54 protein-coding genes and 1 pseudogene (2 of these 55 running past the window's edge) are annotated in these 56,019 nt (G+C 56.5%); 25 read left to right on the top strand and 30 right to left on the bottom strand.

The window, feature by feature from the left end:
• Positions 1-604 carry the 3' portion of a hypothetical protein gene (locus tag ACIP02_RS06330; RefSeq protein ID WP_125923842.1) on the top strand. 173 nt of this gene lie to the left of the window's left edge, so only the last 604 of its 777 coding nucleotides appear in the window; its start codon lies beyond the left edge, outside the window; the stop codon is at positions 602-604.
• 334 nt (positions 605-938) lie between these two features.
• Here the strand turns inward: ACIP02_RS06330 and ACIP02_RS06325 are convergent, their stop codons facing one another.
• Positions 939-1,391, bottom strand: a complete 453-nt coding sequence (locus ACIP02_RS06325; RefSeq protein ID WP_059395175.1) for a hypothetical protein — start codon at positions 1,389-1,391, stop codon at positions 939-941.
• Positions 1,392-1,476: 85 nt separating this feature from the next.
• Here ACIP02_RS06325 and ACIP02_RS06320 point away from each other — a divergent pair, with 85 nt between their 5' ends.
• The 3 genes from ACIP02_RS06320 (at position 1,477) to ACIP02_RS06310 (ending at position 2,984) form a co-directional block, all read left to right on the top strand.
• Entirely contained in the window at positions 1,477-1,764 is a 288-nt protein-coding gene (locus tag ACIP02_RS06320) for a helix-turn-helix domain-containing protein (protein ID WP_059395176.1), read from the top strand.
• 322 nt (positions 1,765-2,086) lie between these two features.
• Positions 2,087-2,353 carry an antitoxin Xre/MbcA/ParS toxin-binding domain-containing protein gene (locus tag ACIP02_RS06315; RefSeq protein ID WP_080761430.1) on the top strand — a complete coding sequence of 89 codons (267 nt, stop codon included), beginning with the start codon at positions 2,087-2,089 and terminating at the stop codon, positions 2,351-2,353.
• A gap of 403 nt (positions 2,354-2,756) precedes the next feature.
• The gene (locus ACIP02_RS06310) at positions 2,757-2,984 is read left to right on the top strand and encodes an AbrB/MazE/SpoVT family DNA-binding domain-containing protein (protein ID WP_371928076.1); all 228 of its coding nucleotides are present in this window, start codon (positions 2,757-2,759) and stop codon (positions 2,982-2,984) included.
• Positions 2,985-3,327: 343 nt separating this feature from the next.
• Here ACIP02_RS06310 and ACIP02_RS06305 read toward each other — a convergent pair whose 3' ends face one another.
• Positions 3,328-5,025, bottom strand: a complete 1,698-nt coding sequence (locus tag ACIP02_RS06305; RefSeq protein WP_034138157.1) for a phosphoethanolamine transferase — start codon at positions 5,023-5,025, stop codon at positions 3,328-3,330.
• Between the two features lie 490 nt (positions 5,026-5,515).
• Here ACIP02_RS06305 and ACIP02_RS06300 point away from each other — a divergent pair, with 490 nt between their 5' ends.
• The 3 genes from ACIP02_RS06300 (at position 5,516) to ACIP02_RS06290 (ending at position 7,328) form a co-directional block, all read left to right on the top strand.
• A complete protein-coding gene (locus ACIP02_RS06300) occupies positions 5,516-5,854 on the top strand; it encodes a zinc ribbon domain-containing protein (RefSeq protein WP_080761431.1) in 339 nt (112 codons plus the stop codon).
• A gap of 55 nt (positions 5,855-5,909) precedes the next feature.
• The gene (locus ACIP02_RS06295) at positions 5,910-6,815 is read left to right on the top strand and encodes a cation diffusion facilitator family transporter (protein WP_034138158.1); all 906 of its coding nucleotides are present in this window, start codon (positions 5,910-5,912) and stop codon (positions 6,813-6,815) included.
• A 162-nt stretch (positions 6,816-6,977) separates the two neighbouring features.
• Positions 6,978-7,328 (top strand): DUF3147 family protein, encoded by a 351-nt coding sequence (locus ACIP02_RS06290; RefSeq protein WP_034138159.1) that lies wholly within the window; start codon positions 6,978-6,980, stop codon positions 7,326-7,328.
• A gap of 33 nt (positions 7,329-7,361) precedes the next feature.
• Here the strand turns inward: ACIP02_RS06290 and ACIP02_RS06285 are convergent, their stop codons facing one another.
• A complete protein-coding gene (locus ACIP02_RS06285) occupies positions 7,362-7,688 on the bottom strand; it encodes a DUF2790 domain-containing protein (RefSeq protein WP_034138160.1) in 327 nt (108 codons plus the stop codon).
• Between the two features lie 689 nt (positions 7,689-8,377).
• Here ACIP02_RS06285 and ACIP02_RS06280 point away from each other — a divergent pair.
• Together ACIP02_RS06280 and ACIP02_RS06275 are read left to right on the top strand one after the other, a co-directional pair.
• Positions 8,378-9,052, top strand: coding sequence for a heavy metal response regulator transcription factor (locus ACIP02_RS06280; protein ID WP_034138161.1), 675 nt, complete (start codon positions 8,378-8,380; stop codon positions 9,050-9,052).
• Entirely contained in the window at positions 9,049-10,467 is a 1,419-nt protein-coding gene (locus ACIP02_RS06275) for a heavy metal sensor histidine kinase (RefSeq protein WP_034138162.1), read from the top strand. The genes ACIP02_RS06280 and ACIP02_RS06275 overlap by 4 nt, the downstream gene beginning before the upstream one ends.
• Before the next feature lie 54 nt (positions 10,468-10,521).
• Here ACIP02_RS06275 and ACIP02_RS06270 read toward each other — a convergent pair whose 3' ends face one another.
• Positions 10,522-11,109 carry a hypothetical protein gene (locus ACIP02_RS06270; RefSeq protein ID WP_125923841.1) on the bottom strand — a complete coding sequence of 196 codons (588 nt, stop codon included), beginning with the start codon at positions 11,107-11,109 and terminating at the stop codon, positions 10,522-10,524.
• Between the two features lie 263 nt (positions 11,110-11,372).
• On the opposite strand from ACIP02_RS06270, the gene ACIP02_RS06265 reads away from it, so the two are divergent.
• Positions 11,373-11,594: a hypothetical protein gene (locus ACIP02_RS06265; RefSeq protein WP_059395178.1), complete on the top strand. Its 222-nt coding sequence runs from the start codon at positions 11,373-11,375 to the stop codon at positions 11,592-11,594.
• A gap of 82 nt (positions 11,595-11,676) precedes the next feature.
• Here the strand turns inward: ACIP02_RS06265 and ACIP02_RS06260 are convergent, their stop codons facing one another.
• The 3 genes from ACIP02_RS06260 to ACIP02_RS06250 are packed head-to-tail and all read right to left on the bottom strand — an operon-like array spanning position 11,677 to position 14,493.
• Positions 11,677-13,131 carry a glycosyltransferase family 39 protein gene (locus ACIP02_RS06260; protein WP_059395179.1) on the bottom strand — a complete coding sequence of 485 codons (1,455 nt, stop codon included), beginning with the start codon at positions 13,129-13,131 and terminating at the stop codon, positions 11,677-11,679.
• Positions 13,125-14,108 (bottom strand): glycosyltransferase family 2 protein, encoded by a 984-nt coding sequence (locus ACIP02_RS06255; protein ID WP_059395180.1) that lies wholly within the window; start codon positions 14,106-14,108, stop codon positions 13,125-13,127. Before ACIP02_RS06255 ends, ACIP02_RS06260 begins: the two co-directional genes overlap by 7 nt.
• On the bottom strand, positions 14,074-14,493 hold the full coding sequence (locus ACIP02_RS06250; RefSeq protein ID WP_080889212.1) for a GtrA family protein: 420 nt from the start codon (positions 14,491-14,493) through the stop codon (positions 14,074-14,076). The genes ACIP02_RS06255 and ACIP02_RS06250 overlap by 35 nt, the downstream gene beginning before the upstream one ends.
• Before the next feature lie 259 nt (positions 14,494-14,752).
• Here ACIP02_RS06250 and ACIP02_RS06245 point away from each other — a divergent pair, with 259 nt between their 5' ends.
• Positions 14,753-15,721 (top strand): LysR family transcriptional regulator, encoded by a 969-nt coding sequence (locus ACIP02_RS06245; RefSeq protein WP_103438541.1) that lies wholly within the window; start codon positions 14,753-14,755, stop codon positions 15,719-15,721.
• Positions 15,722-15,930: 209 nt separating this feature from the next.
• Complete coding sequence (locus tag ACIP02_RS06240; protein WP_034137073.1) at positions 15,931-17,238, top strand: OprO/OprP family phosphate-selective porin; 1,308 nt, start codon at positions 15,931-15,933, stop codon at positions 17,236-17,238.
• A 76-nt stretch (positions 17,239-17,314) separates the two neighbouring features.
• Here the strand turns inward: ACIP02_RS06240 and ACIP02_RS06235 are convergent.
• The 5 genes and pseudogenes from ACIP02_RS06235 to ACIP02_RS06215 form a co-directional block, all read right to left on the bottom strand.
• Positions 17,315-19,992, bottom strand: a pseudogene (locus tag ACIP02_RS06235) (heavy metal translocating P-type ATPase).
• Between the two features lie 441 nt (positions 19,993-20,433).
• On the bottom strand, positions 20,434-20,757 hold the full coding sequence (locus ACIP02_RS06230; protein WP_034137071.1) for a DUF2790 domain-containing protein: 324 nt from the start codon (positions 20,755-20,757) through the stop codon (positions 20,434-20,436).
• 159 nt (positions 20,758-20,916) lie between these two features.
• Complete coding sequence (locus tag ACIP02_RS06225) at positions 20,917-24,078, bottom strand: CusA/CzcA family heavy metal efflux RND transporter (RefSeq protein ID WP_034137070.1); 3,162 nt, start codon at positions 24,076-24,078, stop codon at positions 20,917-20,919.
• A gap of 24 nt (positions 24,079-24,102) precedes the next feature.
• A complete protein-coding gene (locus ACIP02_RS06220) occupies positions 24,103-25,353 on the bottom strand; it encodes an efflux RND transporter periplasmic adaptor subunit (protein WP_034137069.1) in 1,251 nt (416 codons plus the stop codon).
• A 66-nt stretch (positions 25,354-25,419) separates the two neighbouring features.
• On the bottom strand, positions 25,420-26,691 hold the full coding sequence (locus tag ACIP02_RS06215) for a TolC family protein (RefSeq protein WP_139273552.1): 1,272 nt from the start codon (positions 26,689-26,691) through the stop codon (positions 25,420-25,422).
• A 405-nt stretch (positions 26,692-27,096) separates the two neighbouring features.
• Between ACIP02_RS06215 and ACIP02_RS06210 the strand changes: the two genes are divergently transcribed.
• Together ACIP02_RS06210 and ACIP02_RS06205 are read left to right on the top strand one after the other, a co-directional pair.
• Positions 27,097-28,440: an OprD family porin gene (locus ACIP02_RS06210; protein WP_034137067.1), complete on the top strand. Its 1,344-nt coding sequence runs from the start codon at positions 27,097-27,099 to the stop codon at positions 28,438-28,440.
• Between the two features lie 487 nt (positions 28,441-28,927).
• The gene (locus ACIP02_RS06205) at positions 28,928-29,602 is read left to right on the top strand and encodes a heavy metal response regulator transcription factor (protein WP_034137066.1); all 675 of its coding nucleotides are present in this window, start codon (positions 28,928-28,930) and stop codon (positions 29,600-29,602) included.
• Between the two features lie 288 nt (positions 29,603-29,890).
• Here ACIP02_RS06205 and ACIP02_RS06200 read toward each other — a convergent pair whose 3' ends face one another.
• The 4 genes from ACIP02_RS06200 to ACIP02_RS06185 are packed head-to-tail and all read right to left on the bottom strand — an operon-like array spanning position 29,891 to position 35,226.
• Complete coding sequence (locus ACIP02_RS06200; protein ID WP_125923840.1) at positions 29,891-30,337, bottom strand: hypothetical protein; 447 nt, start codon at positions 30,335-30,337, stop codon at positions 29,891-29,893.
• Between the two features lie 15 nt (positions 30,338-30,352).
• Positions 30,353-32,515, bottom strand: coding sequence for a hypothetical protein (locus ACIP02_RS06195; RefSeq protein ID WP_115147434.1), 2,163 nt, complete (start codon positions 32,513-32,515; stop codon positions 30,353-30,355).
• Positions 32,512-33,984 carry a site-specific integrase gene (locus tag ACIP02_RS06190; protein WP_080761392.1) on the bottom strand — a complete coding sequence of 491 codons (1,473 nt, stop codon included), beginning with the start codon at positions 33,982-33,984 and terminating at the stop codon, positions 32,512-32,514. Before ACIP02_RS06190 ends, ACIP02_RS06195 begins: the two co-directional genes overlap by 4 nt.
• Before the next feature lie 3 nt (positions 33,985-33,987).
• Complete coding sequence (locus ACIP02_RS06185) at positions 33,988-35,226, bottom strand: site-specific integrase (RefSeq protein WP_069553525.1); 1,239 nt, start codon at positions 35,224-35,226, stop codon at positions 33,988-33,990.
• Between the two features lie 439 nt (positions 35,227-35,665).
• Here ACIP02_RS06185 and ACIP02_RS06180 point away from each other — a divergent pair, with 439 nt between their 5' ends.
• Positions 35,666-35,878: a YebG family protein gene (locus ACIP02_RS06180; protein WP_400614306.1), complete on the top strand. Its 213-nt coding sequence runs from the start codon at positions 35,666-35,668 to the stop codon at positions 35,876-35,878.
• Between the two features lie 123 nt (positions 35,879-36,001).
• On the opposite strand, the gene ACIP02_RS06175 is transcribed toward ACIP02_RS06180, so the two are convergent.
• On the bottom strand, positions 36,002-37,021 hold the full coding sequence (locus ACIP02_RS06175; RefSeq protein ID WP_400614304.1) for a Leu/Phe/Val dehydrogenase: 1,020 nt from the start codon (positions 37,019-37,021) through the stop codon (positions 36,002-36,004).
• 123 nt (positions 37,022-37,144) lie between these two features.
• Here ACIP02_RS06175 and ACIP02_RS06170 point away from each other — a divergent pair, with 123 nt between their 5' ends.
• Entirely contained in the window at positions 37,145-37,951 is an 807-nt protein-coding gene (locus ACIP02_RS06170) for a SirB1 family protein (protein ID WP_400614301.1), read from the top strand.
• Here ACIP02_RS06170 and maiA read toward each other — a convergent pair.
• From maiA to hmgA, 3 genes are read right to left on the bottom strand one after another with little or no spacing between them, the layout of a single operon-like run.
• Positions 37,945-38,577: a maleylacetoacetate isomerase gene (gene maiA, locus ACIP02_RS06165; RefSeq protein WP_400614299.1), complete on the bottom strand. Its 633-nt coding sequence runs from the start codon at positions 38,575-38,577 to the stop codon at positions 37,945-37,947. The genes ACIP02_RS06170 and maiA overlap by 7 nt on opposite strands.
• 12 nt (positions 38,578-38,589) lie before the next feature.
• Positions 38,590-39,882, bottom strand: coding sequence for a fumarylacetoacetase (fahA, locus tag ACIP02_RS06160; protein WP_400614296.1), 1,293 nt, complete (start codon positions 39,880-39,882; stop codon positions 38,590-38,592).
• A 3-nt stretch (positions 39,883-39,885) separates the two neighbouring features.
• Positions 39,886-41,187 carry a homogentisate 1,2-dioxygenase gene (gene hmgA / locus ACIP02_RS06155; protein ID WP_400614294.1) on the bottom strand — a complete coding sequence of 434 codons (1,302 nt, stop codon included), beginning with the start codon at positions 41,185-41,187 and terminating at the stop codon, positions 39,886-39,888.
• A 174-nt stretch (positions 41,188-41,361) separates the two neighbouring features.
• Here hmgA and ACIP02_RS06150 point away from each other — a divergent pair, with 174 nt between their 5' ends.
• Positions 41,362-42,144: an IclR family transcriptional regulator gene (locus tag ACIP02_RS06150; protein WP_400614292.1), complete on the top strand. Its 783-nt coding sequence runs from the start codon at positions 41,362-41,364 to the stop codon at positions 42,142-42,144.
• 354 nt (positions 42,145-42,498) lie between these two features.
• On the opposite strand, the gene ACIP02_RS06145 is transcribed toward ACIP02_RS06150, so the two are convergent.
• The 4 genes from ACIP02_RS06145 to ACIP02_RS06130 form a co-directional block, all read right to left on the bottom strand.
• Positions 42,499-43,413, bottom strand: coding sequence for an SDR family oxidoreductase (locus tag ACIP02_RS06145; RefSeq protein WP_400614288.1), 915 nt, complete (start codon positions 43,411-43,413; stop codon positions 42,499-42,501).
• A 115-nt stretch (positions 43,414-43,528) separates the two neighbouring features.
• Complete coding sequence (locus ACIP02_RS06140) at positions 43,529-44,434, bottom strand: alpha/beta fold hydrolase (protein WP_400614286.1); 906 nt, start codon at positions 44,432-44,434, stop codon at positions 43,529-43,531.
• 176 nt (positions 44,435-44,610) lie between these two features.
• The gene (locus ACIP02_RS06135; RefSeq protein ID WP_400614283.1) at positions 44,611-45,297 is read right to left on the bottom strand and encodes an LrgB family protein; all 687 of its coding nucleotides are present in this window, start codon (positions 45,295-45,297) and stop codon (positions 44,611-44,613) included.
• Entirely contained in the window at positions 45,287-45,673 is a 387-nt protein-coding gene (locus ACIP02_RS06130; RefSeq protein WP_400614281.1) for a CidA/LrgA family protein, read from the bottom strand. The genes ACIP02_RS06135 and ACIP02_RS06130 overlap by 11 nt, the downstream gene beginning before the upstream one ends.
• A 97-nt stretch (positions 45,674-45,770) precedes the next feature.
• On the opposite strand from ACIP02_RS06130, the gene ACIP02_RS06125 reads away from it, so the two are divergent.
• Positions 45,771-46,652 carry a LysR family transcriptional regulator gene (locus ACIP02_RS06125; protein WP_400614279.1) on the top strand — a complete coding sequence of 294 codons (882 nt, stop codon included), beginning with the start codon at positions 45,771-45,773 and terminating at the stop codon, positions 46,650-46,652.
• A 147-nt stretch (positions 46,653-46,799) separates the two neighbouring features.
• Here the strand turns inward: ACIP02_RS06125 and ACIP02_RS06120 are convergent, their stop codons facing one another.
• Positions 46,800-47,255 (bottom strand): flavodoxin, encoded by a 456-nt coding sequence (locus ACIP02_RS06120; RefSeq protein WP_400614276.1) that lies wholly within the window; start codon positions 47,253-47,255, stop codon positions 46,800-46,802.
• Between the two features lie 126 nt (positions 47,256-47,381).
• On the opposite strand from ACIP02_RS06120, the gene ACIP02_RS06115 reads away from it, so the two are divergent.
• Positions 47,382-47,810 (top strand): PAS domain S-box protein, encoded by a 429-nt coding sequence (locus ACIP02_RS06115; protein ID WP_400614274.1) that lies wholly within the window; start codon positions 47,382-47,384, stop codon positions 47,808-47,810.
• Between the two features lie 59 nt (positions 47,811-47,869).
• Entirely contained in the window at positions 47,870-48,487 is a 618-nt protein-coding gene (locus ACIP02_RS06110; RefSeq protein WP_400614271.1) for a hypothetical protein, read from the top strand.
• Here ACIP02_RS06110 and ACIP02_RS06105 read toward each other — a convergent pair.
• Complete coding sequence (locus ACIP02_RS06105; protein WP_400614269.1) at positions 48,472-49,407, bottom strand: MerR family transcriptional regulator; 936 nt, start codon at positions 49,405-49,407, stop codon at positions 48,472-48,474. The two genes, ACIP02_RS06110 and ACIP02_RS06105, sit on opposite strands and share 16 nt — an antisense overlap.
• Before the next feature lie 218 nt (positions 49,408-49,625).
• On the opposite strand from ACIP02_RS06105, the gene ACIP02_RS06100 reads away from it, so the two are divergent.
• The 4 genes from ACIP02_RS06100 to ACIP02_RS06085 are packed head-to-tail and all read left to right on the top strand — an operon-like array spanning position 49,626 to position 51,594.
• Positions 49,626-50,183 (top strand): antibiotic biosynthesis monooxygenase, encoded by a 558-nt coding sequence (locus ACIP02_RS06100; RefSeq protein ID WP_400614267.1) that lies wholly within the window; start codon positions 49,626-49,628, stop codon positions 50,181-50,183.
• Positions 50,184-50,216: 33 nt separating this feature from the next.
• Positions 50,217-50,954, top strand: coding sequence for a dihydromonapterin reductase (folM, locus tag ACIP02_RS06095; protein WP_400614264.1), 738 nt, complete (start codon positions 50,217-50,219; stop codon positions 50,952-50,954).
• A 9-nt stretch (positions 50,955-50,963) separates the two neighbouring features.
• Positions 50,964-51,260 (top strand): DUF1244 domain-containing protein, encoded by a 297-nt coding sequence (locus ACIP02_RS06090; protein ID WP_146230333.1) that lies wholly within the window; start codon positions 50,964-50,966, stop codon positions 51,258-51,260.
• Positions 51,253-51,594, top strand: coding sequence for a HopJ type III effector protein (locus tag ACIP02_RS06085; RefSeq protein WP_400614262.1), 342 nt, complete (start codon positions 51,253-51,255; stop codon positions 51,592-51,594). The genes ACIP02_RS06090 and ACIP02_RS06085 overlap by 8 nt, the downstream gene beginning before the upstream one ends.
• A 127-nt stretch (positions 51,595-51,721) precedes the next feature.
• On the opposite strand, the gene ACIP02_RS06080 is transcribed toward ACIP02_RS06085, so the two are convergent.
• The 4 genes from ACIP02_RS06080 to ACIP02_RS06065 form a co-directional block, all read right to left on the bottom strand.
• Entirely contained in the window at positions 51,722-52,630 is a 909-nt protein-coding gene (locus ACIP02_RS06080; protein WP_400614260.1) for an alpha/beta fold hydrolase, read from the bottom strand.
• A 167-nt stretch (positions 52,631-52,797) separates the two neighbouring features.
• On the bottom strand, positions 52,798-54,009 hold the full coding sequence (gene fabV / locus ACIP02_RS06075; protein WP_400614258.1) for an enoyl-ACP reductase FabV: 1,212 nt from the start codon (positions 54,007-54,009) through the stop codon (positions 52,798-52,800).
• A 244-nt stretch (positions 54,010-54,253) separates the two neighbouring features.
• The gene (locus ACIP02_RS06070) at positions 54,254-54,787 is read right to left on the bottom strand and encodes a cytochrome b/b6 domain-containing protein (RefSeq protein ID WP_400614256.1); all 534 of its coding nucleotides are present in this window, start codon (positions 54,785-54,787) and stop codon (positions 54,254-54,256) included.
• Positions 54,784-55,050, bottom strand: a complete 267-nt coding sequence (locus ACIP02_RS06065) for a PepSY domain-containing protein (RefSeq protein WP_400615035.1) — start codon at positions 55,048-55,050, stop codon at positions 54,784-54,786. Before ACIP02_RS06065 ends, ACIP02_RS06070 begins: the two co-directional genes overlap by 4 nt.
• Positions 55,051-55,225: 175 nt before the next feature.
• On the opposite strand from ACIP02_RS06065, the gene ACIP02_RS06060 reads away from it, so the two are divergent.
• Positions 55,226-56,019: the 5' portion of an acetyl-CoA C-acetyltransferase gene (locus tag ACIP02_RS06060; RefSeq protein ID WP_400614254.1), read on the top strand. Its footprint extends 385 nt past the window's final position; only the first 794 of its 1,179 coding nucleotides appear in the window; the start codon lies at positions 55,226-55,228; its stop codon lies off the right edge, out of view.

The following is a 56,019-nucleotide window of genomic DNA, read 5'->3' as shown; positions in this document are numbered from 1 at the left end:
GAATGCAACTGTTGACGACATTGTCGCGAAGGTCCCCTTTGGATTCTGGGAAACGATTATCAAAGGCTTGAAGCATAAATCGCACCCTGCTGGCATGCAGGCTAGCGTTTTATCAATAGCATTTCCAAACGCCCCTGACCTTGCTACGACGCCATACGATGATGCGGCGTTTGTCGATAGACTGGCCAACCTACTTAGCCAAGTACGAGATGTTCGAAATAGGATTGGCCATCACGATCAGATCTGGAGAACGCCGGAGTTTGACTCCTATGGCAATCTGGGCTTTATACCTCGCCGGCCACGCCAAACGGTAAACAGCCTCCGTTTGCTCGCAAACCAAATATCTTGGCTAGCAGGCTGGATAGATCCCGAAATTACTAATTACATTAAGGCGTCCGATCACTGGTGGTCCCTGCAAGCTCTGCTGACAAAAGAAGCATTGACAGTCTATCGGAAGAACGGTGGTAGGGTCGGTACCTACGAGGCGGTGATTCGGATGACACCACAGCATGAAGCCGTCACTTGGCCTAACAAGACTCCTCGTACACCTGAAAAAATCCATAGGATCAATCGTCGCAGAGTAACTAAAAATATTTTCTATTGAAGCCAGTTACTGTTGATGAGCCGTTCGTTAGTCTTGAAAAATTCATAACCTGAAGGCCTATGCTCATACTGCACTGGGCAGCGCAAGCCTCTCCCCAAAATACACCTGGGCCAGCCTAGGCTCACTGACAACCAGTTGATCGCTGGGTGGAGAAAGTCCTAAGCTTACTGGCAGGAGATTAAACAGTTTAGGATGACAACATCTGAAACTCGCCTCCATAAAGATAGCACTGATTGCAGCTAATTCAATAGTAAAAACCAAGATAATTACTCTAGAATAGTCTATTTGCCTTCTAAAAGCCGTAACGATAAATTAAATGCGTAAGCTACTTTAATCATCCACTCACGCGTAGATCGCGCTCAGCCAAAAAAATAATTTCAGTGACCTTGAGGTTATCTCGCTGAGTTGAGTGATGAATGCTGTAACAAGCCCCGCCTACTACCTTATAGATATAGCCCTCTTCTGTTCCTGACGCGTCTTCAGCAATGCTCACTTCCTGAAGCGGTTCCATCACCCAGTCGTTACCGCCTCTCATGTGACCAGGTGACATCAGATGTGCTTGCGCGAGCCATGAGCGGTCATCAAGCTCCGAAAGCATCTGCTGTAGGATCGGTACCGTGGGGATCATCAGCATGCTGCCCACGATGTCGTCACCGTAATCGCGCACAAGCTCCACGTAAAACCATGGGTGGTGCAGCTCCAGCTCAATAAATTTCCAGTGACGGCTGGCGGGCTCGCCGAAAATACCGGCTGGGCTGAGTTCGGCATGGCTATAGGTCTTGAACATCGAAAAACCCTCAAAATATTAACAATAGTTAATGGATGTATGGCGTTCAAGACGGCTTCATCATTCCTTTTGTAGGAATGAAAAAATGGAGCTGAAACAGGCATTTGGTAAGGCCATGAGGTTGCTGAGGAAATCTCGTAGCCTCAGCCAAGAAGAGTTCGGCGGCCACAGTAGCCAAACCTACCTTAGTCAACTGGAAGCCGGAGGAAAGGGCCCTACCCTCGAAATGGTGCATGGGCTCGCCTCTGTCATGAATGTTCATCCTTTGACGATCTTGACCCAGTGCTACCTTTTTATGGACAAGGATGCCACTCTGGATTCAATCATTGAGCGCGTTCGTGAGGAGCTAAGCGTGACGCCATCGGACCGATGAGGAGGGGCGCCTGTCCCCCTTCAGCATGGACTGAGATGTCCGATCGGATGCAACCAAAGTCTGCGCGATCTGACCCTGCGGCTGGTTTGATCTTGGGCGCTACCTACGTGGAAGAGGAGAGGCAATGAAGGGCCGACGGAAGGTAAAGACTGATAAGTGGCGTATAAAGTCGGAAAATGAAGACGACGCCCGAAGGCTTTTGCGAAGGCGGGTACAGACGCAAGGAAGGTTTCTCGACATAGCAGCACATGCCGGCAAAGGAATGGAACCTGTTGGCCGAATTGCCGGTTGAGAGATAGGCTTTCACCTTTGAGGTTTGCAAATGAAGGATCCTCAGATATTAGCGCTGTGCCCATGCTCGCCGCAGGGGTGCTGGAGCATCGACCACCGAAGCTTCAAGGGCAGGTGCGAAGAAATCGTGCATCTGGCAACGCTGGTGCTTGGCAGTCGAGTGCTTGCCGCGCAATGGCTGTACAAGCCAGCAATCGGGCTAAGGCATCAGTCACCTTGCAGCACCTTGGTGACTCGATCGGGCTACCAGCAAGTTGTGACACTCCTAGGACGAATTGAACACGGTGTCTACACTTAACGCCGTTGGGTTCCATGCCAGAGGACCTGTCTACATCTCGTCTGACATAGGATTAGCTGTGTCTATCGCAGGATCTAACTCGAACCGCATCAAGCGTATGCCTAAGGGGAAGCCCCTTTGTTAGGAAGGTATTCGAGCGAACGGGCTCACGCTCCGCGGTAAACAAAGCTCTGTCTCGGATGGTGCTCAGTGGTTCGATAGCGCGGTCATTAGCGACTGGCTGCTTGCGACCTCAAGCAGACACGGCCCTAAGCTGAGTTGTCAGCGCCATCGCCGCCAGCCGGAAGCAGGATTATCACTAAACTCCTTCATACTTGCGAAAGCAGAGCTTGCCGGTGCTGGCTCCAACATCCAGCCTTCGCAGTGGGTCGAATGCTGCCAGTAGGGGGCAAGTGGGCGTAGGATGGAGGCTTCCCCATCAGCTCATAAGGAGCCGCCCCTTATGAATGAATCCGTGCGGACAACCTTGAAATGCCAAGAACCAGGTGATGGTACTGGGGATGTCATCACTGACCTCCCGGACGATATCCTCGAACGCATGGGTCTCAAAATCGGTGATTCCCTGAGCATACAGCTGATAGGCGGGAGCATAGTGCTAAAGCCAATTAGTGATGCAGACGCCCAGCCCTAAGGCAGCTTTCGACCCACAGCGGTCGTTGTCGACCGGCCGCTTCATAGGTCGATTACGCTCAGTCGCCACCTGCTGCGACCCAGGTTACCCATGACTAGAACGGCAGCAACCGAGATGCCAGCCTAGGTCTCAACACTGGTCAATGCGCTTGATTGGCCCGAATTGCTTGAACGTACACTGCAGGCGCATCGCTCGCGGTACAAACGGATCGTGGAACACTGCGGTGGCAAGGTCGACATTCACAGCGAGCAAAACCTGGGCAACCAGATTCAACTGACTTTTCTGCTCTCCAATTGAATATTGCAGCTGATACGAGCGAGTATTTCAATCGCACTTCGAGCATTCAGAGGCCGGAGTACGTGCTTCCGGCCAAGGGCTTGCAAGGGGCAGTGAAGTCTAGGGCTGAGCGATACGAGGATGTCTGGACGCTCATCATCCCGAGCACCGTGTGGAACAGGTTGTCATGGCTCAATGGCGAGTTTGTCTGGGCTTTCAAGCAGCCCATATTCAGCCGTTCGCTCTTCGCGATAGAGTCAGACATCCAGAGCACCATTGGCACCTTGGTTTGCTCGTCCGGGGCCATCGCATAGGGCAGCCCATGTAGGTAGAGGCCACCCTCTCCCAGTGACTCCCCATGATCCGAGACGTACATGAGCGCAGTGTCGAATTTGGTGTTCGCAGCCAGGATGTCGATCAGCCCGGCCGTTACGTAGTCGGTGTAGAGGATCGAGTTGTCGTAGGCATTGATCACCTCCTGCTGCTTACATTTGTCGAGCTCATTGGTCTCGCAGACCGGCTCGAATTTCTTGAACTGCGAGGGATATCGCTTGTAGTAGGCTGGGCCGTGGCTGCCTTTGTAGTGGAGCACCAGGACAGCATCGCCTTCCTGACGGTTGATGAAGTCCTCCATTTCCGAGAGCAGCACCCCGTCCTTGCACTCGTCGCTGGTGCACAGCTGAGCATCCGCATGTTGGGTAGCCTTGTGGTTAGGCACCCGGTCACAGACCCCTTTACAGCCCGAATTGTTGTCAGTCCACATTACGCTGATGCCTGCGCGCTGAAGCACATCGAGTAGCCCTTCTCGGCTCTTGGCCAAGCCGTCCTTGTACTCATCCTTGCCGACGTCCAGGAACATGCACGGCAGTGATACCGCGGTGGCGGTGCCGCAGGAACTCACATTTGAGAAGCTTATGACATTGCGTTTTTTCAGTTCCGGATTCGTATCACGGGAGTAGCCATTGAGGGAGAAGTTGGCAGAGCGTGCTGTCTCCCCCACTGCCAGCACCAGCAGCTTGGGTTTGCGAGCTGCTCCCTGCCTTTTCACTACTGCATCGGTACCGATGGTGGTCAGTTCTTTCGGCGTGGCCAACTGACGTTTCAGGTAGCCATGACTGGCCGCAAACAGGTTGGTGGGAACCAGAATGAGCCGAATCTCCCGGTTGTTGCGCAGCAAGGACGCATAAGACTGGTATTGGCTCAGCACAATGCCGGCAAGGGTGACTAGGGCAAGCGAAAGGACAATGAGTCTACTGGCCAACGCTTTGATCCAGGGCTTACGTCGGAGCGGCACCTGACTGATCAGGTAAACGGGCAATCCCCCTACCATTGCCACCCAGAGGCCGAGCTTCCAGTTCAGTAGCTCGGAGACCTCACTGACGTCGGTCTCCACGACGTTGGTGAACATGGTGTAATCAATGACGATGCCGTAAGCATTCATGAAGTAGCTGGCGAAAGCCGCACTGATCAGGATCAGGCACAGTAGCGGTTTGGCGAGCCGTGCCCATGACAGCAGACTGAGTATGGTAAACACCCAAGCAAACACAACAACTGGCAGGCTACTCGCGAGCAGCCAATTAACTTCATCGGCATTGAAAATCAGCCGCGTAAGAACACGCCAAAGCTCAGCGTTCGTAAATAGCAACAACCAAAGAGTTACCAGCCCGATGAGCAGATTGGTGCTGATGCCTTTTTGTCGAGTACTGCGAATAGCAAAGATCAATCTACTGAACAGGGTGTGAACAATGGATTTCGAAGGTGTCATTATCAAACTCTAGGAGGCTGCTGATCCATGACGCATGGCTATGGAATCCTCGGTAGCTACCAGGCAAACCATCGACAGATACTGTGCGAAGGTGGGCGTGCGGAGCGCCAGAGACCCCGAGCCCTATGGCTTAAGGGCGCTTAGGATGTTTGAGGCAAAAGAATTGAATGAGAAGTAAACTCTCGCTAGGCGCATTATTTCCGGAACACGATAACGACACGATGACCTCGTGATTACAATGCTGTCAGAATCGCAGCAATGGCTTTTTTGATTGTGATCGACCAGGCTATGATAAAAAATCGGACACGTTCGACTGCTGTGTGGTTAGTGCCACCCAGCGAATTAAATTAAATTTCATAAACAAAATGGGCTTGTTTTGTCGTACGCTCATTTTGAACTTTTACTTCAATTTAGAAGTCTTTCTCGCGAGCAGAACACTTCCTTAACTTTTGCCCGTGCTTATGTCACTTATCAATGAGGGACGAACACCATGAGCTTTTTCAAGAACATCTTGGGCGGCCACCACGGCCGGGGAAACCACGGCGGTGGTAAGCACCACAGTGGTGGGCACGGGAGCGATCGGCATGACCGCTATGACCAGCAGCAGAGCTGCGACGGCAATGACCGGGTAATTGACAGTGGGCGGGCAATATCCCAAGCCCCAATCACTGATCTGCAGCCTTGCAGGCAGTGCCGGACCGCTAACGCCCCATCTGCGCGCTTTTGTCTAAACTGCGGAACACCACTATCGAGTGGCTGCAAGGCCTGCGGCTCCTCGCTGACGTCAGGAGCGAAATTCTGCAGCCAGTGCGGCCAAGCCACGCCTTAGCGCCTGGCCACCCTGGTAAGCCAACGCGACCACCCCCCTGCGCAAGGAGAAATACGTGGGATCGAATCATGATCATGGCAGTGCAGCAGTACGTGAGGGACATCAGAAGAAGCTAGTCATGGCATTGGCCCTGACTGGCAGCTTTATGATTGCTGAAGTAATCGGTGCATGGATAACCGGCAGCTTGGCGCTGCTGTCGGATGCATCTCACATGTTCACTGACACCGCCGCCTTGGCGATATCGCTGATTGCGCTCCAGATAGCCAAGCGGCCGGCGGATCAAAAACGAACCTTTGGCTATGCGCGGTTGGAGATCCTGGCCTCCACGCTCAACGCAGTCCTGCTCTTCCTGGTGGCAATGTACATCTTGTACGAAGCCTACCAACGCTTCTTCATGCCGACGGAGATCGCCACTGGCGCGATGATGTGGATCGCGATCGCTGGCCTGATCATCAACCTTATTTCGATGCGTCTTCTGGCATCTGCCAGCAACGAGAGCCTCAATGTCAAAGGGGCTTACCTCGAAGTTTGGAGCGACATGCTCGGATCGTTGGGCGTAATCATCGCGGCTCTCATTATCCGCTTCACTGGCTGGACCTGGGTCGACACGATTGTCGCTGTTGCAATCGGCCTCTGGGTACTGCCGCGGACATGGCAGCTGCTTCGCGAGAGCCTGGGCATCCTCATGGAGGGTGTCCCAAGGGGGCTTGACGTCGCGGCAATCGAGACCACCATCCGCAACGTTGATGGCGTCACTGATGTACACGATTTGCACGTTTGGGCCGTCAGTAGCGGCAGCAACGTGATGACTTCGCACGTAGTAGTGGGTGACACAGCAGATGGAGATGCCGTGCTGGCGGGCGTCGTGGAAGCGGTCAGCGATGCGTTCGAAATCCACCACTGCACCATTCAGATCGAGCGCGCAGCTTTCCACCAGAGCATGCCGTTACCGTCGCACTGATCGGTTGGTAACCACCTGGTCAACGCACCACTCTTCAAACAGAGAGAGTGGTGTCGTAAAGGAAAGATCGGGAATGATAGGCGTCAAAACGGCAGGAGCACTTCGTGAGCGCCTTGGGAAGATTCCGACAGACTCTCTCGAGTGCCCGTAGGAGGTTCAGCAATGGCTTGGATCATCACGAAGTACTTAGTCACTGCCGGAATAGTGATTCTAGTATCAGAGCTGGCAAAACGTAGCGACAAGCTGGGTGGCCTAGTTGCCGCTCTGCCTCTGGTCACGGTCATGACGCTGATCTGGCTGTACTTGGAAAACCAGAGTATGGAAAAGATAGCTAATCATGCCTGGTATACGTTCTGGTACGTCCTTCCAACCCTGCCAATGTTTATCACTTTTCCGGTGCTGCTGCCCAAACTGGACTTTTGGCCGACGCTTATCATCAGCATCATCATCACCATGGTAAGTTTTGGGGGCTTTGCTCTGCTGCTACGTCGTTTTGGCATCGAGTTGCTGTGAGCTAAGCGCCGGGGGCAGCAAGTGGGTGGCCGCTCACCGACTATTAACGCACTCGCCTTTCACCAGGTAGCGAACCATGTGCAATTCGCCCTTCGAGTCCTCGTAGGCCATCATGCTTTTCACGTTGCCGCAGTACCGCACGTTGGGCGACACGTACACCAACTTCCCAACGTCCAGATTCATGCCATAGGTGTAGTCTTCAAGCTCTGGCATGGGCTTCTTCACGCTCTGTGCATAGCGCTCTGTAGCCTGCCGAGCAGACTGCTCAAGATCCTCATTGATCTGCACGCTACTTAGAGCATCTGTCGACAGCACAGAGAAGAGCATGAATACGGCAATTGCAGATCTAGTGGTTTTCATGAGAAGTCCATTAATAAAAAAGCGCCCACGGCGGGCGCTAAAATTCACCTTACCAAAGGAGCGTATGGTTCCAAGGTGAATGCATTGGCGTGAGCAGGGTTTCGTTACTCCCGCCATGCTGCTCCGGATGAGACGACTCCAAAGCAGCGCTGCCTGTGTGCTGTACTAAAACTAGCAAAGGCGGCTAACGACAAGATGATTGTGAAATTACAATTTGGACATGTAATAGATTGTAAAGTAATTATCTGCACTTTCGACGGATCAAGAAATCATAGCCGCGCGCAGCGCAGCGCATCCTGCGATGCCACTGATCGGTGGTTGGCAACGAGCTCTTGGTAGCTCCCCAAGGAATTTTCCTGGCAAAACAGAACGGCTTGGCAGAAATGCCGCCTTTTACGACCGAATTCACATGCCAGCTACTGAGTGCTCAACCGGCTGAAGGCCGCTGAATCCGCTAAGCTCAAAGGGTATGCCGGTATGACTGTCAGCAATCTTACGGCTACATTACAAATTTGTAGGATTTCGCCACGGCCAGCTTCTTCGCGTTAAGATTCAAGCGTCCTCAGGTGACCACGGCGTATGGACAGAGGTAGCGACTACCGCATGCCATGCACTCAGCCGAACCTTTAAACAGCCTGCAAACCTCTTGGCGGATTGGCCAATTCCTTCTTCACACCTTGAGATAAGTCATGCGCGTTCTAGTTGTCGAAGACGAAATTAAAACTGCGGAATATCTTCAGCAGGGCCTATCCGAAAGCGGGTATGTCGTAGACATTGTGCACAACGGTGTTGATGCCCTTCACCTATTCAACGTCAATGTCTATTCGTTGGTTCTCCTCGATGTGAACCTCCCAGGTATCGACGGATGGGATCTGCTGGAAACCATCAGGAAATCCAGCCGGGTCCGCATCATCATGCTCACAGCCCGTGGTCGCATCAACGACAAGCTCAAGGGATTGGATGGCGGCGCGGATGACTACTTGGTGAAGCCCTTCGAGTTTCCCGAGCTGCTTGCTCGCATCCGTTCTCTCCAGAGACGTGGCGATGAACTCGTCGAGAAGAGCTCGCTGAAGATTGCCGATCTGGAACTCGACTCCGTGCGCCATCGAGTTTTCCGTGGTGGCACACGCATCGATCTCACCACAAAAGAATTTGCGCTCCTGCACCTGCTCATGAGCAGGACGGGTGAAGCGCTGACTCGTTCCCAGATCATCTCTCTGGTCTGGGACATGAATTTTGACTGCGACACCAACGTCATCGATGTTGCGATCCGGCGATTGCGCTCAAAGATCGATGACCCGTTTGAAACCAAGCTCATTCATACGCTTCGTGGCGTTGGGTACGTTTTCGAGGAACGCGCATGAGTCCGTTCAGCCTGGCTGCAAAGCTAGGGTTCAAAGTCGGGTTGATGAGCGCAGCATTACTGCTTCTGTTCGCGACCTTTGGCTACTTGATGGTGGGTCAAGCGCTGGAAAGAAATGCCAGAGCAGACCTAGAAGTGAAGATGGCAGGCATGGCTCACAACCTGTCCACTATCAACGATATCTCCGGCGTCAACGCGGATGCGCACCAGCTAGTTGATTTGGTCATGGGCCATAACAACCTGTACGTGAGCATATTCGATACATCAACAAAGCAGGTACCTTTGCTCTCGATAGGCTCAAAGCAGGTCAATCTGGAGGTGCACAAGTTCCAGCCGGCTGCGCAGCCTAAAGAGCATGAATGGCGTGATACCCAGGACCGCCCACTGTTGAGCGCTTCTCGTATCATGCGCTTAGCCGATGGAACCGAAGTCAGCGTCTACATGACCATGGACCAGTCATCCAGTGAGGCCCTGCTCGATGCATTGCTGACCTGGGCCCTGATGATGTCGCCCGTCATCCTCGCATTGATCTTGGCCATCGCTTGGTGGACCGTGCGCCGCGGACTGCTACCTCTGACCAAGTTCTTGAAAGTTGCCTCGAAAATCTCCACCGAGAGCCTGGACCATCGCCTGCCAACGGATGGAATGCCCTCAGAGCTTAAAGAGCTCGCTGACGGCATTAACATCATGCTGGCTCGCCTAGATGACGGTGTGCAGCAGCTTTCTCAATTCTCTGACGATCTTGCTCACGAGTTGCGTGCACCGCTTTCCAACCTGATGGGTAAGGCCCAGGTTGCCTTGACCAGAGAACGATCGCTTCAAGAGTACCGGGAAGTGCTGGAATCGTGCACAGAAGAGCTGGACCGCATGAGCCGGATGGTTTCCGACATGCTGTTCCTGGCTCAGGTCAGTCACCCAGCATCCATGGTGGAGTTTGAACCCGTGTCGCTGGTCGACGAGGTTGAGCGTGTATGCGATCTCTTCAGCATTTCGGCAGAAGAAGGCGAGATCCAGCTGCAAATCTCTGGCAATGAGGACGTAGTGCGCGGTAATCGTCTCATGATTCAACGGGCCGTCTCGAACCTGGTGTCAAATGCTATTCGCTACTGCCCACGCGGCCGCACGGTCTACGTGAAGGTGCAACACGGTACGAGCGGTACGACATTGAGTGTCGGCAACCCGGGCCGGGGGATCGCGAGGGAACACCATGCGCATTTGTTTGAACGTTTCTATCGAGTGGACAAGAGCCGAGCACGGAGTGAGGGCGGTACCGGTCTAGGCTTAGCCATCGTTCAGTCGATTATGAGCTTGCATCAGGGCTCGGCGAGCGTGGAAGTAACCGAAGAGAACTTCACGTGGTTCCACCTTCACTTTCCCGAAGCCCAGTTTAAAGAACCTGTAATGGCTGCTGCTTAACCAGCGCAGACATGCATAAGCCCGTCAATTGACGGGCTTTTTTGTGTGCAAGCATCAGTGCCTGAGGACCACAGGCTCCATGGGCGATCGCAAAATCACCGACTTTATGATCCTCTGCTCCTCTGGATTGGCATTCCTCCACAGTTGGGTGAAATACTGCGCGTTCACCCTTTCCTGAGCGCTTACGCTGGCAGCAGTGTCTATAAAACGCATCGTCGTGTAGACACTGATCAACCCCAGGATGAAGAACGCTGTTGCCACGACCATCACATAACGTTTGGCCAAAACCGGGGCACGCTTGAGCTCCAGAATGGAGATATTGGCAGCCTTAGTCGCTGTAGAAAGCTCCGCGATTAGCGGTTTAATGGCCGTGTCGACTCCCCGACACGCGGCGGAATATGCCTCTGCCGCAGCTCGCAAAGCGACCTCTTCGGCATTCGACCAAGCTTTCTCGGCCTTCCGCACCTCATCTTGTATCTGCCGGCCGACAGTATCGACCTGCTCCACAAGGTCGTTCGACTTCTCCAGCACGGCGCTGCAGGTACGTGTCTGAGCGGTCAGCTCATCAATTTGGACAGTGAACTTTTCAGTGCTTCGACGAAAATCACCGATCGCAACCGCCCAGGGCTCTATGTCATTCATGGCTATCTCCGAGAGCGGCCGAAAGCCGCACTGATTATTTAAGTAGATATCAAAATTGTAATTTTAGGGAAAATTTAACATCGCCCTCAGCAATGCCGAGATAGACATGATCCTTCCAGATTTGCAGATTTAACGCATCATCCCGGCCGCCAAAATTACGGAATTGTAATTATTGACTCACCTTGTCGTTAGCTTCGCGTTCCTAAACTACAAACCAACAAAGGCCGCTAATCAGGCGGACCTAGTAAAAACCGAGGCTCACAATGAAATTTGTCAAATCGATCGCTATTGGCAGCCTGCTGCTTGGTCTCACGGGTGTCGCTTATGCCGAAGGCGGCTACGAGAGAGCGAAACAGTTCAATGAAAACTTTCGAACTGAACAGGCTCGCCTATGGAGCGATGACTCTTCGGATCAGAACAAACAGCAAGTCGCTCAAGAGCAAAAGAAAGAAAGCAAGGATGGTAAGGAACAAGCCGATAATTAATCGGCGGTTAAACAGGACTCTAAATGACGAAAGCAATTTACAAAAAAGCCAGGGTACAACCTGGCTTTTTTGTGTCTGGAATTTAGCCTTCGTCCGTACGAGACGCTCCCGCATCAATTTCTCCAGCCAATCCGTTGTTACTTTGCTGAGCGTCCTTCCAACGACACAGCATTAGCTGGCTGGCGTTTACTTCGGTGATCTTGACGCAGCTCAGGTTGACAGGCAGTTCAGCGTTGCTGTCACGCAGGCGCCTGGATAGGTAGAACGAGCTATCACGTGGCCACTTAGCAGGATCCTGAATGTTCTCTGACTTCCCGCTGCTGTAGAACTCCGACGAATACGAGCGACGGCCAGGGTAGATCAGCGGAGCCGACTGAGCTGACTGCAAATCACTCCAGGCTTCAACCACATCTCGCTGGTTCTGAGGTCGCTGCTCCATTACCCCTGCAATGATGATCCCCGCACCTACGATTGGGAGTACTACAGCGCTCGTAGCGGCAGCCCAAGTGGTCTTCGGGCCTGCATCGCAGATCCGTCCAGACAACAACATGGCCCAGGCTGGTAGAGATGGAAGCAGGTAGGTCCACAGAATGTTACCGGCGAATGTAAAGAATATGGGAGTTGCCAGCGCCCAGAGCCAGAGGTAGGCCTCGAATCGCTGCATTGATCCGCGCTTGCGAATCAGCAGAGGAAGAAAGAAAGCCCATGGCAATAGCGACAAACCGAGCTGAATCCAGATGGTGCCGTATGGCTTGGCATGAGCGCTGCCATAGAGGTCTCCAGCCCAGTTGCTGACGACGTAACGACTCCAGTGTTCACCAACGAAAAAGTATTGCATGAACCCCGGCGTTTTCATTTCGGCCGCGATATACCAGGGCAAGGATATACCGAGCATTAGGACAAGGCCGCCGATCCAGGGAAGTATCAGCACTCGCCCCCACTCTTTATAGAGAACCACCCACACGAATGCTGGCGTGCCCATAAGCACCAAAATGAGCGGACCTTTAGCCAGTAGGCCCAGGCCCAGCCCGGCGAACATCAGGTAGGCATCCGCGTTGCTGGAGCACTTCATCCAACGCCAGAATCCATAGCTGGAGAGCAAAATCGAGAACGACAGAACAGGGTCAGTCAGCACGACTCCGCTGGAGACTAGGCCAAGTGTCGTACTAGAGAAGATGATGGCGGCCCAGATTCCAGCATTACGCGAGATCTGCTGAGTACCGAGCTTGATGATGATGAAACAGCTGCCCAGATGCAGCAGCCAGGCCGGGAATCGAGCAGCGAACTCATTCACCCCGAAAACCGTCATGCTCGCAGCCTGGGTCCAGAAGGATAGCGGCGGCTTACCCCAGAACGGTACCCCGTAGTCGAACATCGGCGTGATCCAATCGTTTAACTCGACCATCTTGCGTGCCATTTCGGCATAGCGTGCCTCCGATGTGTCCATCAGTGGGTAGACGCCCAAACCCAACAAGCGCAATACCAGAATTGAACCCAGGATCCACCACAGGGGCCGCTCTTTTCTCAGATTCAGCATTTCTTACCCTCGATCAAAGGCACCGAAGCATGGAGCGACACGGGATCTGCCTTGCTGTTGCTCTTCAGGAAATAGCGAGGCCGGCGTTTGACTTCTGCGAGTGCCACGCCTAGGTACTCCCCCACCATGGCAACTCCGATGCACAGAAATGAAGCCATTCCGACGAGCAGGTGATGGACGTCGAAGCTGCCTGCTACGAGCGATGCAAGCATGTAGCAGATGCTGGAGACGAATAGACCGAAGCTGATTAGACTGAATATGCGTAGCGGTTTGCGAGAGAAACTGACGATGCTCTCAATGGCCAAATTGAAGAGGCCAGCGGCGTTCCACTTGGTGCTACCGGCATGGCGCACAGTACGATCGTAAGGCAGCTCGACGGTGCGAAAACCTACCCAGCCGATCATCCCCTTGAGTATTCTGGAACGCTCATCCAGCGCTCGAAGTGCCGCCAGTGGAGCAGGTCCGATCAGGCGGAAATCGCTGACATCGGCGGGCAGATCAACCTTTTCAACCAGGCGCTGCATGACCCAGTAGTAAGCCCGGGCACTCACACGCTTGAACCATGAATCACCGGTTCTAAGGTTGCGCTGCATGTTTACTACATCGTAGCCACGCTGCCAGAAATCCACCATGGCCGGGATGAGCTCAGGTGGGTCCTGCAGGTCGACGTCAATGAAGATTAATGCGCTGCCACGGGCATGATCTATCCCGGCGCTCAGTGCTGCCTCTTTGCCGAAGTTGCGGCTGAGGAACAGACTACGAACAGCCGATCCATCCTGATAATCGCGTAGCAAATTTGCAGTTCGATCGTTGCTTCCATCATCAATGTAGAGAATCTCACAAGAGACAGGTAGGCGCTTTACGACGCGGGTGATGCGCTGATGGAACTCTGGAATGCTCTCCTCTTCCTGAAAGCATGGAACGACTATGGTTAATAAGGGATCAGGGCGCTCGGGAAAGCGATGTAATGTCTGCATGATTGAATGTCCAGAAACGGTGTGCAATGAATCCAAGTGCAGTGAGCGTCACAGTCACTAGGACCTGGGAGATGAGCGGTGACAGATTCGACTTGATGAGCAACCACATACCCACGCCGTTGCCGATGTTTGTTGCTAGCGCGACCAGTGCAAACCGAAGAGGCTGAAATTTCCGAAAGCCATCCGCCTTAAAACAGTACGCCCTATTACCTATGAAGCTTGCAATAGCGCCTACCAGGCCGCCGAAAATACTGGCTAGAAATGGCGTAGACATCTCTGTAGCTACCAGCAACAGGAACACAAAATAATGGATTGCAGTGGCTATGAATCCGATCCCTAGATAACGAATCAGTAACCTATAAAGAGGTGGGCTTTTATTTTCCATGTCCGAAGCCTATGGAGGCAAAGGTGAAAAAATGGTGAATCAAATGTAAAAGCACCGCTACCTAAACACACATGTTTCGAGGAACAAAAAAACGGGATGCTAGGCTAGCAGGCTATAATATCAGCAGGATTGCTTGAAAATTACGCTTTGGCAATGAAGGGCCTCCAATAACGCACGCATGACCTACACATTACAATGTTGACAATATAAGGAATGCCGGGCGGCGTTGAGATAAATTCCCCGCATCAAGGGGGACCTAATGGTTACACAAAATGAAACATATACAAGCGGCTCTGTTTCTTACAGTCCTGACATATTGGATGATCTGCCAATTGATGATCAGCTAGCGCTAGAATTTTTCGCAACAGCACGTTGTGCGAGTTTCAAACAGGCTGCCCGAGGGCTCAATGTACCGGTGGTAGGCTTGCGGAAACGCCTAGAAAAGCTTGAGGAGCACATCGGTGCTCCAGTATTTGTCTATAAGCACAACAAGCTTGCTCTGACGCGCACAGGCGAAAGGGTCAGTCATTACCTGAGCCAGCTCTTCGGCCCAGACGGCCTCGGCAAGGCCGGCGAGAAGGAAGTGCCCAGGCTTACCATCGCGATCACGGAGCCGGTGCTCAGCGACATCGTGAACCGCGATCTGGTCGCATATGTGCGGGATCATGCCGAAATGCAACTAGAAATCCACTCTGAGTGCACAGCGAGAATGCTCTCTGAGTGTGAAGTTGATGTAGGCATAATTTTCGTCACCCCGGATGATGACGGCGAGCTCGATCGAAACCCTACCTATAGGTTTGAAAGGCTTGGTCGAATTGGGCATTCGCTGTTTATTTCCAGTCGCTACTCACGAAGCGTCACGCTGCCAGTTGAGAACGTGGATCTGCATAACTTCATGCTCGTTGTCCCTTGGGATGATGAGATCTTGGCAGACTCACAAAAATGGGCTTCGATAATGGCCGAGCATCAGGGAGGCACAACACGGGTAAAAAACTATAACTTGTCACGCGGCCTCGTCGTCGGAGGCGCTTGCATCGGTGTGCTGCCGGACTACAGTAGAAAAATGGAAAGGAACATCATTCCTATACCGGGTTTCCTGGATGACCTAGTGGAGAAAGATATCTATCTTGTTATCAAATCGACATGCATTCGTAACCCACAGGTATTGGAGATCCGCAGATTGATAAAAAAGAGCTTTTTTGATAAGAAGGATTGGCTTGTTCGGTGACAATTTTGTTAGGTTACAAAATCTCCCCTTAACACTCCAGCAACACAACTGTCATTTTTGCTTGCAAACTAGTCAGAGTGCTTAGAACAAAGGCATCTTGTTACAGCGGGTGACGAACGTGACCTGCTCCTATCTTCAAGATCTATAACGGCCGGCACAGGGCGAAACAATCTGTCGGCTGCTAGCACTTAACACACGAGAGGCAAGCAATGATCCGTTCTTCGAACATGCGGGAAAAGCTGTTGGTCGCTGCAATAGTAGGCACATTTTCCTCGCAAGCATTTTCCGGAACAGTCACTACCGACGGAGCTGACCTAGTTCTAAAAACCAAGGGCGGTCTTGAACTTTCTACCACCGACAAGGAATTCAGCTTCAAATTGGGCGGTCGCGTTCAGGCCGACTATGGCCGATTCGACGGTGTCTTCACCAAGAACGGCGATACCGCAGATGCGGCCTACTTCCGTCGCGCCTACATCGAGTTCGGCGGCACTCTGTACCGAGACTGGAAATACCAGGTCAACTATGACCTGTCCCGCAACACTGGTAACGACTCCGATGGCTACTTTGATGAGGCCAGCCTGACGTACACCGGCTTCGCCCCAGTCCAGCTGCGTTTCGGCCGCTTCTACACCGATTTCGGTCTTGAGAAGGCAACCAGCTCGAAGTGGACAACTGCCATGGAGCGAAACCTCTCCTACGACGTAGCCGACTGGATCAACGACAACGCCGGCATGGGTGTTCAGGCGACCAGCACCATCGCTGACATGGCCTACCTGTCGGGTAGCGTTTTCAGCGAAACCAACAACGACTCCGACGGTGACAGCACCAAGCGCTACAACGTGCGTGGTGTTTTCGCACCGCTGCACTCTGACGGTAATGTCCTGCATGTCGGTGCCCAGTATGCCTATCGCGACCTCAAGGACAGCGCCGTCGACACCCGTATACGCTCGCGCCTGGGCGTTCGCGGTGTAGACACCAACGGCGGCGGCGATGCGGGAACCAACGGCAATCGCATGCTGTTCGGTGGTGCTGCTGCGCAAGAAGGCCTTTGGGACAACGATTCGGTCTGGGGCGTTGAAGGCGCCTGGGCCACGGGTCCATTCTCCGTTCAAGCTGAGTACCTTCGCCGCAAGCTGAAGGCTGATCAGTCCGCCAATGACATGAAGGCTTCGGGTTACTACGCACAGATGGCGTACACGCTGACCGGCGAACCGCGAATTTATAAGCTCGACGGCGCGAAATTCGACACCATCAAGCCACAGAACAAAGATCTGGGCGCCTGGGAAGTTTTCTACCGCTTCGACGATATCAAGGTCGAGGATGGCAATCTGGTTGCCACCGCGGACCAATCCGATGAACGCAAGGCCAAGAGCCACACGGTCGGCGTGAACTGGTACGTCAACGAGGCGGTGAAAGTCAGTGCCAACTACATCAACGTGCGCACAGACAACAACGAAAACACTGTCGGCGACGACAAAGGCAACGCCTTCATCACTCGCCTACAATACGTGTTCTGATTCCCCAATCAGGTGACACAAAAAAGCCGGGAGCGCTCAGTGCACTCCCGGCTTTTTTGTGCGCTTCGTTCAATGATCAGGCGTCTTTACGATAAGCCAACAGGCGAAGGGCATTGAACACGACAAGGAGCGTGGAACCCTCATGAATGGCAACGGCAGCGCCGATGCTCAAGCCCATGATGGTGGAGGGAACCAGGATGGCCACGATTCCGAGGCTGACGAACAGGTTCTGGCGAATGATCGAGCGGGTGTGACGACTGAGGCCGACCGCAAAGGGAAGCTGCCGGATGTCGTCTGCCATCAGCGCGATATCGGCCGTTTCCAAGGCGACATCGGAGCCTGCCGCCCCCATTGCGATGCCTACGCTCGAATGGGCCATGGCAGGCGCATCATTCACGCCGTCGCCCACCATGGCGACTTGGGAGCTGAGGCGAAGGTTCTTGATCGCCTGTACCTTGTCGTCTGGCATCAGATCTCCCCACGCTTCGTCCAGGCCGACTTGCCTGCCCACTGCTTCGGCGACGCGGTTGTGGTCCCCGGAAATCATGATCATGCGGTCGATGCCCATTTCCCTGAGTTTCTGGAGTGCCTCTTTCGCTCCTTCTCGGGGGGTGTCCAACAAGCCGATCACCCCCAGATCCTTGTCAGCACGGCGCACCACCATGGTAGTGCGGCCCGACTGGCGCAGGCGCTCTGCTGCCTCTAGGGCGGCTTTGCTAAGGGCCGGAATGGCGTCGGCACCGAACATCTCGACTTTGCCAATCCAGACGAACTGATCATCCAGCTCAGCGCGTACGCCGCGGCCAACCAGGTTTTTCAGGTTCCTGGCCTGGTATTTGCCCCTGCTACCAATCATCTCCTCGCCGTCGCGCACGATAGCTGCGGCGAGTGGGTGGTCGCTCATAGACTCCACTGCGATAGCGACGGCCAGCAGGTCCGGAACCTGGGTACCGGCTAGCGGTATCACATCGGTGATGCGGGGACGCCCCTCGGTCAGGGTGCCGGTTTTGTCGAAGGCCATGGCATTCAAAGAACCGAGTTCTTCGAGCGGAGCACCGCCCTTGATCAGTACCCCGCCTCTGGCAGCCCTGGCGATGCCGGAAAGAATGGCGCTGGGTGTAGCAATCGCAAGCGCACACGGGCTGGCTGCGACCAAGACCGCCATGGCACGGTAGAACGAATCACGGAATGGCTCATCGATGAAAATGCCAGCACACATCAGCCCTACCACCAGAAGCAGGACCAAGGGGACGAACACCCTTTGGAAACGGTCTGTGAAGCGTTGAGTCGGCGACTTTCTGACCTCGGCTTCACTGACCATTTTGATGACCCGCGCCAGGGTGCTTTCCGTGGAGCGACGCGTTACTTCGACCTCAATCAGGGTTTCGCCATTGATGGTGCCGGCGAAGACTTTCGACACAGCATCCACGGCATCCGGCTTGCTGCGGGCAAGAGCGGCATCAGCGACTGGTTGCTTGTCCACCGGGACGCTCTCACCAGTCACGGGAGCCTGGTTGATGCTTGAAGAGCCTACGACCACAAAGCCATCGGCCGGCAAACGGTCATTGGGGCGTACGATGACAATGTCGCCAGGTCAGCACGGCGCACCACCATGGTAGTGCGGCCCGACTGGCGCAGGCGCTCTGCTGCCTCTAGGGCGGCTTTGCTAAGGGCCGGAATGGCGTCGGCACCGAACATCTCGACTTTGCCAATCCAGACGAACTGATCATCCAGCTCAGCGCGTACGCCGCGGCCAACCAGGTTTTTCAGGTTCCTGGCCTGGTATTTGCCCCTGCTACCAATCATCTCCTCGCCGTCGCGCACGATAGCTGCGGCGAGTGGGTGGTCGCTCATAGACTCCACTGCGATAGCGACGGCCAGCAGGTCCGGAACCTGGGTACCGGCTAGCGGTATCACATCGGTGATGCGGGGACGCCCCTCGGTCAGGGTGCCGGTTTTGTCGAAGGCCATGGCATTCAAAGAACCGAGTTCTTCGAGCGGAGCACCGCCCTTGATCAGTACCCCGCCTCTGGCAGCCCTGGCGATGCCGGAAAGAATGGCGCTGGGTGTAGCAATCGCAAGCGCACACGGGCTGGCTGCGACCAAGACCGCCATGGCACGGTAGAACGAATCACGGAATGGCTCATCGATGAAAATGCCAGCACACATCAGCCCTACCACCAGAAGCAGGACCAAGGGGACGAACACCCTTTGGAAACGGTCTGTGAAGCGTTGAGTCGGCGACTTTCTGACCTCGGCTTCACTGACCATTTTGATGACCCGCGCCAGGGTGCTTTCCGTGGAGCGACGCGTTACTTCGACCTCAATCAGGGTTTCGCCATTGATGGTGCCGGCGAAGACTTTCGACACAGCATCCACGGCATCCGGCTTGCTGCGGGCAAGAGCGGCATCAGCGACTGGTTGCTTGTCCACCGGGACGCTCTCACCAGTCACGGGAGCCTGGTTGATGCTTGAAGAGCCTACGACCACAAAGCCATCGGCCGGCAAACGGTCATTGGGGCGTACGATGACAATGTCGCCAGGCACGAGGAGTTCTACAGGCAACTCCTTCGTGCCGTTTGTGCTCCGCACGATGGCGGTGGCAGGGGCGAGCTTGGAAAGTGCCTCGATGGCTTTCTTGGCTCTGCCCATCGCATAGCTTTCCAGTGAATGCCCCAGGCTGAACAGGAACAACAGCAGTGCACCTTCTGCCCAGGCGCCAATGCTCGCGGCCCCCGCTGCGGCGAGCAGCATCAGCGTGTCGATTTCGAAGCGCTTCTGGCGGATATTGCTGATCGCCTCCTTGGTGGTGAACCATCCACCGAACACGTAGGCAGATACGTACAGAACTAGCGGCAGCCTGTCGATCAGCCCGAGCTTTCCGGCCAGAACTCCGGCACCGAGCAGCGCACCACAGATCAGTGCGAAGACCAACTCGGTGTTCATGCCGAAGATGCCCCCATGCTCATGGCTGTGGCCTTCGTGCCCCGCTTGGTCGTCGGGGCGTTCAAGCAAACTTTTCATAACTCGTACCTTCTGGGGTATCGCTATTGATTAGCTGAAATCTATTTCACGGCTTGCCCGAGGGCTGATCATTAAGAGTGACGCTCTTAACAAGGCACGCAGGGGAAATAAAAAATGCCAGGCTCTGCCTGGCATTTATGAATTCATTAATTATTCTATTCAAAGCGCTCACTACTTATTGTTGATGCATTGCGAGTACATGGAGTAGCGAACCGTTTTGAGCGTACCCTGGGAGTCCTCGAAGCTCATCAACCGTGGGTAGACCTGGCAGGTGCGGGGGTCTTGAGATTGGCGCACGAATTTCGCCACATCGATTTTCATGCCGTATTTGTAATCTTGAATTTCCGGCATCGGCTTGCCATTTTTCTCGGCATACTTCGCCACAGCGGTCTGGTGGTCGTTGATATATTGCAGCTGCTTGCTTTCTGAGAAAGTGTTGGCCTGCGAAGCCATCGAGAAAACAACAAGTGCAGCAGCAATAATTAGCTTTTTCATAATAACCTCTCAAATTCAAATCTTCTCGGGCGTAACTTTAGCAACGCATAGGCATCACTGGCATGACGAGAAACTTACAATTTTGAAAGGTAAGTGCATCTGGCTCATATAAAACAAAAAAGCCCACAACGTGTGTTGTGGGCTTCTCTTTAGTGGCTATCAGCTAACCACTTCGGCCTCATCACCGTCTTCATCCTTGCGGTGTGCCCATTGATACAGGGCAGGGAGCACCAACAAAGTCAGCGCGGTGGAGGACAGGATCCCGCCAATCACCACTGTCGCCAGTGGCCGCTGAACCTCTGCACCGGTACCGGTTGCCAAGGCCATCGGGATGAAGCCCAGGGACGCCACCAGGGCTGTCATCAGCACAGGTCGCAGTCGGGTCAACGCGCCTTCGTCGACGGCCTGCCTAAGCGTTCGTCCCTCCTCTCGCAATCCGCGGATGAAGGCAATCATCACCAGGCCGTTCAGTACCGCGACGCCGGACAGTGCAATGAAGCCAACCCCAGCCGAGATCGACAGCGGGATGTCCCGCAGCCACAGCGCCACGACGCCACCGGTGAGTGCGAATGGAATACCGGTGAACACCAGCATGCCGTCTTTCAGGTTGTTGAACATCAGGAACAGCAGGGTCATGACCAGCAGCAAGGCCACCGGAACCACGATCTGCAGACGCTTGGCCGCCGATTGGAGCTGCTCGAACTGGCCACCCCAGGTGGTCCAGTAACCAGCAGGAATCTGCACCTTGGCATCCAGCGAAGCGGTTGCCTCTTGAACGAACGACCCCAGGTCGCGGCCCCGGACGTTGGCGCTGACGATCACCAGACGCTTGCCGTTCTCGCGGCTGATCTGGTTCGGACCCAGCTGCAGGTCCAGGTTAGCGACCTGCGACAGCGGGATGAAGCCGATCTGATTGGCACCTTGAGATGCATTGGCCGGTACAGGGATCAGAAGGCTGGACATACCTGCTACGTCGGTACGTACGGTCTCAGGCAGGCGCACCACCATGTCGAAGCGACGGTCGCCTTCATACAACGTGCCGGCCGTACGACCGCCGACAGCGATGGCGATCGAGTTCTGTACATCCGCGATGTTCAGGCCGTAGCGTGCGGCTTTCTCGCGGTCGATGTTGATGGTCAGCACCGGCAGGCCGGTGGTCTGTTCAACCTTGACCTCCGAAGAGCCCGGTACCGCTTTGAGCGCTGCAGCGATCTTGTTGGCCGTGTTGTTGAGCACGTCCATGTCATCGCCGAACACCTTCACTGCGACGTCACTCCGTACGCCCGAGATCAGCTCGTTGAAACGCAACTGGATGGGCTGGGACAGCTCATAGTTGCTGCCTGGGACACCGGCTGCGGCTTTCTGCACTTCAGCAATCAGCTCATCGCGAGGCTTCTTAGGGTCGGGCCACTGATCCTGAGGCTTGAGCATGATGTAGGCGTCGGAGGCGTTAGGCGGCATCGGGTCGGATGCGATTTCGGCTGTACCCGAGCGCGCAAACATCCGCTCTACTTCCGGGACCTGCTCAATCACAGCCTTTTCAAGGCGTTGCTGCATTTCTACGGATTGGGTCAGGCTCGTACCTGGCACGCGCATGGCCTGCATCGCAAAGTCACCTTCACTGAGGCTTGGAATGAACTCGCTACCCATACGACTTGCAAGCACACCACTGAGCACGACCAGGACTACAGCGGCCGAGAACGCGATGTTCCGATGCCCAAGGACCCACTTCAAAATCGGCTCATAACGCAGCCGCGCAGTGCGCATCACCACGCCTTCCTCTTCCTTGACCTTGCCAGTGACGAACATGGCGATGGCTGCCGGAACGAAGGTGACGGAGAGGATCATTGCACCCAGCAGCGCCATCACAACGGTGAAGGCCATGGGGTGGAACATTTTGCCCTCGACGCCGGTCAGGGCGAAGATCGGCAGGTACACCACCATGATGATCAACTGACCGAAGATCAGTGGCCGGCGAGCTTCACCCGCAGCAGCGAAGACCTCATGGAAGCGCTCAGCTTTGGTGAGCATACGGCCATGCTTGTGTTGCGCATGAGCCAGTCGACGGATCGCGTTTTCTACAATTACCACGGCACCGTCGACGATGATTCCGAAGTCGAGTGCGCCTAAGCTCATTAGGTTGGCGCTGACCTTGTTGTTGAACATACCGGTGAAGGTGAACAGCATGGACAACGGGATCACCATCGCGGTGATGAGTGCAGCACGGATGTTACCGAGGAACAGGAACAAAATGGCGATTACTAGAATCGCGCCTTCCACCAAGTTCTTCTTCACAGTTGCAATAGCTTTTTCAACCAGGTTGGTGCGGTCGTAGACCGTCACGGCAACCACACCTTCTGGAAGGGTACGGTTGATGTCAGCCAGTTTGGCGGCAACAGCCTGAGACACGGTACGGCTATTTTCACCGATCAGCATGAACACGGTGCCGAGTACGACTTCGCGACCGTTCTCGGTGGCAGCCCCCGTCCGGAGCTCTTTGCCAATGCTAACGTCAGCGACGTTGCTGATTCGAATCGGTGCGCCATCGACACTGGTGATCACAATGTTGGCGATGTCTTCGATGTTACCGACCTGCCCTGGCGCACGGATGAGGAGCTGCTCACCATTACGCTCGATGTAACCGGCGCCGACGTTGGCGTTGTTGCTTTCCAACGCTGCGACCAGATCATTGAGGGTCAGTTTGTATGTAGCTAGGCGCTTCGGATCCGGCGCGACCAGGAACTGCTTGGCGTAACCACCGATGGTGTTGATCTCGGCCACACCTGGGACGTTCCGCAGCTGCGGCTTGATGATCCAGTCCTGGATCACACGCAGGTCGGTTGGGGTGTACGGTGTACCGTCTTCCTTGACCGCACCATCCTCAGCTTCAACGGTCCACAAGAAAATTTCACCAAGCCCAGTGGATACCGGACCCATGACAGCCTCAACGCCCTCTGGCAACTGCTCCTTCGCAACTTGCAGCCGCTCGTTGATCAACTGGCGGGCAAAGAAGATGTCAGTGCCATCCTTGAAGATCACGGTGACCTGAGACAGGCCAGAGCGAGACAAGGAACGGGTCTGTTGAAGGCCCGGGAGACCGGCCATGGCCGTTTCAACTGGAAACGTGATCCGCTGTTCAGTTTCCAATGGCGAATAGCCAGGCGCAGCAGCGTTGATCTGCACCTGGACGTTAGTGATGTCGGGTACCGCATCGATGGGCAGCTTCTGATAGCTGTAGATACCGATGCCGGCCATGATCAGAACAGCGATCATTACAACGATGCGCTGCTCAATGGCGAATCTGATGATACGTTCAAACATGAGAAATCATCCTGTCAGTTCGCATCAGTGACCGTGTTCGGCAGACGCTTTGCCGAGCTCAGACTTGAGTGTAAAGCTGCCACTGGCTGCTACTTGGGCGCCGGCTTGGATGCCGTCGATGATTTCCACGTATCCATTGTCACGGCGGCCCGTTTTTACCGGCCGAGTGTCAAAGCCTTCCCTGGTGCGCACAAATACCGAGGGTTTGTCTTCAACGGTCTGCACGGCGCCTTCAGGAACGGCCACAGCCACTCGATCGGTCTGAGAAGTGACGGCGATGTTCACGAACAGACCTGGACGCCAGGCGCCGTCAGGGTTGGTCAAGGTAACGCGAACGGTCGCTGCACGGTTTTGCTCACCCAGCAGGCTGCCTACATAACCCACCTTGCCGTCGACCTCGACGTTCATGTCGGGCGATGAAACTTTTACCGCACGGCCCGTCACCACCTTGCCCAGTTCAGTGGGAGGGACAGCGAAGGTGGCCCACACCTGATTCAGGTCGGACAAGATGAAAGCGTTAGTCGCCTCGCTGACGACTTCACCCATGGTCAGGTGCTTCTCTACCACCACGGCGTCAAAGGGTGCCCGAAGCTCGTAACGATTGCCGCCTACGGAATTGACCGAAGCGCCGATGGCACCGACCTTCTGCTTGGCATTGGCCAGAGATATCTCTGCTTCTTGCAGCGCTTGGCGTGCCTGCAGGTAATCCTGCTCGGCGGAGATCTTGTCCTGCCACAGTTGCTTCTCACGGTCGAAGGTAACGCGGGCCAGCTCTACGCGTCGCTGTGCGGCTTGTTGTTCGCTGCGCAGGTCAGAAATCTGTTGGCTGGCAATCACTGCGAGGACTTGGCCTTTCTTAACGGCTTCGCCCAAGTCGGCCTGGACACTTTCAACAACGCCAGGGACCCGAGGGACAACATGTGCAGTCCGGTCTTCGTCGAAACGAATCTCCCCCGGGAAAGTCACAACGGTGCCGAGGTCACGGGGGGCCGCAGACTCCAGGACTACCCCAGCTGCCTTGATCTGTTCAGCGCTCAGGGTCAGCTTGCCCTCTTCCTCACCACCCTCTTCGCTATGGCCTTCTGCACCATGACCCTCATCACCCTCCTCTTTGGCGGCTGATGCGGTCGTCTTCTCATCGCCATGGCCATCGTTAGCGCCGTGCTCGACGGTACTGGCGGCCTGCTCTCCGGAACTGTTGTTCCAGGCAAGGCTGCCAAATCCAAGGGCTGCCACAGCGGCGACCGCGAGGGCGATCTTGCGTTTGTTATCCATTGCTACTCCTGCTGATCATAGGCACCGACGTGTTATGCCGAGCGCCGAAGAAAATTTCTGGCCCGTTCAACGAACGCCGGCAGTCGAACCGACATCGCCATAAACCCTTTCCACCTGCGCACGCGCATTGGTCGCTGTTGCCAACGAATCGAGGTATTGGCCACGAGCGACGATCAAGGTGCGCTGGGCATCCAGCACTTCGATGAAGCCGAATTTGCCCATCTCGAAACCGCGAGTTGCGGTCTCCACAGCCTGCTGTGCGGACGGCAGAATGGTCTTGTCGTAGGACTCGACCTCCTGCATGGCGGTCGCCCACTGGTTTACTGCGGTTTGGGTTTCGCTACGCAGCCTCAGCTCAACTGCGTTGCGCTGGTCTCGGGCTTGATCTGCGCGTCGAGAAGCGGAAAGAATGTTGCCCTGATTACGATCAAACAGCGGCAATGGCATGGACAGTCCTACAGTGTTGACCCGTTCACGTACGGAGCGGTCGTACTGGCTACCCACGCTTACAGTGAGGTCTGGGATTCGCTGAGCTTTCTCTGAGCCGAGGGACGCATCGCTTTTGTCGATCTGCACCACGGCCTGACGCATTTCCGCAGTTTGATCGAGCCTCGACAACAGCTCTTCAGCGTCCGGAGGCAAACCTGGGGAGAGGGTCGGCGAATCCAGGCGATCGAATACTGTGACCGAGCTCCCCGTAATTTGAGCTAGCTGCTGGTAAGCGGTCGCTTTCTCCGTTTCGGCGCGTCTGACCTGCAGCTTGGCTTCGGCCAACTGTACTTGAGCACGAGTAGCCTCTACTGGGGAGGATTTACCTGCGCGAACGCGGCCGTCGACAATGCGCAGACCACGCTCAGTCAGCTCCAGAGATTGCTTGGCTAGATCTAGGCCAGTCTGCGCTCGCAATGCTGCGTAGAAGGCTTGAACGACCTCGGCGCGCAGAGCGTTCACTCGACGGTCCAACTCCAGCTGTGCAGCAGTCTGGCCATAGGTGGCGACGTCAACACGTGCGCCCCGCTTTCCGCCCAGCTCCAGGGTCTGGCTGAGCGTCACAGTTGTCTGGCTAGTGCTGCGACGGGTGTCTTCTACGTCGTACGAGATTGTTGGGTTGGGGATAAGCCCTGCCTGCTTGCGTGCCCCATCTGCGATCCCAATCTCCTGACGGGCGGCGGCCATGTCAGGGTTGGCATCCATCGCCGTCGAAAGCGCTTGAGGCAAGCTGATGCTTTGGGCAAATGCAGCAGGTGCCATCAGCCCGGAGATGACCGCACAGAGTGCGGCTATCTTCCAGGGTGAGATTGAGGTCTTAGGAAAGACATTGCGGATATACCGGGGCACTTTAATGGTCCTCGTGCACAAACTTCGATAAAGCTTGGCGAGAACGCCGAAACAGCTGCCAAGCCCCACTGGATTAGGTGATGGCACTCTAAAGAGCGGTAGCTATCAGAGGGGTGGCTAGAAAATTACAATTTCGTAAGAAAAGTGGGTAATGCCCGTAAACACTGAGAAATTCAGTCGAACCCAGGATTTGATTACAACCGAGAGAGATGGCTAACACACGGTGCTAGGCACCCGGATAACCTGTAGATGACGAAATTGTAATTATCCTATCACCCTCCCGTTATCTTCGGCCTGCAAATATGAGCTCGGCGCTCTTCATAGGCGCGCCGCCGGGTCAGAACATATAAAGACACCCGCGTCGGTACACATAATAAAAACTGCCGTAAATCAAAGGAGCATCAGATGAAAATCAAAGTACCACTGTATTTGGCGGCAGTTTCTGCGCTGTCTGGAAGCTATGCAATTTCTGCTCAAGCTGAAGACAAACCAGAAGGTTTCATTGAGGGCAGCAGCCTTACAGTGCTCAACCGCAACTTCTACTTCAATCGTGATAATCGCGACAGTTCGGCTCCCACTTACAACAGTGGTAAGGGCAACACCAACGGCTACTCCGAAGCCTGGGCGCACGCGCTCATTTCCAAATTCAACTCTGGTTTTACCCAGGGTACCGTCGGTTTTGGTGTTGATGCCTTTGCAATGATCGGCCTCAAGCTTGATACCGGCGACGGTCGCAACGGCGGCCGTAGCTCCTTCGACGTGCTGCCCGTTGATAACAAGGGTGAGGCGCGTGATGAATACACCAAGGTTGGCGGAGCGGCCAAAATCCGCTTGTTCGATACCGTGGTGAAAGTGGGTGATGTATTCCCATCGACGCCGGTCGTCGCAGCGGGCGACTCGCGCCTCCTGCCAGAAAGCTTCCGCGGCGTGACCGTTGAGAACAGCAGCATCCAGGGCCTCACCCTGCAAGGTGGTCGACTGCATGCAATGAGCCAACCGGTTTCCAGTAACCTGAACGACAATTTCGTTACCTTCTATGGCGGCCCGGTCAACTCGCCTTGGATCGGCTACGGCGGCGGTGACTACTCGATCAACGACAATTGGACCGTGAGTGTCTACGGCAGCCAGTTGAAAGATGTCTGGAACCAGTACTACGCCGGTACCAGCTTCGCCTACCCACTGAGCGATGACCTCGCGCTGATTGGTGGGTTCAACTACTACAAAGCCGTGGATGAAGGTAAACGCCGACTGGGCGAGTTCGACAACAATATCTGGAGTGCCAAGGTCGGTGTTCGCTACGGCGCCCACACCTTGGCCCTGTCACACCAGCGCAACAATGGCGATGACGATTTTGATTACCTGCGTCAGTCGGACTCAATCTTCGTAGACAACTCGATCCAGTACAGCGACTTCAACTCGCCGAAAGAACGCTCCTGGATGATGCGTTATGACCTTAACTTCACCAGCTACGGTATTCCTGGTCTGACGTTCATGACCCGCTACGCAAGGGGTTCGGGCGCAGACTACTCGAACGCCAACCAGTTCTACATGCGTACCGACGACAACGGCAATCCGCTCACCGATCAAAAACGTTGGGAGCGTGACGTCGAGGTGAAATATGTCGTTCAAACCGGCCCGGCTAAAGACTTGTCCTTCCGGTTGCGCCAAGCTACCACGCGTGCCACTGCTTTCGAATCGGACCTTGATGAAACTCGCGTGATCATTGAATACCCGCTTTCTATTCTGTAATTCTCTGATCGGATCAGTTTTCCATGAACTGGCCCCTCAGAAAAACGTGCATTACGCATTCACCTTGAGTGGCTTAAGTGCTCCTTTGGTAAAAGGTGAATATTTGGCGCCCTTTGGGCGCCTTTTTTTATCTAAAATTCGAGCAGTTGTTCGAGTTCATGCATCGCATGTCGATGCAGCTCATGGCTACACCAATGTCCAGCCTCCTCAATGAGGGGAACTTCGCCGTCATCTGAACGGAATGAAACCAGAACAAAGAATAGAATAACCCAGTACTTCATAAGGTCAAATCACCTATTGGAGAGAGGGCTCGCATCTGTCAAACCCAAACCGCGACAAGATATAACGCCAGACTATCAAATATATTACCTAGAAATTACAAATCCGTAATTTAGCCCCCAGACAACTCTTTTTGATTTACCATTCATTTCAATAACGCCGGCGCGCGTGCGCGGTTAATTGCTCAGTGATGTCGAGACAAAATCCCATGCGAATTCTGGTAATTGAGGATGAAGTAAAAACTGCGGAGTATGTGCGTCAAGGCCTTACTGAATGCGGTTATGTTGTAGATTGCGTCCATACCGGTTCAGATGGATTATTCCTGGCCAAGCAGCACGAATATGAGTTGATCATCCTTGATATCAATCTGCCGGAGATGGATGGGTGGCAGGTGCTTGAACTGTTGCGACGTAAAAACTGCCCTTCTCGTATCATGATGCTGACGGCTAGAAGTCGCCTAGCAGATAAGGTTCGGGGCCTGGAGAACGGTGCAGATGACTACCTAATCAAGCCATTTGAGTTCCCAGAACTGCTGGCCCGGGTCCGCGCCTTGATGCGCAGGTCTGACCACCCTGCATCCGTCGAGATAATTCGTGTAGCTGACCTCGAACTCGACCAGAGCCGTCACAGAGCCTTCAGGGATGGCCAGCGCATCGATTTGACTACAAAAGAGTTTGCACTGTTGCACTACCTGATGCGCAACACGGGGGTGGTACTGAGCCGTACGCAGATCATCTCACAGGTTTGGGACATGAACTTTGACTGCGATACAAACGTTGTAGAGGTGTCGATTCGAAGGCTCAGAGCCAAGATCGATGATCCTTTCGAGACGAAGCTTATCCACACGCTCCGAGGCGTGGGCTATGTTCTTGAGAAGCGGTAAGCGACCAACCGCCTAGCCTTGGAAACAGCTCGACTGATTATCCAGCGCCTACTACATTGACAGTTAAATTTTAATTCCAACAGCACTTATCTTCGCAATAAGCATGTCAAACCAACAAGCACCACCCATTGACCCGGAGTCAAGGAGACCAGACCACGAGAAATTTAGTGATACGCAATCCACTCAGAGTACTGATAGGACGGTCGTGGCGGAACGGGGCAACGAAAGCCAACAATCCAGCCATTAATCGCAAAAATCGCTCTGGGTTGCCGATTGGAAAACTACCAATCAGACAGTGGAATCTAGAGATCCACCACATAAAACGCAATTCCCACCAGTACGATCTAGCTCTCCGGGGCCAACAGGTTTTACCATCAAGATACTAATATCAATCGAGTGACTTAGCATTGCCTCGATAAGGTCAATGTATTGAACTCGAATCGCTTCATACATAGTCCGCACCATAACAACTTCACGCTGAAGCTTATGATTCTTTTCTTGAAGATTCCTGTATTTAGCATCGCCATCATGATTAATCTTTGAAACTAGACAAGACCGCAAGCAAGCGTCAATTTCAGATTGATATTTCCTGATTGTCTCTCTAGAAACTCCTGCGTATTTAGAAAATTCTTTTTGGCTATAAACATATCCTCCAATTTCTTTTTGGCGAACACTTATCAATTCCAAAATCTTAGAATTGAGATACCCCTTTAGACGCTCACCTCTGAGCTGCATAAGCCCCCCGATATATTAATTCTTTTTAAAAATCTCATTCAACAGAAAATCAGCCGACAGTTCAATATTTTTGAAATGTTGGTATTGCGGACTCAACTCCCCTCCAGCAGTTAAGATATGATTCTTTATTAAGTTAGCGTCTCGGCTCAATCTTTCAATTTCCAGACGCTGCGCATCATCTTGAACGTTCACTATTAAATCCTCGCAAGGCTTGCCATTTGTCCCCTTCGCCAAACATGACAGACTGTGCTGGCATGGTTTCAACGCAAGGTTGTGAGCGCACGCTCCATGTGGCATTGGATTAACCACACGAATGGCTGCTGAAAGATATTCCTCTGCGGCTTGACGATTTTCAATTCTAAGTTTATTGAAAGTTGTTTGAATAACCCCCACAGCTCTATCTTGCCTAACACTTTCAATCATATCCTGCAGAATCAATGATCTGCTTAAAGCTGGTGTATGATCATAAACCTGAGCCTGCGTGAGGTCTGAACGTCCTAGGATCAGGTTCACCTGAACATCAGATAAACCTCCCTGCTTATAGACAGTATTGAGCCAATGCCTAATATCATGCCAGTAAAACTCAGCCACTTCACCGGTACGAGGATCGAGGACATTAAATTTCTTAAATAATGACTCTTCAGTTCTTGATGTACCATCAAGCCACCCTTGAAACATACCAACCGAAACCTTCCTAAATTCCCTATCACTCTTAGCATTAGAAAATGTCAACAAATTCCGCGGGATAATGAATAATGAATTTTCCGGCTCTAGAATTGCCACACCATTCTTTTGGATCGTAGGCAGAATTTTTCGAGCAAAGTTTAATTCGAACTCAAAATCAGGCTGAAATGGAAAAGTTTTATTCTCAAGCTGACACAACAAAGCCTCATCAAGGATATCGTCAACAATCTCACGCATCCATGATGGATTGAAGGTAACTTCACAAAATGCCTCAAGACGCTGCAACGATATAGCATGAGGGTGGCGCCTCAACCTGCTTCGCCACTTATATACATTTGAAGTCAAAGGCAAATATTCATTCCAAGCTTTCTCATACATAAATATCTTAGAATTCATAGCTTTCTGACATTGAAGCAACTTGACAACTGTTCGTGTAGAGGCACCCAGAAATGCCGCGACCTCAGACACACGCCCGAGGCGTCCAACCAACTGAATTACATCTACAAATTGCCCTGTAGATTGATAATAAACCCCTCGCGGCGTATACAAATCGAATTCGCTCACCCATTTCGCGACAAACTTACGCGCATAATATTTCAAACTAATAGGCGTTTTTTTTACTTCCTTCCAATTCACCCCTGGATTCAATCTCATTTTCTTAACAATACGACGCCCTTCCGCAGTATGTTCAGTGATAAATTCTACCGCTGCGCGTACTGCTGGGTATAAATCTTGCGGAAATGGTCGGAAGTACAATCGCCCTCCCTTTTCGGGAAATATTTTTATAACCCATTTCCCCTCTTGCTGTATCAAGCAATCTACAGGAAGACATGCCAGCTCATTGATTCTACCGCCCACAGCTGCGTTAATCACTAGCGCACTAATATAAAATCTATCCCGAAAAGAAAGTTCTGGATGAGTGGCCAATCCGAATAAATCTCTAATCACCTCTGTAGGTAGGAACTTTCGCTCTCTTCCCTCTTCACTTCCATGCCGGCCATACTTACATCTGCCTTTTGGAGCATCATAGATTACCCTTAAACCAATTCGCTTCTGCATCCATTTAGCAAAGCCCTGAAGTGTTGTTAAAGTTGAAATCTTCCCGGTCACCCCGCGCTCTGCGTAGGTCCTTTCAACCGCTTTAAAATCCAATAGATTCAATCGTGAGATTTCTTTACTACCCATTTCCAAATCAAGCCTAACTAATGCCTCGATGGAGGCGAATGCACCATCAGCGGTTACACCCGCTTGGACTCGCTTTGCTGCTATATACACTTTAGCAACTAATCTAAGCTCGTCATTTCTAATACGGCAAAATCTCAAATTGTATTGCGACAGATTTCCAGGGCGTTCAACCCAGTCGAGAATATTCCATTCATCACAAAAAAAATCGACTGAAGGCTTTAACCCCTCAACAAGTGATGCTGCCAAATTTATCAAAGGCTCTGGGAGGCCATGACCACGCAACTTTGAGTGAATATCCATCTTCGTCATTCCCCACTATTGATCCTAGCCATAACATCGTTAACCGCTTGGTATACGCGCTCCAGCTCTTTCAGTATCTTACTCCTTTCCTTTCCACCCTCAGCTCTACCCCATCTTTCTAATTCAGACTCTAGGTAATCTAAAGATTTTTTATGGTCTGCGTTGCGCCAGGCAATGAAATACCTACAACCATTGTAACAATTAAAAAATGGATGATGCCCACAAGATCCGGACTTGCCACATTCCCCTACTATAGCTGGCTGATTTACGACCGGTATCAATATAGGCATCCCCGAACTCTTATGCCCAAGCTGACCGGCGAAAAATAAACCATTTAACTCTGAGAATATCCCACCTAATTTTCTGTTTGCTCGCTCCAACAACGGGCAAAACTCAGAAGCCAAACAGTCAATGTAAGCATCAGCTGCATGCACGGAGTCATGCTCAAGTACATATTGTATCTCGTCCCTAGACGCGCCTTGGGCGGCCATCTGTGTAGCTCCGCTATGTCGGATTCTATAGGGTGTCAAGATTAGAGGCCTATTCGTACGCGGACTGATCAGCTTTAATCTGCTACACCAGCCAGTTATCGCCCGTCCAAAATTTGATGATTCTCCCTCCCTTGAACTCACTAACAACCTCCCAGTCCTTTCCTGTAACGCCTTAACCTTAGGAGATGAGGAGTACTCGAGAATGGCATTAGCAAGTTGAGTAGTTATGGGCCAAAGCTCTGACGCCTGTCCTGTTTGATATTTTGCCTTAGGCATTCTAAGGAAATATTGGCCCCCTTCTGCCATCGAATCGGGTACCCACAATGCATCACGGAACATTTCATGCAACTGGATAGGTCTCTTTAATGTTTCGAACGAGATCCAAGTAAACAGCCTTGAGGTGAAATCCGCCGTGGATTCCCCCTCTGCAGAAATGATCATTGCTTTTCGAACCACTTCAATTTCGGAGCTTGTTAGCGCCCCGCGCGTCTCGTGCCATTCCAGTATCCTTAAAGTTGGGTGAGGCTTTTTAAGCCTTATAGCCTCTAACTCCAATGCATGAATCTCGTCCGCACCTGCCAACCCCTGAAAAGCAGCGTAAATGTAGAACCTTCGAAACTCGGTCGCCTCCGCATGGGATGATGTCATAACGCTCAACAATTTCCCGAGAGACATATCTGAAAAGTCCTTCCATGAAGGTTGCCAGTGCCTTTCCAAGCAAGAGATCCCCGCGTGCACTGAGCTCAGGATTCTAGGGCAAACCGACTCAAGCTTGTGCACTAGGTACTTTTTGACCACCTCAATAATTACTACTGGGAGCTGGTATCTGCTTAGATCAATAGAATATCTAGCCCTTCTCCACACCGCTTCAACATAATCTGTCGTCACATCAATGAAAAATGGACTACTCGGATCAGCATTACATCTTACATATAGCCGCCCGACTTCATCTTCAAATTCACCAGAATCATTGACTTCAATACCCATTGCTTACCCCTCAAAATTTAACCTCATCAACTCCCTTCTTGCCTTATCCCGAATCGCGCGCCGAGCATAACCTTTTAATGAGTCAGGACTACTCCATCCTCCCATGTAAACTACGTGATCTATTTCCGTAGAATTGTTCTCTAGCAAACTTGCAGCTTCGTAAAGCCTATTGAACACAGCGTGGCGTACGAGATGCCAATGAAAAGCTTTGACACACTCATTGCTAATCATGCAAGCGACTTTATTTGCCGCTGAACAGGATAGTGGATTACCCAGCGAGGCGTTACCGTGAGAGATCAACAGGAATTCGTGGTCTAGATAAGCTGTAAACCCTCCTTTTATTTTTCTTTTAACTCTATATGTATCTACATACTCCTCAATGGCTCTAATCATCCCCTCATCACCAGGACTAAAATAAAGCCGCCTACCAAAAGTTTTAACAAGTGGATTATTGGGAGCTCGCGGATCAGAATAATCTGCCCCTCTATCCTCTATGCGGATAATTTCCAAAAAAGGATATAAACCAGTCAGATCAATATCCACTAGGCGTAATGCTAACAACTCGCCTAGCCTTAATCCAAACCTTCTAACTAAGCGCCACATGATGTAGTTTCTTAGATTCAAGCCGCGAGTCACGTTCGCACTTGAAAGCTGCCCTACTAAAAACCCCTCTATTTTTTTCAATTCATCGTCCGTCAGGTCATGCGCGATTAGCTCTTTTCTGCCGCTCACCATTACACTAGACCAAACTTTCTTATGGCTTTCAATTAAACGAATATAGCTAACATTGACGTCAATACCGGTAGCAAACAAAGGTGTATAGTTCTCAACAAACCAAATTGAGAAAGTGCTGCAGCTTTGTAAGATCTTACAAACATATTTGTTTATCTGGGTCCCATCAACCGGCGGCGATATAATCTTCTCAAGCCAATTGGCAAATTTTCTTACACATCTAAAATCTAGTCCTTTCCCCTCAAGCAGCATGCGCTCGATATCGAGCCCAGTTATGTTTCCCCATGTGAATAAAAAGGCAACGTGGTAGAGCACTGTACGAATACTCGCCTTATAGCGACGATTACCCATTGAATACGCTACTTCGTACAGACTAGCGCTAAGACAAGGTACAAACGTTTCTACTGCCACCAACTGGTACCTAGCTACGTGTTGATGTGAAAACTTAAGAACCTTGTACTCTAACCCTACAGTCCTAACTGATTTAGTTCTTCTAGTTAGTCCAGGCATGAGACATCTCCTTCAGCATCAGTTGCAGAAGTTGTCTTCGAATGAATTTTATCAGCCTGCGACCAAAGCGACTTTAATAAGCCATCCCCAATCGAGTAGTTTGATCTTAACTTAAGACAGCTAGTTGACTTATAATCAACTAGCACGGACAGCAATTGATAACCGGTGAGAATTTCAAACAAAAAACGTATAAATATATTTTTGCCGCCCATATATCCGCACCTTGACATTAGTTTATGTCTTAAAGGTACAGATGCTGGGCCGCGGATAACTCCGTCGTCTGCCAACTATCTAACAACCTACGGTGCTACATTGGCACATTTTTAACGTAAACCAGTTGACTGGACTAATCAAGACCTTACGTCGCAGGTCTGACGGGACGCGGGGCTGCGGAGCTCTCATCCCCCCGCTATCTAGGCACTTTGAGGTCAGATAAATCATGGATAAGGCCGAAGCAGACCGTCACGACAAGATGCTCGAACTGGCCGAACGCCTGGCCGAAGTGCTGCACAAAGCGGTGCCATCGCTGACCGAGCAGCAGGTTGAAGAAGCCGGTATCTACATGGCCAAGAACCGTGATGTGTTTGCCCGGGCGTTCAAGAGCCAGCCGGATGCGTTGGGCGAGTTGCTCGAGGGTGGTGCAGCCGAGTGACATCGGCACCGCCAGCTTCGCGGCTGAAGCCGCTCCCACAGGGATCGCAGAGGTCTCGGGCTCACTCGGTACCTGTGGGAGCGGCTTTAGCCGCGAAGAGGCCAGCAAGGCCAGCATGAAACTTCAGCCGTAAAGCAACCGCTCCGCCAGCAACTGCGCCACCCTTGCCGGCGAACGTTTCTCCGCCTGCGCATGGCCAAACACTTCGGTCAGCCGCGAAGGAATCCGCGCCAAGTGCGCGGTGATGCTGCCCAGGTCCTCGCCACGGTGGGTCAGCGCCACATAGATCAAACCACCGGCATTGATCACATAGTCAGGCGCATACAGTATTCCGCGCGATTCCAGCTGGTCGGCCACCTGCAAGGTGGTCAGCTGGTTATTCGCCGCCCCCGCCACCGCCGCACAGCGCAGCTGCATCACGCTCTGCCCGTTCAGCACCGGGCCCACGCCGCAGGGGGCAAAGATGTCGCAGGGGGTGCTGATCATTGCATCGTTGGTCACAGGTTTGGCGTCGAACTGTTCCATCGCCAGCCGCACACGCCCCGGGTCAAGGTCGCTGACCAGCAGCTCCGCACCCACCGCATGCAGTTGTTCCGCCAGCGCATACCCGACATTGCCCAGCCCTTGCACCGCCACCCGCAAGCCTCTCAAGTCGTCGCTGCCGAGCCGGAACGAGGTCGTGGCACGAATACCGGCAAATACCCCCATCGCGGCATGCGGCGAGGGGTCGCCCGAAGCCGTGGTACTGGTCACGTGCGGTGTGCTCTGGGCAATGCAGTCCATGTCCAGGGTCGAGGTGCCACTATCCACGGCAATGATGAAGCGCCCTTGCAAGGTATCGATAAAACGGCCAAAGGCTTCAAACAACGCCGCGCGGTTTTCCACATGCGGGTTGCGCATGACCACTGCCTTGCCACCACCCAATGGCAAGCCAGCCAGGGCCGCCTTGTAGCTCATACCCTGGGCCAGGCGAATGGCGTCGGTCATGGCGCTTTCGTCATCGGCGTACGGCAGGTAGCGGCAACCGCCCATGGCCGGTCCCAGCTGCTCGCTGTGAATCGCGACCACTGCCTTCAAGCCCGTGGGCGGGTCGTTGAACAAGTGCAGTGACTGGGTACGGGTGCTTTGCATCAGTGCGAACATCGACAGGCTCCCCACAAGGTGCTCCTTTCAGTATAGGCGCGGCCCTGCAGCTGACGTCGCTGCCGGACCACTGGACGAAAGCGCACACCCCAGCTAATACTCAAGCGTGTGTGGAGAAGCCAGATGAAGCCACGTCAAGCCTGCCTGGCCTGCCTGGAACGCGAGCCTGTCGCCCTGCTGGAAGCTGCATTGTGGGTTGCCGCCGAGCACGACCGCAGCGTCGAGCCCGCCGCCAGCCTTGCCACCTTGCACGACCTGCAGCGCGAAATCAGCACCAACCTGCCCATGCTGCCATTGAACGAACTGGCCCAACCGCTATTGCGCCAGCTCAACGCACTGGGCTTCCAGCAGGATGAGTACCACCCGTTAAGGCCCCATGCAGCAATGATGGACAAGGTGCTGCAGCGCCGCCGTGGCCAACCGCTGACCTTGGCCATCCTTGCCCTGGAACTGGCCCGGCGCCTGTCCATCCCGCTGGAGGGTGTGGGCTTTCCTGGCCATTTCCTGCTACGCGTGCCGGGTGCCGATCACCTGCTCGACCCTTGTGGTGGCCGGCGCCTGTACCCCAGCGACTGCCGCGAATTGCTGGCCCGCCAGTTCGGCCCGCATGTGGCGCTGACGGCAGAGCACATGCGTAGTGCCAGCCCGCTGCAGATGCTGCAACGCCTGTCACGTAACCTGCGCCAGTTGCACATCAGCAACGATGACCACCTGGCGGCGTTGATCGACGCAGAACGGGTCATGCAACTGGGCCCGGTGCAGGTCGGCGACTACATGACCCGCGCCTCGCTTTACCAACACCTGGACTGCCCGCAGGCCGAGCGCTTCGACCTGGAGCATGCATTGCTGCTGACGGAAGACCCGGTCCAGCGCCTGAAGCTGTCCGAACGCATCGGCAAGCTTCCGGCGGCGAACCGTTCACTTCACTGAACCGGGGTGTCCGGTTGCCGGGCGGGGTGGGCGCTGGCGAAGGCCGGGTGGCCGGCTGCCAATGCGGCCACCCGCAGGATGCGCGGGAAGCCGGCGAGGTCAATGTTGAAGCGTTCAGCCGCGTACAGCTGCGGGATCAGGTAGACATCTGCCAGCCCCGGCTCATTGCCGAAGCAGAAGCCCTCATCGCCAATCAATTGCTCGACTGCCGCCAGCCCTTGGCTGATCCAGTGACCGATCCACTGGTTGACCAGGCCCTCATCCTGGCCCGCCTGGCGCAGCAGGTTGAGCACACTGACGTTGTGCAGCGGGTGGATATCGCAGCCGATGATCGCGGCCACGCCCCGCACCTTGGCCCGCGCTTCTGCGCCGACCGGCAACAGCGCAGGCTGTGGATAAACCTCTTCCAGGTACTCGATGATTGCCGGTGACTGCACCAGCAACTCACCGCCGTCGGTGCGCAAGGCCGGCACCCGGCCCTGCGGGTTGACGGCGACATAGCCAGCGCCGCGCTGCTCTCCTTGCAGCAGGTTGACCGGCAGGGACTGGTAGGCCAGCCCTTTCAGTGCCAAGGCAATGCGCACCCGGTAGGACGAGGTGGAACGGTAATAGGTGTACAGTTCCATGCCTATGCCTCCTCAGTTGGCCGCAATGACCTTGCCGCGGCATTCCCCGAAACCGATGCTGGCAACACCGTCACGCGAGCAGCGCGCACGCAGGATGATTTCGTCACCGTCTTCCAGGAACTTGCGCACCTCGCCACTGGCCAGCTCCACCGGCAGCTTGCCGCCTTCGGTGATCTCCAGCAGGCTGCCGAACGAACCTGGCGTAGCCCCCGACAGCGTGCCCGAACCGAACAGGTCGCCCGGCTGCAGCTGGCAACCGTTGACGCTGTGGTGCGCCACCAGCTGCGCCACGGTCCAGTACATACTGCGGGTGTTGCTCAGGGTCAGGCGGTGCGGGGCAACGCCCTGCTCGCGCATGCGCTCGGTCAGCAGCAGCACTTCCAGTTCAATATCGTAGGCCCCGGCGGCCTGGTCGCGCTTGTCCAGCAAGTACGACAGCGGCTGCGGGTCGCCTTCCGGACGCGCCGGCTGGGCGCAGCGAAACGGCTCCAGGGCTTCGGCAGTGACCACCCACGGCGAAATGGTGGTGATGAAACTCTTGGACAGGAACGGCCCCAGTGGCTGGTATTCCCAGGCCTGGATGTCGCGCGCCGACCAGTCGTTGAGCAGGCACAGGCCGGCCACGTGCTCGGCAGCATCACCAATCGGAATCGCCTGGCCTATGTCATTGCCTTGGCCAATCCAAATGCCCAGTTCCAGTTCATAGTCCAGGCGCGCGCACGGGCCGAAGCTTGGCTCGGTGTGCCCGGCCGGCAAGGTTTGGCCTTTTGGCCGGCGTACGTCGGTGCCGGATGGGCGGATGGTCGAAGCACGGCCGTGATAGCCGATCGGCACGTACTTGTAGTTGGGCAGCAGCGGGCTGTCAGGGCGGAACAGCTTGCCGACGTTCTTGGCGTGTTCGATACCGACGTAGAAGTCAGTGTAGTCACCGATCTGCGCTGGCACATGCAGCTGGCAGGCGCTGGCCGGGTACAGCGCCGGCGTTAGCGCTGCCTGGTGCTCGCTGTGCTCGCCGAGCAGCTCTAGCAGGCGCTCGCGCAGGGCCACCCGGGCGCTGCGGCCCAAGGCGAAGAAAGCGTTCAGCGCCCCGCCACGGGTGGCTTCGACAGCGGCCTTGGCTGCGCCGTCGAACAAGCCGGCGGCCAGCACCGCTTCCAGGTCGAGGATCGCATCACCGATGGCCACGCCACAGCGCTTCGCCTCACCCGGCCGACTGAAAATACCCATCGGCAGGTTCTGCAGCGGGAAGTCGCTGTGCCCGTTGGCGTGCTCGACCCAGCTACGGGCATTGGCAGTGTGGTTCATGGGTTATCTCCGGTTCGGGTTGAAGGTGCTCGGCAAAGTCGCCCAGCAACTATCGTAGTCGGCCTGCAATTGCGGGCATTCAAGGGCTTGCTGGCTCGGGCGCAGCACCTGGCTGGTCTCGAACATGAAGGCCATGGTGTTGTCGATCTTGTGCGGTGCCAGGTCGGCGGCAATGGCCTTTTCGCAGGTTTCGGCGTCAGGGCCATGGGCACTCATCACCCCGTGCAGCGACGCACCGCCCGGCAGGAAGCCCTCGGCCTTGGCATCGTAGGCGCCATTGATCAGGCCCATGAACTCGTTCATCAGGTTGCGGTGGAACCACGGTGGACGGAAGGTGTTCTCGGCCACCATCCAGCGTGGCGGGAAGATCACGAAGTCCATGTTGGCCAGGCCATGCACGCTGGTCGGTGAAGTCAGCACGGTGAAGATCGACGGGTCCGGGTGGTCGAAGCTGACCGTACCGATAGTGTTGAAGCGACGCAGGTCGTATTTGTACGGCACGTTGCTGCCATGCCAGGCAACCACGTCCAGCGGCGAATGTTGCAGTTCGCAGGTCCAGTGCTCGCCCAGGAACTTCTGCACCAGGTGCACCGGCCCTGTGGCCTCTTCGTAGTGCGCCACCGGCGCAAGGAAGTCACGCGGGTTGGCCAGGCCATTGCTGCCGATCGGCCCCAGGTCCGGCAGGCGCAACGGCGCACCGTGGTTTTCAGCGATATAGCCGCGGGCCTGGCTGTCGAGCAGTTCGACACGGAATTTCATGCCGCGCGGGATGACCGCGATTTCCAGCGGTTCAACCTCCAGCACCCCCAGTTCGGTGGCGATACGTAGACGACCCTGTTCCGGCACCAGCAGCAGTTCACCGTCAGCGTTGAAGAACACCCGCTCCATGGAACGGTTGGCGCGGTAGATGTAGATGCTCACGCCCGCCGTTTTTTCCGCCGCCGCGTTGGCCACCATCGGCAGCCAGCCTTCGATGAAGTCGGTCGGTTCGGCGGGCATCGGCTGGGGGCTCCAGCGCAGGCGATTGGGGTTGATGCCACCCAGCGGCCCGCTCAGCGGCTGACGCGCCAGGCGTTCGAAACGCGGGTGCAATGCAGACGGGCGAATGCGATACAGCCAGGTGCGACGCAATTCGCTGCGGGTCATGGTGAACGCCGTGCCCGAGAGCAGTTCGGCATACAACCCATAGGGCGCCTTTTGCGGCGAGTTCTGCCCGACCGGCAGGGCACCTGGCAGCGCTTCGCTGGCAAACTCGTTGCCGAAACCGCTGAGGTAGTGAAGGTCGGGGGACGTATCGCGATTCATCGATGCCTCCGGGCTCTGGCCGAGCCGCTGCTGGCAGCTGGCTGCTGGCCCGGTGTGGGGTGGCAGCGCGTCTGCATTGTTTTTATCGTAATCAGATTACGAATAACGTAATTTGCTACGCGCATGGCGTCAAGCTATAAAGGCCCGACTCGAAGAATGCAGAAGACGATGTCCATGACCAAAGCCACCTCCCCCGCCGACAACGGCAAGCAGAAAGTCCGTTCGGCGGAGGTCGGCACCGACATCCTCAAGGCCCTTGCCGAGCTGGCCCCGTCCACCTCGCTGTCGCGCCTGGCAGAGCATGTACAGATGCCGGCGAGTAAAGTGCACCGCTACCTGCAGGCGTTGATCGCCAGTGGCTTTGCCGAACAGGATGCCGCCACCAACCATTACGGCCTGGGGCGCGAAGCATTGCGGGTGGGGCTGGCGGCGCTGGGCAGCATCGATGTGTTGAAGATTGCCGCCCTGCCGCTGGCACAGCTGCGCGATGAGCTTAACGAGAGCTGCTTCATTGCCGTGTGGGGTAACCAGGGCGCGACCGTGGTCAGCATCGAACCGGCAGTGCGCGCGATCACCGTTGTGACGCAGATCGGCTCGGTACTGCCGCTGCTCAGCTCCTCTACCGGGCTGGTGTTCGCCACCTACCTGCCCGAACGCGAAACCGTGGAGCTGCGTGATCGTGAGCTGGCTGCCCTGGGGCACGCTGCCGAGGACTACCAGGTTGTACTGGCGGGTATTCGCGAACGTGGCCTGCACCATGTGCACGGTCTGCTGATGCCGGGCGTGGATGCGCTGTCGGCGCCGGTCTTCAACGCCATGGGGCAGATCGCTGCAGTGATGACCGTGGTCGGGCCAACGTCGATCTTCCATGCCGACGAACACGGCCCGGCGGCGCAACGGTTGCTGGCGGCCACGCGGGAAACCAGCTGGCGCATGGGCTATTCGCCTGCTGCCTGAGGGCCTGCGCCACTATTGCCCGAAACGTAAAGGTGAATGTCATAAGCGGCTATTTTTCCTACGGGATCAAGCGCTTATTCTTACCCCACTGGCACGGCATGAAGGGCTCTTCCCCCCCGCTCTTCAGGCCTGCGAGGTTCACCGACGTAGATTTTGAAGCTCCTTGATCTAACGTCTCGATTGGCCGCTGCGGCTTGCAGCGGCCTTTTTTATTGCCTGAAAAAAAGTTTCTGCCTGTGCTGGCCTCTTCGCGGGTAAACCCGCTCCTACAGGGGTATCACCAGGCCTGAGGGCAGTGATATCCCTGTAGGAGCGGGTTTACCCGCGAAGAGGCCAGCACAGGCAATACAAGATTCAGCCCAGTGGGTATTGCTGCAAATTCGCCATCATCTGCTGCAGCGCCTGCAAACTGTCCTGCGGGTGCACCGCGCCTTCAAAGTCACCTATCTGCGCCCAGTGCTCCGCCACCTGCTCGGGGGTGAAGCCTTCGCGAGGATCAAAGCCCACCCCCAGGCTGCGCTCCCAACGTACCTTGCCCATCCAACCGCCGCCCACTTCGAACAACTCACCCGTGCCCTGGCACTGCTCACTGCCCAGGTACACCACCAGCGGGCTGACCAGCTCCGGCTTGAGCCGCTCAAACACCTGCGGCGGGATCAGCCCTTCGGTCATGCGCGTCCCCCCTGTGGGGGCAATGGCATTGACCAGAATGTTGTGCTTGCGCCCTTCGATCGCCAAGGTACGGGTCAGCCCGTACAGGCCCAGCTTGGCCATGCCGTAGTTAGCCTGGCCGAAGTTGCCGTAGATGCCGGAGGTGGACGCGGTAAAGATCACCCGCCCCCAGTTCTGCTCACGCAGGTGCGGCCAGGCAGCGCGGGTGACCTTGAAGGCGCCTTCGACATGCACCTGGTAGACCTGCTCCCAGTCGCTGTCGTCCATCTTGTGAAAGGTCTTGTCACGCAGGATGCCGGCGTTGTTCACCAGCACGTCGACCCGGCCAAAACTGTCCAGCGCCTGCTCGACGATACGCGCGCCCTGGCTGACCGAGTCATGGTTGGCAACGGCGCTGCCGCCGGCGGCGCGGATCTCCGCTACCACCCGGTCGGCAGCCGAAGCGCTGGCACCTTCGCCATGGGTAGAGCCGCCCAGGTCATTGACCACCACGTGGGCACCGCGTGCGGCGAACAGCAGCGCATGGGCACGGCCCAGGCCACCACCCGCGCCGGTAACGATTACCACGCGATCTTGCAGACGGACAGGCTCGCTCATGCTCAAGGCTCCAGGCTGTGTTCAGGTCAGCCGAGTGTCCGCCGCCAGCAGCAGGCGGACAATCAAGCTCACGCAGGCTGAATGCCTGGCAATAACGCAGGGCGATGAGGCCCGCTCAGGAATACGCCACTTTCGGCTGGTAGTCGCTCAGCGGCTGCTCACGAAAGGCCAGGTAGTGGCGCAGCACCTGCACCGGCGCTTCGGTGTGCGGGTAGTGGCCAATGCCCTGCAACTGCACGGTGTCGGGCTCCGGCACCAGCTGCCGGTAACGCTCGAGCATGTGCGCACCAGACAGCGGGTCGACTACGCCGTTGATGAAGCGCAGCGGCACGCCTTGGCGCTGCATCGCCCCAACCCAGCGGTCGCGATGCAACCTGCGCTCGGGCATGTAGCCCACCAGCTTGTGCAGAATGCGCGTGCCACGGTTGGCAGCGATAAGGCTCCAGAAATCATCCAGTGCGCTTTCGCTGGGGTGGGTGCAGGGGCCGTAGACCTGGGTCACGTTGCGCACCAGGTCATCGCGCCCGAACGAGCGCCCGACCAGCCAGCCAAAGCGGCTTAACAGCAACTTCTGGATCAGCAGCATGCGACAGCTTTCGGCAAACAGCCCGCTATTGAGGAACACGCAGCTGGCCACTTCGACACGCTGCTCATGGTGCCGTGCCAGCAGCTCCTGGGCCACGCTGCCGCCATAGTCATGGGCCAGCAGGTGCACCGGCTGGTCGACCTGCAGGTGGGCCAGCAAGGCTTGTTGCAGGTCGGCTTGCTCCATCAGGCTGTAGGCGTGGTCGACCGGCTTGGCCGAATCGCCAAAGCCGAGCATGTCGCACGCGATTACCCGGAAGCGTTGGGTCAAAGGCCCCCACAAGTAATGCCAGTCCCAACTGGCGGTGGGGAAGCCGTGCAACAGAAGCAGGGGCTCTCCTTGCCCTGCGGTCCAGTAGCGGATGCTCTGGCCCCGGAATGTGAAGCTTTGTCCCCGGGTACGCCAGACGCACAATGGAATTTCGGCCATAGGCATCAGATCGGTCCCGGTGAACAGGTGTTGGCGGAATAGGGCAAGGCTGCGGTCATTGCATGTTACCTCGGCACTTACTTGTGCTCTCTATGTCGAGGCTGAGTCTAGCCAGCCGCCCATGGGCTGAAACTTGCGTTGCCAGCCAGCTTGATGACTGAGCGAGTCAGTGGCACGAACGGTCAGAGCAGCATGGCCAGCAGCGGCGCCGCGAACAGGTTGAGCAGCCCGGTCAGGACCATGACCAGGCCGGCCACCGAACCTTCTTCACGGCCCAGTTCCTGTGCCCGGCTGACCCCGGCGCCATGCGCGCCAACGCCGAACAGGGCGCCCCGCGCCAACGGCGAGCGCAGCGGTAACCAGCGCAGCAGCACACCGCCGAACATGGCGCCGAGCACACCGGTGAACATCACGAACACGGCGGTCAGCTCGGGCACGCCACCCAGGTCATGGGCCAAGGGCATGGCAAAAGGCGTGGTGATAGAACGCGGCACCAGCGACAGGCTGGTCGCGCTGTCCAGCGCCAGCCAGTGAGCCAGCCCCCAGGAGCTGGCGATCGAGGCACTGCTGCCAGCCACCATGCCGACCATCAGTGCCGGCCAGTGCCGTGCAAGCATGGCCCGCTGCTGCCAGATCGGCACCGCAAAGGCTACGGTTACCGGGCCAAGCACGCTCATCAGCCAATGGGTGTTGCGCGCATATTCGGCATAGGCGGTGTGCAGCGGCACCGCCACCGCCAACAGCAACACAGGCACCAGTATCAACGGTGACAGCAGGTAGCGCTTGCTGCGCCGGTATAACCAGCGGCTGCCCAGGTAAGCCAGCAAGGTCAGCGCCAGCCAGAACAGCGGCATGGGTTCAAGGCTCATGGCGCAAGCTCCAGCGGCACACCAGCTCCACGGTCAGCGCGGTCACTACCATCACCATCAGTGTGCTCACGGCGATCACCAGCAAGATACGCCAGCCTTCATCACGAATCAGCGCGCCGTAGTCGAGCAGGCTCATCAGCGCCGGGATGAAGAACAGCAGCATTTCGGCCATCAGCCAGCCGGCGCCCAGTTGCAGCATGGCCGGTTTGAGCACACCTGTCGCGAACAGGATCAACAGCAGCGCCAGGCCCATCACACCACCGGGAATCGGCCAGCCCAGCCAGGTGGCAAGCTGGCCGCCGAGCAGGAACAAGGCACAGAGAATCGCCAACTCGACGAGCAGACGCAGGGCTTTATTGATTAACGCGGGTTTCATGGCGGGGGTTCCTCGACAGGCCTTCATTTTAAGATTCGGCTGCCTAGGCCAGAAGCGAATTGTTAGACTTATCGCCATTCCATAATGGAATCGGCACATGGAATTCAAACAACTGCGCAGCTTCATCGAAGTGGTCCACCGCGGCGGGTTTACCCAAGCGGCTCAAACCCTGCACATCAGCCAGTCGGCCGTGAGCAAGCAGGTGGCCCAGCTGGAGCAAGATGTGGGCCAGCCGCTGCTCGAGCGCCAGGCCTCGCAACTGCACCTGACCGCTGCCGGGCGTATCGTGCTGGAACGTGGCGAAGCCCTGCTGCGCCAGCGCCAGGCGCTGCTCAACGAGCTGGACGACCTGAGCCAGATGGAACGCGGAGAACTGCGCCTGGGCTTGCCGATGCTGGGCAGCGACGCACTGTTCGCCGGCTTGTTCGCCGAATACCGGCGGCGCCACCCGAACATCGTCATCCAGTTGCTCGAAGGCGGCAGCCGTAGCGTCGAGCAGGCGGTCAGGAGTGGTGAACTGGAGTTGGGCGGCAGCCTTACGCCCAGTGACGAGGCGTTCGATTACCAGCCGTTCTGCGATGAACCACTGGACGCGCTGTTGCCAGCGGGCCATGCGTTGGCGGGCCTGGGCGGGGTAGACCTGGGGCAACTGGCTGCAACACCGTTTTTGCTGTATCAGCGCAGCTTCGTGCTCAATGACCGGTTGCTGAAGGCGTGCCAGCAGCAGGGCTTTACCCCGAAGGAAGGCGGGCGCAGCGGCCAGGCAGATTTCCTGGCGGCGCTGGTGGCGGCGGGCCAAGGCGTGGTGTTGCTGCCCCAGGTAGTGGCAAAGGCGCTCGAGCGCCCAGGGGTGGTGCGCTTGCCATTGCGCTCGCCGGCGGATCTGCGCTGGGATATCGCCTTTATCTGGCGGCGCGGGGCGTATCTGTCGCGGGCGGCACAGGCTTGGTTAGCTCTACTGCGCGAATATCACGGCTGACACGATCCTTGTAGGAGCGGCCTTGTGTCGCGAAAGGGCTGCAAGGCAGCCCCAGCAATATTTGCAGCATCGCCGAGATCCCGGGGCCGCTCTGCGGCCCGTTCGCGACACAAGGCCGCTCCTACATAGGAACGCGTCAGCTTCCGGTCAGGCCTTCAACGCTTGAACAAACTCAGCCAACCAAGGCTCGGCATCAGTCTCGGGGGTCACTGTCTCACTGGCATCCAGGCGCAGCATCGGTTGCACTTCGCGCACGCCCAGTTCGGCAAACAGCTCGCGCATCTGCTCACCGCCCCCGCAGTAGGTATCGCCATAGCTGGAATCGCCCAGCGCAATCACCGCGCCCGGCAGGCCACGCCAAGCCGCTGGCAGAATCTCGCGGATGCTGCTGTACAACGGCATGAGGTTGTCCGGCAGCTCACCCATGCCGGTGGTCGAGGTCACGGCCAGCAAGGCCTCAGGGGCAAAACCTTCAAGGTCCTGCAAGGTGGCACGTGCGGCATGCCAGGCCTCGAGGCCTGCAGCCTTGAGCAACGATTCAGCGTGACGGGCGACTTCTTCGGCGGTGCCATAGACCGATCCGAAAATAATGGCGACTTTCATCGGGTAAAGGATTCCGAAACTGAGTGAAAACGTAGGATACTAGCATTCAGCGCTGGCAAAAGGCCGCCTCTATCAAAGTCGCCACCTTCAGCCCTGCTTCGCCCCCTCTTGCCCAATGGCCCGAACATGATCAACGCGCAACTGCTGCAATCGATGGTCGATGCCTCGAATGACGGGATCGTGGTCGCCGAACAGGAAGGCGATGACACCATCCTCATCTACGTCAACGCCGCCTTCGAACGGCTCACCGGCTACAGCCGTGACGAAATCCTCTATCAGGATTGCCGCTTCCTGCAGGCCCACGACCGTGACCAGCTCGGCCGCGCGCGTATCCGCAAGGCGCTGACCGAAGGCCGCCCATGCCGTGAAGTGCTGCGCAACTATCGCAAGGATGGCAGCGCCTTCTGGAACGAGCTGTCGATCACCCCGGTGAAGAGCGATGCCGACCAGCGCACCTACTTCATCGGCATCCAGAAGGACGTTAGCCGCCAAGTCGAACTGGAACGGGAACTGGCCGAACTTCGCGTTCGTCCGAAAGCCGACGAACGCGCCTGAACCAAGCGCCCTCTGCACGGTCAATGACGTTGAAGAAACCGCCACCACCGAGTTCGATCATGCAAGCCGACGCGCTCCTGACTCAGGCCGAACTGGATTTCATCCAGAACATGCAGCATTCGCCGCAATTGAACCTGGCCGACTCCATGTCGAGCCTGCTGGTCAATGGTGACCGCCGCATTCAGAGCCTGCTCACTCGCCTGGTGGCCAACGAGCAGGTAACCCTGCAAGCCCAGTTCAACAACCAGCAGATCAGCTTCCCGCTGCAACTGGTGGAAGACGAGTTCCACGCCCTGCACTTGCAAGTGGGTTCACCGGAAATCTACGAAGATGGCCCCATGCTGCGCCCCTGGCGCCTGTCGATGGAGCAGCCGAGCGCACTGCTTGATGCTCATGACAAGCAAAGCGGCTTATGGGTACGCGAAATTTCGTTCAAAGGGTTACTGCTGGAAGTGCGTGACCTGCCAACGGCACCCGCCCGCTTCGAGCTGCGCTTTGCCCCAGGCGGCATCAGCCCGATCGAACTGCATGGCGTTCTGGGTCGGCGTATTGGCCCGGACCTGGCAGCCTATGACCTCAGCCAAAGCCCGGCCGAAGAGATAGAACGCCTGCGCGACTACATCCTTCAGGCCCATCGCCAAGCCCACCCCGAACTGCATACTCAGGTATCCAGCTGACCGGCCAGAAACTGCCGTAAACGCTGACGCATCACCGCCCCCTGCGCACCCAGGCATGCAACAGGGCTGCCTGCCAGGCTGTCCTGCGCCACTTCCGAGGCTTCACCCGCCAATAACAACGGGCAGTCCAGCACCGCCGCCAGGCGCGTCAGGTGCCGTGCCAGTTCTACCGTGAGCGGCTGATGGGAAAACAGCACCAGGGCGTCCGGTTTCAGGCGCTCGCAGACCAGCGCCAGTTCTTGCAGCGGTTGCCCGCAGGCCAATGGGGTCACGCCGGTTTCGTCGCTCCCCAGCACCAGGCCGGTGACCAGCAACTCAAGTTCATGACACTGCCCTGGCAATGGCGCCAACAGCACCGTGCGGCTGCGTGGTACATGAGCAAGCTGCAGACGGGCGAATACCCGGCCGCGCAGGAACCGGTCGAAGAACAACCATTCGCTGGCCTGCCCGTAGCCGCCCTGCCTGACAGCCATGTCGTGCCACACGGGCATGAACACCTCGGCGAACACCTGGTCCAGGGTGCTGGCGGCAAACACCTCCTCGAAAAGGTGGTCCAGCCCTATCAGGTCAAAACGTTGCACCGCCAGGCGAATCTGGTGCTGCCAGCGCACCCAACTGCCCGTCGCCCCGTCGGCCTGCCCGGCCAGGGCATGGCTGCGGGCCAGGATGCTGCCCACCTTGCTCACCGCCACACCGCGTTCCAGCCAGCCGAGGATACGGCGGATTTCATCGATATCGGCCTGGGAATACAGGCGGTGGCCGCTGTCGGTACGGATCGGCTGGATCAGCCCGTAACGGCGCTCCCACGCACGCAGGGTCACCGCGTTCACACCGGTCAGGCGGGATACTTCACGAATCGGAAACAGCTCCTGCTGCTCGAAGCTCGCGTCGATCACCGGATTACGTCCCTGTTCGTTCATCTGCAAGGAATACCCTGTGTGCGGAAGTTGAATACCTAGTCTACTACGTCACCACCGTTCGCAACGTATGACCGTTTGCCGGCAGACATTTGCCGAAGTTCGCAACTGCGCGATAATCCGCGCCCGATTCTTGCATGCACACCTGCGTTGCCCACCACCCCGGGCCACGCAGCCAGAGGGGCCAGCTACCCGCCAGCCCCGTTGTCAGGAGATACACGATGTCTACCCCCGTCACCCTGATGGTGTCGCGCCGCGCCGCCCATGGCCGCTACCAGGACCTGCTGGCCTGGCTGCACGAAGGCGAGCAGCTGGCCACCGACTTTCCCGGCTATCTTGGCTCGGGCATTCTCGCCCCGCCGCAGGATGGCGACGAATTCCAGATCATCTTCCGTTTCAGCGACGAGCCGACCCTGCACGCCTGGGAGCATTCCGCCTCGCGCCGGGCGTGGCTGCAACGCGGCAACGGCCTGTTCGAACGCCCCAAAGAGGCGCGCGTCAGCGGCATCGATGACTGGTTTGGCACCAATATGGTGCAAAAACCGCCACGTTGGAAGCAGGCCGTGGCCATCTGGCTGGCTTTCTTCCCGGTCTCGCTGGTGTTCAACGTGGTGTTCGGCCACTGGCTGGCAGCACTCGACCTGGTACCAAGGGTACTGCTCAGCACCCTGGCCCTGACACCGTTGATGGTTTACCTGTTCATCCCGCTGTCCACCCGCCTGCTGGCCGGTTGGCTGCATGCCTCCCCGGCCACCGCCGGCGCCTTGCGCAGCCGCTGAGGCCAGGCCATACATCAGCGAAACAGTTCGGGTATGCTGGGCGGCAACCAAAGGACAGACAAGTTGACCGCCCCGAACATGAACAGCCCCATTCTCGTCACCGGAGCCAGCCAGCGCGTCGGGCTGGCCCTGGCCCTTGAACTGGCACAGGCCGGCCATACGGTGGTCAGTGCCAGCCGCAGCATTCAGCCACAGGCGGCCCACCCGAACATCGTGCAGTTCCAGGCCGACCTGTGCCTAGCGGCCGACCGCCAGGCGCTGATCGACCACCTGCACCAGCATTACGACGGCCTGCGTGCGATCATCCACAACGCTTCGCTGTGGCTCGACGACGGCCTGGACAACCTCGAGACCATGTTCCGCCTGCACGTCGAAGCGCCCTACCACCTCAACCTGGCCTTGGGCGAACTGCTGGCCAAGGTGGAAAAGGCCGACATCATCCACATCTGCGACGAAACGTCCTCGCGCGGCAGCAAGAGCCACATCGGCTACGCCGCCACCAAGGCCGCGCTGCAGAACATGGTGCTGTCATTCGCCGAAAAATATGCGCCCACGGTGCACGTGAACGGTATCCTGCCCGGGCTGCTGATCCTCAAGGAAGGGGGTGACGAAGCCTACCGCCAGCAAACCCTGAAAAAGGCCCTGCTGGAGTTCGAACCCGGCGCCGGCCCACTGATCGAAACGGTCAAATACCTGCTGGCCAGCCAGTACAGCACCGGCAGTCAGGTGGTCATCAACGGTGGCCGCCACCTGAAGAACCGCATGACTTGAGAGAAGCCCATGACGCCACAACAACAGCTTGAACTTGAGGCCGCCGCATTCCGGCGCCTGGTCGACCACCTGCAAAAGCGTACCGACGTACAGAACATCGACCTGATGAACCTGTCCGGTTTCTGCCGCAACTGCCTGTCCAAGTGGTACAAGGCTGCGGCTGACGAGCGTCAGCTCGACCTGAGCCTGGACGACGCCCGCGAAGCGGTGTACGGCATGCCTTACGCAGAGTGGAAAGCCCAATACCAGAAAGAAGCCAGCGCCGAACAACAAGCGGCGTTCGAAAAAGGAAAACCCCGTGACTGATCTGAATTCCCTGCGCGCCAGCCTGGCCGGCGGCCAACACGTGTTTGCCGACACCCTGGCGTTCATTGCCGAGCATTACAACTACCAGCCGCAGGCTTTCAACAATGGTGGCGTGGAGAACGCTGCCGGGCAGAACGAAGGTTCGTGCAAGACCCTGGGCCTGGCCGTGCTGGAAGGGCTGAGCGATCAGGAAGCGCTGATGGCGTTTGGTGAGCATTACCGTGATGTAGTGGCCACGCCTGAGGGCAGTGACCATGGCAATATCCGCGCGCTGATCAAGCATGGGCTGGCCGGTGTGAAGTTCGCCGCGCAGCCGCTGTCGCGCAAGGCTTGAGATTGCCGGGGCTGCTTTGCAGCCCATCGCGACGCAAGGCCGCTCCTACACGGGAGCGCGGTCTCCTGTAGGAGCGGCCTTGCGTCGCGATGGGCCGCAAAGCGGCCCCAAAGTATCGACTTCGGCATCAATCGATCAGGGTTCCCGGCATTCCCTCTACCAATGCCCCCCGCTGCAACCACTGCAACGCCACCGGCCACAAACTCTCGCGAAACCGATCATGGAAAAACGCGAAATGGCCAATTTCCCCAACCGAGATATCCACAGGCGCAATGCGCAGGTGCCGTCGCTCGGCCCCCTGTAGATAACCCAGCAAGCGCTCGGTCGCCTCGACCGTGCCAAACGGGTCATCGGTCAGGCTGATGGCCAACGTCGCCGCCCGCACCTGGGCGAACGGTAACGCTGCCAATGCCCGCCCGCTGGGCCGCTGCTCATAGCGCGGTGTACGGGTGGTCCAGTCATGCACCACGCCGGATGGCGTGTCCTCCAGCCAACCCAGGCGCTTGCCGGGGAAGTAGCCGAATACCCGTGTCAGCAGTGGCATTACCACATGCCATTTGCCAAACAGCTGCCAGCGCTGATCGGCCGCGTAGTCGCGCCAGTAGGCGAACTGCGCACCCACCATTACCACCCGGCGTACCTGGCCTGCCGACGGAGCCAGGCCTACCGCACAACCGCCGAAGCTGTGCCCCACAACATCTACCGGTTGGCCGGGAAAGTGTTCGGCCGCATGTGCCAGCATGGCTTCGAAGTCCAGCCGGCCCCAGTCACTCCAGGTGGCCTGAAAGCTGCGCAGGGAAGCCGGGCGGGATTCGCCGATGCCACGGTAGTCGTAGGTCAGCACATCGCAGCCCTGGGCGAACAGGTAATCGGCAAAGCGGGAGTAATAGCGGCAGCGTACCGAAGTGGCTGCGTTAATGATCACCAGCGGGCGCTGGGGGGCAGGCTGGCCGTGGCGCCAGATGAAGCCACCCAGGCTGTAGCCGTCGGCTGCGGGGTGGCGAAAGGCAGTGGCGGGTTGGGTGAGGCTGCTCATGGCACATTCCCGGTTGTTGTGCGCCAAAGCTAGCAAAGTTTTTGTGGCCTGTACCGGCCTCTTCGCGGGTAAACCCGCTCCCACAGGTACAGCACCATCCTCAAATTTGGTGCTGTACCTGTGGGAGCGGGTTTACCCGCGAAGAGACCAATACAGGCTAAAGCCGATTACAGCTCGACGCAGTCGAACTTCACATCAGTCGCCACGTCTTCGTCATAGTTGACGTCAGCACGCTCGAAGCCGAACAGGTTGAGGAACTGCTTCTTGTAACCGGCGTAGTCGGTCAGCTCGAACAGGTTCTCGGTGGTCACCTGTGGCCACATGGCCTTGCACGCGTCCTGCACGTCGTCGCGCAGTTCCCAGTCGTCCAGGCGCAGGCGGGCTTTTTCGTCCACTTCGGCCGGGGCGCCATCGGCACGGTACAGGCGGTCGCGGAACATGCGGTCCAGCTGGTCCTGGGTGCCTTCGTGCACACCCTTTTCCTGCATGATCTTGAACACCATCGACAGGTACAGCGGCATCACCGGAATGGCCGAGCTGGCCTGGGTAACCACCGACTTGAGCACCGCCACGTTGGCGCCACCCTTCACTTCAGCGGCCAGCTTCTGGTCCAGGCGCAGGGCGGTTTCGTCCAGGTCCTGCTTGGCCTGGCCCAGCGCACCGTGCCAGTAGATCGGCCAGGTAATTTCAGTGCCGATATAGCTGAAGGCCACGGTACGGGCGCCTTCGGCCAGTACGTCGGCACCGGCCAGGGCGTCGATCCACAGCTGCCAGTCCTGGCCACCCATGACGGTGACGGTGTCGGCGATTTCCTGCTCGGTGGCCGGCTCGATGCTGGCCTCGATGATGGTGTCCTTGTTGGTGTCGATGGCGGTCGACTTGTAAGGCTGGCCGATCGGCTTGAGTGCCGAGCGGATCACTTCACCGGTTTGTGGCAACTTGCGCACAGGCGAAGCCAACGAGTAGATGACCAGGTCGACCTTGCCACCCATCTCGTTCTTGATCAGCTCGATGACCTTGGCGCGGGCTTCGTCGGAGAAGGCGTCACCGTTGATCGACTTGCTGTACAGGCCCTCGGCCTTGGCGAACTTGTCGAAAGCAGCAGCGTTGTACCAGCCAGCGGTACCGGGCTTGGTCTCGGTGCCTGGTTTTTCAAAGAACACGCCCAGGGTGTCGGCCTTGAAGCCGAACGCTGCGGTAATGCGGGCTGCCAGGCCGTAGCCGCTGGAAGCACCGATGACCAGGACCTTCTTCGGGCCATCCTCGCGCACGCCCAGCTTGCGGGTGGCTTCGATCTGGTCACGGACGTTGAGCTCGCAGCCCTTCGGGTGAGTCGTGGTGCAGATGAAACCGCGAACCTTAGGATGAATGATGGCCAATGTCTGTACCTCGTCAGGTTTATGCCGGGGAAGCGCCACTTGGGGCGATTCCGATTGATCAGAGGGTGAGACTACCCCCGCAGGTTATCCGACACATATTACGGGGTGATCATGGGGATGCAAAACGGTGGTTAGCTTGTTCCGGCCTCTTCGCGGGTGAACCCGCTCCCACAGGGACCGCACACATCTTGAGAGCTGTGATGTACCTGTGGGAGCGGGTTTACCCGCGAAGAGGCCGGTACAGTCAGTCGCGGTGCCGCCTACGCCCGGTGATCATCGACCACGGCAGGTTTTCGCGCAGGCGCACACTCTCTACGATGGCGCCCAGCACATGCACGCACACCAGCGCCAGCAGCGCGTTGGCCAGCCAGCTGTGCACATCCATCGGCCAGTCGGCTCCCCACAGTGCATCCACCTCCTGCGAAGCCCAGCCGGTCAAGCCAAGGCCGGTGATGCCGATCAGCATCAGTAGCATCACCACAGCGCCAATCGGCGAATGCCTGAGGCCATGAACATACTCTCCGCGCAGCAGCTCCCGGGCATGCCCGGCCACGCCCCGCGGGGTAGGCCAGAAATCGGCCCAGCTTGCGCTACGTGGCCCGACAAAGCCCCAGACCACACGCAACACCACACAAGCGAGCGCGTAGTAGCCCAGCCACTGATGCCAGTCATCCCCCTCCTCATTGAAAAAGTAATTGGCGAAGAACACGACGGCGATGGACAGGTGGATCAACCGCAGGAGCGGGTCCCACAGCTGCACCGTGCCGTCGCTGTTCACTTGTGGTACTCGGTCTTGACTGCCTTGCCGGTCACAGGGTCATGGTAGATCTCGACTTTCTTGCCATCCTTGTCGAAACCATAGATCTCGTAGCAGTTGCCCTTGGTGACCTTGAACTTGTTGATTTTGTAGCCTTGCTCCTTGAGCTGTTCCTGGAACTTGCCCTGGTCCTGCCAGGTGCTCTTGTCTGCGGTGGTGCATTCGGTAGCGGCGAATGCAGTGCTGCTGCCGATCAAGAGGGTAAGGGCCATGAAGATGCGCATGAGCATGTGCTCCATTCAGTTGAGTGATACAGCGCGTCATTCAGCTTAGATCGGGTGCGTGCTTTACGCCCATTCATTTGTTTTCCACATCAATCAAGAAGAAAAACAAACTTAACAAATAAGCCAAAGCAACCGATGCTGGGTGCATTACGCCCATCGCACGGAGAACAACAATATGAACGACGTGGTCATCGTCGCCGCAACCCGTACCGCCATCGGCAGCTTCCAGGGCGCCCTGGCCACTGTGCCTGCGGTCGACCTCGGCGCCGCCGTGATCAAGCGCCTGCTAGAGCAGACCGGGCTGGACCCGGCGCAGGTCGACGAAGTCATCCTCGGCCAGGTGCTCACCGCCGGTGCCGGGCAGAACCCCGCCCGCCAGGCCGCGATCAAGGCCGGCCTGCCCTTCAGCGTACCGGCGCTGACCCTGAACAAGGTGTGCGGCTCGGGCCTCAAGGCCCTGCACCTGGCCGCACAGGCCATCCGCTGCGGTGACGCCGAGGTGGTCATTGCCGGCGGCCAGGAGAACATGAGCCTGGCCCCCTACGTGATGCCTTCGGCCCGTACCGGCCAACGCATGGGCCATGGCCAGCTGATCGACAGCATGATTACCGATGGCCTGTGGGATGCCTTCAACGACTACCACATGGGCATCACTGCCGAGAACCTGGTGGACCAGTACGGCCTCAGCCGCGAACAGCAGGACGCCTTTGCCGCCGAATCGCAGCGCAAGGCCGTGACGGCGATCGAAGCCGGCCGCTTCGACGCGGAAATCACCCCGATCGAGCTGCCGCAGAAAAAGGGCGAGCCGAAGGTGTTCGCCCGTGACGAGCAGCCGCGCCCGGACACCACCGCTGAATCGTTGGGCAAGCTGCGCCCGGCGTTCAAGAAGGACGGTAGCGTCACCGCTGGCAACGCCTCCAGCCTGAACGACGGTGCGGCCGCCGTGCTGCTGATGAGCGCCAACAAGGC

It is taken from the genome of Pseudomonas sp. NPDC089408, assembly GCF_044749445.1.
Lineage (GTDB): Bacteria > Pseudomonadota > Gammaproteobacteria > Pseudomonadales > Pseudomonadaceae > Aquipseudomonas.
The sequence above is the reverse complement of the archived record's forward strand: the minus strand, read 5'-3'. Positions and strand labels throughout refer to the sequence as shown.

Coding starts and splice junctions, on each gene's coding strand:
- ACIP02_RS06125 (WP_400614279.1), top strand. CDS start 45,771: ATGGAATTCAAACAACTGCGCAGCTTCATCGAAGTGGTCCACCGCGGC.
- maiA (WP_400614299.1), bottom strand. CDS start 38,577: ATGGAACTGTACACCTATTACCGTTCCACCTCGTCCTACCGGGTGCGC.
- ACIP02_RS06270 (WP_125923841.1), bottom strand. CDS start 11,109: ATGAATGACATAGAGCCCTGGGCGGTTGCGATCGGTGATTTTCGTCGA.
- ACIP02_RS06245 (WP_103438541.1), top strand. CDS start 14,753: ATGGTTACACAAAATGAAACATATACAAGCGGCTCTGTTTCTTACAGT.
- ACIP02_RS06325 (WP_059395175.1), bottom strand. CDS start 1,391: ATGTTCAAGACCTATAGCCATGCCGAACTCAGCCCAGCCGGTATTTTC.
- ACIP02_RS06210 (WP_034137067.1), top strand. CDS start 27,097: ATGAAAATCAAAGTACCACTGTATTTGGCGGCAGTTTCTGCGCTGTCT.
- fahA (WP_400614296.1), bottom strand. CDS start 39,882: ATGAACCACACTGCCAATGCCCGTAGCTGGGTCGAGCACGCCAACGGG.
- ACIP02_RS06115 (WP_400614274.1), top strand. CDS start 47,382: ATGATCAACGCGCAACTGCTGCAATCGATGGTCGATGCCTCGAATGAC.
- ACIP02_RS06240 (WP_034137073.1), top strand. CDS start 15,931: ATGATCCGTTCTTCGAACATGCGGGAAAAGCTGTTGGTCGCTGCAATA.
- ACIP02_RS06135 (WP_400614283.1), bottom strand. CDS start 45,297: ATGAGCCTTGAACCCATGCCGCTGTTCTGGCTGGCGCTGACCTTGCTG.
- ACIP02_RS06170 (WP_400614301.1), top strand. CDS start 37,145: ATGAAGCCACGTCAAGCCTGCCTGGCCTGCCTGGAACGCGAGCCTGTC.
- ACIP02_RS06255 (WP_059395180.1), bottom strand. CDS start 14,108: ATGCAGACATTACATCGCTTTCCCGAGCGCCCTGATCCCTTATTAACC.
- ACIP02_RS06120 (WP_400614276.1), bottom strand. CDS start 47,255: ATGAAAGTCGCCATTATTTTCGGATCGGTCTATGGCACCGCCGAAGAA.
- ACIP02_RS06140 (WP_400614286.1), bottom strand. CDS start 44,434: ATGCCTATGGCCGAAATTCCATTGTGCGTCTGGCGTACCCGGGGACAA.
- ACIP02_RS06150 (WP_400614292.1), top strand. CDS start 41,362: ATGACCAAAGCCACCTCCCCCGCCGACAACGGCAAGCAGAAAGTCCGT.
- ACIP02_RS06305 (WP_034138157.1), bottom strand. CDS start 5,025: ATGACACCTTCGAAATCCATTGTTCACACCCTGTTCAGTAGATTGATC.
- ACIP02_RS06320 (WP_059395176.1), top strand. CDS start 1,477: ATGGAGCTGAAACAGGCATTTGGTAAGGCCATGAGGTTGCTGAGGAAA.
- ACIP02_RS06100 (WP_400614267.1), top strand. CDS start 49,626: ATGTCTACCCCCGTCACCCTGATGGTGTCGCGCCGCGCCGCCCATGGC.
- ACIP02_RS06090 (WP_146230333.1), top strand. CDS start 50,964: ATGACGCCACAACAACAGCTTGAACTTGAGGCCGCCGCATTCCGGCGC.
- ACIP02_RS06280 (WP_034138161.1), top strand. CDS start 8,378: ATGCGCGTTCTAGTTGTCGAAGACGAAATTAAAACTGCGGAATATCTT.
- ACIP02_RS06230 (WP_034137071.1), bottom strand. CDS start 20,757: ATGAAAAAGCTAATTATTGCTGCTGCACTTGTTGTTTTCTCGATGGCT.
- ACIP02_RS06315 (WP_080761430.1), top strand. CDS start 2,087: ATGAAGGATCCTCAGATATTAGCGCTGTGCCCATGCTCGCCGCAGGGG.
- ACIP02_RS06105 (WP_400614269.1), bottom strand. CDS start 49,407: ATGAACGAACAGGGACGTAATCCGGTGATCGACGCGAGCTTCGAGCAG.
- ACIP02_RS06180 (WP_400614306.1), top strand. CDS start 35,666: ATGGATAAGGCCGAAGCAGACCGTCACGACAAGATGCTCGAACTGGCC.
- ACIP02_RS06065 (WP_400615035.1), bottom strand. CDS start 55,050: ATGCGCATCTTCATGGCCCTTACCCTCTTGATCGGCAGCAGCACTGCA.
- ACIP02_RS06310 (WP_371928076.1), top strand. CDS start 2,757: ATGGAGGCTTCCCCATCAGCTCATAAGGAGCCGCCCCTTATGAATGAA.
- ACIP02_RS06285 (WP_034138160.1), bottom strand. CDS start 7,688: ATGAAAACCACTAGATCTGCAATTGCCGTATTCATGCTCTTCTCTGTG.
- ACIP02_RS06225 (WP_034137070.1), bottom strand. CDS start 24,078: ATGTTTGAACGTATCATCAGATTCGCCATTGAGCAGCGCATCGTTGTA.
- ACIP02_RS06205 (WP_034137066.1), top strand. CDS start 28,928: ATGCGAATTCTGGTAATTGAGGATGAAGTAAAAACTGCGGAGTATGTG.
- ACIP02_RS06300 (WP_080761431.1), top strand. CDS start 5,516: ATGAGCTTTTTCAAGAACATCTTGGGCGGCCACCACGGCCGGGGAAAC.
- ACIP02_RS06265 (WP_059395178.1), top strand. CDS start 11,373: ATGAAATTTGTCAAATCGATCGCTATTGGCAGCCTGCTGCTTGGTCTC.
- ACIP02_RS06190 (WP_080761392.1), bottom strand. CDS start 33,984: ATGGGTATTGAAGTCAATGATTCTGGTGAATTTGAAGATGAAGTCGGG.
- ACIP02_RS06275 (WP_034138162.1), top strand. CDS start 9,049: ATGAGTCCGTTCAGCCTGGCTGCAAAGCTAGGGTTCAAAGTCGGGTTG.
- ACIP02_RS06220 (WP_034137069.1), bottom strand. CDS start 25,353: ATGGATAACAAACGCAAGATCGCCCTCGCGGTCGCCGCTGTGGCAGCC.
- ACIP02_RS06195 (WP_115147434.1), bottom strand. CDS start 32,515: ATGACGAAGATGGATATTCACTCAAAGTTGCGTGGTCATGGCCTCCCA.
- folM (WP_400614264.1), top strand. CDS start 50,217: ATGCTGGGCGGCAACCAAAGGACAGACAAGTTGACCGCCCCGAACATG.
- ACIP02_RS06110 (WP_400614271.1), top strand. CDS start 47,870: ATGCAAGCCGACGCGCTCCTGACTCAGGCCGAACTGGATTTCATCCAG.
- ACIP02_RS06200 (WP_125923840.1), bottom strand. CDS start 30,337: ATGCAGCTCAGAGGTGAGCGTCTAAAGGGGTATCTCAATTCTAAGATT.
- ACIP02_RS06130 (WP_400614281.1), bottom strand. CDS start 45,673: ATGAAACCCGCGTTAATCAATAAAGCCCTGCGTCTGCTCGTCGAGTTG.
- ACIP02_RS06175 (WP_400614304.1), bottom strand. CDS start 37,021: ATGTTCGCACTGATGCAAAGCACCCGTACCCAGTCACTGCACTTGTTC.
- hmgA (WP_400614294.1), bottom strand. CDS start 41,187: ATGAATCGCGATACGTCCCCCGACCTTCACTACCTCAGCGGTTTCGGC.
- ACIP02_RS06290 (WP_034138159.1), top strand. CDS start 6,978: ATGGCTTGGATCATCACGAAGTACTTAGTCACTGCCGGAATAGTGATT.
- ACIP02_RS06145 (WP_400614288.1), bottom strand. CDS start 43,413: ATGAGCGAGCCTGTCCGTCTGCAAGATCGCGTGGTAATCGTTACCGGC.
- ACIP02_RS06260 (WP_059395179.1), bottom strand. CDS start 13,131: ATGCTGAATCTGAGAAAAGAGCGGCCCCTGTGGTGGATCCTGGGTTCA.
- ACIP02_RS06080 (WP_400614260.1), bottom strand. CDS start 52,630: ATGAGCAGCCTCACCCAACCCGCCACTGCCTTTCGCCACCCCGCAGCC.
- ACIP02_RS06185 (WP_069553525.1), bottom strand. CDS start 35,226: ATGCCTGGACTAACTAGAAGAACTAAATCAGTTAGGACTGTAGGGTTA.
- ACIP02_RS06250 (WP_080889212.1), bottom strand. CDS start 14,493: ATGGAAAATAAAAGCCCACCTCTTTATAGGTTACTGATTCGTTATCTA.